Below are 57,671 nucleotides of genomic sequence, written 5' to 3'. Positions count from 1 at the left end.
GATTTTAAACGGTGGATGGAACGTTCGGTTCTAACCTCCATCAGTCATTCCATGCTTGTTCGCAGTACGCTGCTGTTCACGAAGGATCCATCAATTACAGAATATTTTGAGCAGATTCGCTATGTCGGTGATCGCGACCGGCAGCTTCAGCTGGTCCGCCTCGGCTGCCTTACGCTCGCAGTGCTGGCTAAAGCGGAGAAGTGGCTGTATATCAAGCATGATGCTGCTTACAGCGCCTTTTGGATTATCAAGATGATTGATGCCTTATCGCAAATTGAAGTCATTCTTAATGCCGAGGTTCCCATGCGGGAATCTGTTCAACAAGCGCTCGAGTACAACCCGGAATTCTTCCATGCTGTATATACCGGGATGGTTGGCGGCCAGATTAGTGAAGCAAAGGTGACCTCTGTATTGGAGCTCATTAACGACTATCTGAACGAGAGGGCGAAACGGTTATTTCAGCCTATTCTCGCTTATTTGAGGGAAGAGGCAGATATACGAACGGTGACCGATATGCTGATCAAATTCAATGTGATGATGGATATAGATGCGGGTTCCCTTACAACGGCTTGTGATTGGCTTGCGGGGCGGGGGCTACTGGCCAAGATGGAATCGGAGACCAAAGCAACCCCTAAGAGCCGGGTCGGCCTCCAGGAACCTGCTTACCTATTCGAGAATTTGGATGATTGGATCATGGAGAGGGGATGAGCGGATGAAACAGTTTATTGAAGTGCGCGGCGCCAGGCAAAACAATCTGCGAAACATTGATGTGAATATTCCGCGGGATAAGCTGACGGTGATTACCGGTGTTAGCGGCTCCGGCAAGTCATCGCTGGCGTTTGATGTCATCTACGGTGAAGGCCAGCGGCGGTTTCTAGAATCTCTCTCGACGTTCGCCAAAAGCAGGATGAATCAATTGAAAAAGCCGGATGTCGATTTTGTATTTGGTTTGTCTCCTGTCATAGCAATCGAGCAGAAGAAGGGCATCGTCAATCCGCGCTCAACCGTCGGTACCATGACAGATATTTATGATTTCGTGCGTCTGCTCTTTGCGGCTGTAGGTGAAGCAAGCTGCCCATTCTGTGATCATCCGGTTCCCATTCGTTCGGTAGGTCAAATGATTGATCACATTCAGCAGCTGCCTGCCGGCACTGAACTCGAAGTACTTGCCCCGGTATACAAAATCTATGGCGAAAACTATGAAACGACGTTCGATGACATTCGTGCGAAGGGGTTCCGCACCGTCATCATTGACGGAGCCCGGCATAACCTTAGTGATGCCATTGAGCTTGAAGAGGAAGAGGAATATCGGATGGAGGTTGTCGTCGATAAGATAATCGTCCAGCCGGATATCTTTAAGATACTGACGAAGACAATCGAGAATAGCTTGAAGCTGGTGGGGGAAGGGTTTATCAGATTTGAGATTCAACAGGGTCCGGATGGAGAACCATTGGATGCAGCCCCTTTCTATCAAGGCTTTGCATGCCCGGAGCATCATCTGACGATGGGAGAGCTGCAGCCAAACTTCTTCTCCTTCAATGACCCGGAGAGTGCCTGCCGGACTTGCGGCGGTATTGGAACCTTCATGCGGGCGGAACCGAGATTTCTGATTAAGAATGCTGAGAAGAGTATTAATAAGGGGGCATTTGATCCGAATCTGCTGGGGAGCAGCACTACCACTTGGCAATGGACCATGGTCCGCAGCGTGGCGAGCCACTACGGATTCAGTCTGAATACACCGTTTGAGGAATTGCCGGCATCCATTCAGGAAATCCTGTTCTATGGTTCTAAGGGGGAGAAATTCCCCCTCATCCCAAACGAAGCTTCCAAAACGCAAAACCGTCATGCCGGTAAAATGATGAGCTTCGGGGGCTTCGTTCATTCGATTAATTGGTGGTACAAGCTGTACCTGAAACGTAAAAACCAGAATCCCGGTGGAGATGAGTTTTTCAAACGGGTCATGGTGGAGCATACATGCCCGGACTGCGAGGGGAAGAAGCTGAAGCTGCAGCGATTCTCCGTACGTGTAAGCGGAGCGGACATTCATGAGCTATGTAATCGTCCCCTTCAAGAGCTTTATCAGTTTCTGGAGCAGGTTACATTTAGACCGGAGAAGCAGCAGGTCGGACGGCAAATTACAGCTGAGATCCAGTCTCGAATCTCCTTGCTGCTTGATATCGGTCTTGATTATTTAAGCTTAGGCCGCCGCTCCGATACCATCTCAGGCGGTGAAGCGCAGCGTATTCGTCTATCTACTCAAATTAGCTCGGGATTAATGGGCATGCTCTATGTGCTGGATGAGCCCAGCATTGGTCTTCATGCAAGAGACAGTGTGCGTATTATTGATACCCTTAAGAAGCTTCGTGATATTGGCAATACAATCATCGTCGTTGAACATGATATCGAAACGATCTGCAGTGCCGATTATATTATTGAAATTGGCCCAGGGCCTGGCATACATGGAGGTACGGTTATTGCCGAGGGAACAGCGGAGCAACTCCGTATGCACCCGGAATCGATTACCGGATCCTTTCTGTCAGGTGCACGCCGAATTGAGGTGCCAACAAGGCGAAGGCAGTCGTCTGGCAGGGCTCTATCCATCAGGGGAGCGAGGGCCAACAATCTGCGCAATGTGAACGTTGATATACCGCTGGGCGTCATGGTCTGTATAACAGGTGTATCCGGATCCGGAAAGAGCACGCTGATTAATGAGGTCATGTGCAAGCGGCTGTACGCCTTGTTCCATGATGCGCGGATTATCCCCGGCGAGCATGATGCACTGCTCGGTCATGAACACTTAACGGGTATCATTAACATTGATCAGTCGCCTATTGGAAGGAGCTCGCGTTCCAATCCGGCGACATACGTTGGATTTTTTGATAAAATCCGTGAAATCTATGCGGAGGCGGCAGCGGCTGCAGGCAAGCAGTTGAGCAAAAATGATTTCAGCTTCAATCAGAAGAATGGCGGACGATGCGAGAACTGCCAAGGTGAGGGCATAGTGACAACACAGCTTCAGTTCATGCCGGACATTGATACCGTTTGCCCGGTGTGTAAAGGAGCAAGATTCAATGACGATATCCTGGAAGTGCGAATTAAGGAGAAGAATATCGCCGAGATATTGGATATGAGCATCGAGGACGCGGTCTTGTTTTTCGCCGAGCAGCCTTATATTCTCAATAAGCTCAAAGTATTAAACCAGCTTGGTCTCGGGTATTTGCGAATCGGCCAATCGTCCACAACACTGTCAGGAGGGGAAGCTCAGCGAATCAAGCTTGCAACAGAGCTGAGTAAAATCAAGCGCGGCTCCCATAATCTATACATTCTCGATGAGCCGACGACCGGTCTGCATTTGCGCGATATTCAGAAGCTGATTGACTGTCTTCACCAGCTGGTTGAAGCGGGTCACTCCGTCCTTGTCATCGAACATCATTTGGATATGATTAAGGTGGCTGACCACATCATTGATATGGGACCTGAAGGCGGGAATAACGGCGGAACCGTCGTTGCTTATGGAACGCCTGAGGAAGTGGCGAGGACGGAAGGTTCGTTGACAGGCAAGTTTTTGCGCGAGGTACTTGGAGCCGTTCATGCTCCTTAACCCCTCTTTATAAATTCCCCTCATAAAGGCCGGGTACACTCTCTTCTGCGAGGGCCCCCGGCCTTTGCTCTGCCCAGTGGATGAAGTCGCAAGTCCAGTCCGTCTTTTCTTTCCGAAATCTCCAAGGCTTGTATGCGAATTCGGCGAAAAATCGGCTGTAATGCGGTAAAATAGACTAAAATGCGGGTAGTGGACGAAGCTGCTTCAAGGAAAGGAGGCGAATGTATTGAAAGCTGCAATGGTGCAGTTTCAGTCGTTTGGAAATCCTGAGAACGTATTGGAAGTTAATTATAAAGAAACGCAGCGGCCGAAGCCTGGCGAGGTTCTAGTCCGTATGCGGGTACGACCTGTGAATCCATCAGACCTGATTCCGATAAGCTGTGCTTATGCACATCGAATTTCCCTACCGGCAATTCCAGGCTATGAAGGGGTTGGTGTTGTTGAAGATGTGGGGCCATCGGTCTCAAGAGAGCTTATTGGCAGGCGGGTTCTGCCTTTGCGGGGAGAAGGGACCTGGCAGGAGTTTGCGTCAGCGCCTGCACAATGGGCAGTACCGATTCCGGAGGCAATGGATGATTATGCAGCTGCACAATTATACATCAATCCCATTACGGCATGGGTAACCTGTTCGGAGGTATTGAAACTAAGTCCTGGGGATATTGTTCTTGTTAATGCCGCCGGTTCTTCAATAGGTCGTTTATACGCGCAGTTGGCGACCATTCTAGGATTCCATTTGATCGCAATTACGAGGAGCAATGACTACACGGAGGAGCTGCTTCGGCTTGGCGCCGCCCATGTCATCAATAGCTCGGAGTGGACATCCGTTTTCCCGAATATACGTCCGTATTCAAAGATTGGACCTGTAAGATAGCATATACGTAGGCCAGCGGTCTAAAGCATGGCTTAAAGTTTTTAATTGGACTTATACTGATGTAATAATTAGTGGATATCGGAAGAAGGAATTCGGGTGGTTAGCTGCGACTAAAGACTCCAGTACAGGAAGAATTCGGTCTGCAGGACTTATAGAGTTCGGTGTGGCACCCAGAGATAAGATGATGTTTTATCGAGCTACTCAATCAATCAGCGGGGAAGACGAGGACTTCGTTTATCTAAAACCGTTGCTGAAATGCAAAAGTGAAGATAAGAAACTGGACCCATAATGGATTGCTTAGAAGTCCTGTTTTGTGCAATTTATTACGTAGTGAAAATTAGATAACTAATGACGTTCAACCGGCTCTCACAAGGTTATAGAGTCGGTTTTGATCTACAAACTAATCAGCCCGTTTAAGTTAAGTTATCTCAGGAGCCTGTTTACCTGTACATATGTACAGGTATGGTAATCAGATTGAAGAAGATACAAATGCCGCTGGCAGGTGGCGCTATATATACGAATTGAGAGTTGCAACCTCCTAAAAGGATGCGCATGGCAGCCGACGTATCAATCACTTAACGAGAATCCCTATCGGCTCCGTTTGGATGGCGGGGATTTTTTATCTTCAAAGAGGAAACGGTGCTTGCGAGTTCTAGGATTCTGATGTTGTTCTTATACGACCATCCTCTTTACAGAAATGATACCCAATTGCAAGTTCTTTATACCTACCTGCTGGCTTCGGGCCGAATTAAGTTGAGTGGGACAGTAAGACGACGACAGTAAGATTGAGTAAATAGAAAAACAAAAAGAGCCGCTGATTATTTCTAATGCGGCTCTGGAGGCTCTCTTAACTAACAATTCGTTTATTATGACGCTTCGCAAGCCACGCCATCTTTATCCCGATCAAGTTTAAAACTATACCCAGGATCGCCTGTATGGAGTGGAGCCTTTCCAGCGGCTATTACATCTGCACAACTACTGTATGCAACATCTGTGTTAGTATCTTCTGACTGTACATTATCAGTTCCAGATATTATAAATAACACTTTTGTTCCATTCGGATAATTTTCCAATTGATTTCCAACCCATGATCCAGCCCCACGATTGTCAGACGGTACGACATAAGCAATATCAGCACCTTCTCCACCTTCCGCGCACATAGCCATCGGCCATTCATCCCGATCATAACCATCCTTTATAGCTACACCCTTAAGCGACTCATCGCGATTATTATCTGCACCCTCTCGGTCAATGGTACATACAGCAGATTCGCCTTTCTTGATGGCCGCTGCAATGTGTGCCGCTGTTAATGGATAGCGATCAGCAGGAAAATTTAATGTGATCGTTTTAACGGTTGTTATTACTTTACCGGTAGTGATAAATACTGTTTTTGTCGTCTGTTCCCATCTTACCCCTGCTCCTAAAGCATCTGCAACAAAGCGAAGAGGGACAAGAGTACGTCCATGTATAACGAGTGATTTCTGCTGAAGCTTAATTTGTTTACCATTTATGGTTGCTGTGCCTGCACCAATAACCAGAACAACTTTAGTATAACCTTTGACCGCTGTGATTTTCTTTCCTTCTAGTTGAAGTGTTGCATCTAATGTCTCAAAGATTCCCCTGAGTGGAACCATGACACTGCTATTTATCACTTCTGGCGGTTGATCGTAGGTTTGAGAAGTGCCATCGATTTTAACCGTTATTTTGCTTGTTGCGGATGCTATTGAAAATGAACTAGACATCATGACAAAGACAAGTGCAAGAATAATCTTCTTCAAATGAAATTCCCCCATTATATCGATGGAACTATTATAAGACAAATTATAAGAGTAGTTCCATAGGATCAATCTGGAAATACAATGGGGCAAGAGGAATTCCTCCTCTAAATAGACTTAACAACCTAATACCTTGACTAGACGCTGTTTTCTCACTATTTCCAGCTGTGATTGTTGCATGAGTCGTATTATTGCTGTTCTTCAAGAATTCAGTTATGAACAACATAATTTGCGGCCTTAAGTCTGACATCCATCTATCAGCTCCTTCCTTAGAAAACATCAAAACCGGAAGATAACTGGGAGCGACTAGGAGCGCTTGGAGCAGCAACAGATCGGCTGAAGGATAAGTACGGTGACATGGAGATACCTTTGTAGAGGCGAGGTCGAGGGCACTCCTGGTGTAACTACAAACGAGAAGGAGGACAACAGGGTGCAATAGCGGATTTCAACGGACGCAAGACCTTTGCACACCTTCTCCGGTTCCAGGTGCGGAAAGGTTTTAGATTTTCGTATTTAACCGTCGATGCATTTATGATATATCTGAACAGTAAAGATGAATAATCAAACTGAAACGTAAAACTGAAAATATAAACTGAACACACAAATTGAAACAAAGACCTTTTTTGAAAAAGTTCTCTTTAGCCTAGTTCTTACCACCCAGTCTCTGACGATGGATTATTGAACATTCAGTTCCTTGGCTATATCTCCGATTGTTGATTCACCTGCCAAGAATCGCAGTACAAATTGCTTCATAAATGCCTTATCAAAACTTCTTCGCTGTTCAAAAGTAAGTCCACTTTTATATAGAGGTTTTCTATGTATCTATCTAGTCGGGAGAGGGTCAAAATAAGAAATCTGAATTGTTAAGAAAAGTTTCAAATATAAGAAGATGAGGGCTGAACTGTTTGCCGTGGGTGTAAACAAATTTAATGTCGATAAAGATCACAACAGGAAGCGACTGCTGTAATTAGAGGGCTAGATTTCGCCTGAGAGGAGTGACCGGTATCATGAGTCGGCAACGATCTTTTAGAAAAAAGGAGCAAAGAGCAAAAGAAAACTATTTGACATTAATTCACCCTCCTATCATTGTAGGGATGTGGAAATAGAGTGCCTATTGTTTAAAAATGTTTAATATGAGTAAACTCACTGCCCCATTTAATAACTTTCAAAACGGCGATTTATGTTCCAGATATTAGGACTAATGTGATGTGTTTCGATACCTATCGTTTTTTTTAAGTTTCCGGTTTTTAACGCATTGACATGCACTACGCGTACATCCACATTTCCGAGGTTCCTTAACTGTCTCGCATAAATAACCGCTTGTTCAACGTCCATTTCTGCGCTGACAAACCCTTTATTTGCTGTTATATAGGCTTTCATAGCAAATCACACTTTCTTTTTAATTTACGGGGTTTAAATTGATCATATGTGTAGCCGACTTGGGCACCTTTATCACTTTCGTTACTCTAGCAAAACAATGGTTTCCGAAAAAGGGGGATCCCATCGAATATACGCCTTGCGCGCTAAATCCTCTAAGATGGTGTCAATGGGCATTCGGAAATGATTCATATTCAGAATCTCTTCTATTATGGGCATCCGTTGATGTGTTGCATGAAAGGATCGAAGGATATCGAGCGCCCTTTTTTCACGAACCCTTAATTTTCGGACTTTTAATAACTCGGGAAAGTTAGGATCCCACTCAACAAATCCTCTTTGCTTCAGTTTAATCAAATTACGATAGATAAGTAGGATGGAATCGGCTCCTGTCTCATGAAGAAGGTCCTGGATTGAAGGTGGAAAGCCATGAGTTCGGGAAAAGGATTCGATGGTACGGATTATACTGACTTCCAACGGCTTGATATTTGTGTTACACAATCAATACTCTCTCCTAGCTTATGAAAATGGATTTCCAAGAAGTATTTCCTTGGAACATTGATAGATTTAAAATAACAGCGTCCATTTTTAGTTTATCCGCTTCATTGTATTATATTCGACAACAAATGACAAACTTCCGTTAAATAAATATTCACAGATCGGCGCAGAAGTCGCAGTCAGGTTTGGTGATAAACCCGCCAATGAAGACGAGAATGAATGTGAATGCCGCCAGGAGACCCCCTCGAAGTTTTTTTGGAATACTGTTGACTTTGTCATACCAAATACGCATGATAATGTCATACAAACGAGAGCGCAGCAAAGACGATAAATCATGAACAGGTGGTGTTCTTACAGTGCGCGGGGAGAAGCTGGGGGAGTAATACCGCCTCTCGCTGGTCTAGCGGAGGCGGCAGAAATATTAGGTTGGGATAAGCGCAAAGTCGGTACTTACATGAAGCGAGCTGAGGAGAAGGGATGGCCAGAAGGAGCATTCCCTGAACCGAGTCAAAGATTGGCAAGTGGCCCGATATGGACCGCAAAGCAGATTTCAGAGTATGGGAATTCAAAGACATAGCAACTATTAGATTGAGGTGGGTGTCGTCTTGGAATTTATTCCGTTTATGATCTTTTCGATGTTTGATTGTTTAGCATTAATAATTGTTGTCTTAACGATTTATCGCTTCAGACTTCGAGACTGTTTATGGCCGGCACTACTTGTTGCGGGAGTTATGAGTCTGCAGAGTTTCTTTCTACGAGAAGAATTGTCTAACTTATCTGACCTTGTCCCATTCTTAAATGCCCTAATACTAGCTCTTTTATTAACCATCTTTCTTGAGGTACCATTTCATTGGTCGCTGATCGGTTCATTCGTAGGTTATTTTCTTTATATTTTGTTACAGGCGGGAATATCTGAGTTGTCTTTTGGGTTCTTATCCGTGCAGGAGTTACATAGTGATCCAGTCAAAGGATATATGTTTCAGATAATTGTTTCGGTAATAGCCTTCCTCATCTGTAAATTCCTATTTTCAAGAGGGATAGGACTTGCAACAAATTTTAAGAAGAGACTTAAAGGTGAACCAATTATCGTAGGGATTGCCATCATACTTGCAACATGCTTGTTTGGAATTATGCTGATTAAACATGAAGTGCTTTTAGATCTCGTTCTAGTATCAGTAGCTATGGTTTTTTTCTTGGTCATTCTAATCAAGAAAGAAGTGAGTAAATGATTGAAGCACTTGCCAATAAACTAGCGACAAATATAAAAATAAAAGTTCCTGACCACCCAGCATCAGTTAATGTCCTAAAGTTTGCTTTGGCTGCTTTATTAAACGGAGCATTCATCGTAGTATTTTCTCTAATTATCTCGCTCATTATTGGCACTCTTCCTGCAACTATTCTGGTTTTGATTAGCTTCGCTGTCTTAAGGCAAATGTCCGGGGGAATTCATTTAAAATCAGGTATTGCATGCGTATTAACATCCATAACGGGAGTAATATTGTTATCGCTTGCAGACATAAATAAAAATGCAATATTTGTTGTAAATATCGTGAATATCATACTTGCTTTGACATTTTCTCCGTCAGGTATCGAAAAACAAACAAGAATTAAACCGAAGTACTTCCCTTTATTAAAAATTTCGTCTACACTTTTAGTAGCAGTAAATATTTATATTAATTCGCCAGTTTTGGCAGCTACATTTTTTGTTCAGTGTCTCACCTTAATTAGAAATCCAGTGAGGGGAAGGAGGGGGAAGATATGACAAAAAAAGCTCTTTATCGTTTCGCTTCATTTTTGGCTCTAATTGCTGTCGTGGTTGTATCAACCGCGAGCACTTGGTATGTATATCAAGGCGATACGCCTGAAGAACTGTTGTAGGTGAGCGTTGATGGATACTGTTAGCCAACAACTTACTGTTGCAACCGACACTAAGGGGATTGGATTGAAAACAATGCTCCTTCCAGAAATAATTTTTATAGAATATGTAAGGTCTGTTAAAGGAATCATGGTTCATTCCCTTGATAGTCAAGGCTTCCTTCCAGGTCCATTTAGTTTCTGGGTGAGTACTCTTCAAGGTAGTGGACTATCAACGTTATTTCCAGTCGATCGAAACAACGCACTGAATCTGGCTAAGATTGAACTGCTGGATCCTAAGTTCAATAAAGCGTACTTCGAAAAAGTTGTTACACGAAAAGATAAAGTATGTACGATTGCACTTGCTAACTTCAATGCAGTTATACAAGAGTTAAAAAACATAAACAGGATGTACAAGATAGTGTAACAGAAAAGGGATGCTACTTCTCCAAAGAGGTAGCATCCCTTTATTAATTTCAAAATATAAATTTATCACTATATAATTGAAATGTCTGTCATTTTATGTCGAATAAAAAACCAGATAGATAATTTTTCGGGATTCCCAAATTTAATTTACATTTTATACAGGCTATTCGATAATGGCTTAGCAGGTCAAGTAATTTATATCACTATTTAATAGTTTTTTCCATATATGCGACAATTTGTATCACACCAAGCATTTGTAATTGATATGTATTAATATGATGATAAGGGTATTTAGGGGGAGTATTATGAACATTGGTAGCCACATTGCAAAATTGAGAGAGAATCGGGGGTGGACTCAAGAACAGACGGCAGCATTGCTTGGGATTTCGCGTGCAGCCCTATCCCATTACGAGAAAAATCGCAGAGAACCTGATTCCGAGATACTTTCGAAGTTCGCGGACATGTTCAATGTCTCTGTCGACTACCTTGTTGGACGAACCAACGTGGCTCCTCTGGCCACGCATGATGAACCCATTCGGGATTTTATCGAACATCTAGAGTTGGCAGACGAGGAATTGTTAAATAAATACGACCTTACCTTAGATGGCCGTAAACTGTCCGCGGATGAGGCTCGCCAATTTATTGTATTTGTACGTGCTGAGAGAATATTAACTAAAAAAACATAGTACGGCAAATCGCCGACTATGTTTTTTTAGTTAGCCTATCTCTCATTAAGAGGAAGTATAGGTCCTGTGGTAAATTCGCACGATCAATACCAAGGTGCTCCAGAATAGTTAATACATCCAATACTACTGGTGCATTGCTTTTTTCATCTTTTCTCATTTGATCGTTTGTTTTCATTATTCTCCCACTCCTAATTTCTTGTTTTTTCAAATAATCAAAAAAACGAAGCATTCCTCCTAATTTTCGTCAAATTGTCTAAGATAATATGAACAGCCACGAAGTCAATAACCCTTTATGGAGAGTTAAGTCATCGTTTCAATTCATCTATCCCGTCTGTTCCAGTAATAATAATCCGTGCAACGTAGTCTCAACATATTACTTTTCCTATTCATTCTGACTTTCTATTTTTAATCTGACCTAGTTAGCTATTATAGTCAATACAATATGGAAAGTATGTCGAAGATTGCGGTATGGATAGTCACATTCTTTTTGCTTCTATTCATATTCAACCCCATACTCATTGAGTGTCTTTTAAATAATGAATAGTAAATAGCGAATGAACGCTTAAATCAGAGGGAGAAATAAAGTATGAATGAAAAAAACTATTAGGCAGATCTTAGAAACTATGCCGATCCTGTAGAAGTACAATCGACTTTAAGAAACGGACGTTATAGAGGTCATTTTAGAAAATGTTGAATCGTTCGATGATGCAGAAATTTACCCGCAAAATTAGGTTAGCTGAAGGCCACCGAGACGGACCGAATAACCCCCAAGCAGTAATAAATCATTTAAAGGGAGAAATAAACCATGAAAAGAGCCGCACAACTCGCCTTACTCGCAGCGATATCGGTAATAGCCATCATCACCTATGTTTTTATGCCTGATGGAGGGGATAGGGGATAGAGATGAAATACAACGAATTAATCGCTGGGTATTGGCGGAATGAGATATGGACTCATGCAAGCCGGTATGTAGTGTGTGGGATATGTGGAGTGTAATACGAAATGCGAAGCATGTGGGAAGGTTATGACGTTACTGCAGATGACGATATTCGACTACTTAGAAATGAGCGAGGACCAATTTGACCTTATCGCAGGAGGATTTCCGTGTCAAAGTTTCTCAATTGCTGAAAAGTGTCAAGGATTCAGAGACAGCACTAGAGGTACATTTTTTGAAATCATCCGGTTGGCATCTATTCTCAGACTCAAGTATATATTACTTGAGAACGTACTGGACTTCTCAGTTGTCATGACAAAGGAAGAACATTGCACCTTGAATGTGGTGGAAGAATATTTCCAACCAGGAGAGTTATATGTAAATGATAACTTTACAAAATATTAAATTCTTAAATTAACCCTAAATGTTTATATTTTACATGTTATATAAGTTGACATTAATGGGGTTATTCGTTAGTATAGGTAATATATCCTAACTTAAAAGTTACATAGGTTTCAAATGAATCATTTTTACTATGAACGGAGTTGGAGATGGCAATTTTGGTTACGGCAGCGAGCTTACCATGACTTTTTGCTTAGAAATCTCATTCACTCGTTGGAAGCCAACCTGAATCCGGACTTCCATTACTGGTAGACGTTTCTGTGAAAACCCTCAAAAAGCATATACCGTAATGTACAACTTCATTCCATGATAAAAAACCCCGATGGAGGCAACTTTTGGCAAGCTGATTCAAGGATGATAAATAACCCGGCACCCTATGTATCGGTTAAACAGGCGGATATTACCCCTACCTTTCCTGTGTGAAGGACGGTGCTACGAGAGAAACCTTAGCTTACCATCTTTCCGAAACCTTAGAGATGTCGATTTGGAACGTTAGATAAACTGCTGGAGCAATTAGACGGAAACATCCATCCCCATATCTGTGAAACATACGATCATCTCCTTTTTATAAAATGTACTTTATTAAAAATGTAGCCGAGTGGTCTCAGGCTTCCGCTCGTTCATATGAAGTAAATGCGAGATACGAATCGTATCATACAGCAGGGGCGTTGTTTGTTATAATGTATTCTGTTACTCATGGCTGGTGTAAGCTGAAACTGCGAAAGTGATGTTCTGTCAAGAAAGTAGACACAGTTTTTCTAAAGTAATGAGTTTGATGCGTACATAGGAAATAGTGAGAAGTCCGAGGATCATGGATAAGGTTGAAAGTGGACAATGTGCAGGTCTTAAATTTTGCTAACGAAATCAAAGGGCTTTCTCCGGTGAAACCTAGCGGTAATCGCTAAAATAACAAAAGAAGAAGCGAAGTGGGTGCCAGTACCATTTAAAACAGCAAAAAAGAGGGGGCAAAATGTCATCGTTAATTGATGACGTATATCATGACGGTGGCAAATCCAAGGCCCATGATTTATGTCGGAAGCATATGATCCATTTCGTTGCTTCCAGTGTTCTTAATTATTACCCCAGTAAATTATCGTATCTAGGTTGGACACTTTGGCGATGAATATATCGACTTGTATCGTAATAATGCGATTCGAGTCATCTAGAACAAAGAAATTGCCTATGAGGATAGATCAAAGAGAATAACGCTATTTTGGTAAATTGATACAAATGGAGGAGACAACTTGGAACTTAAACAGTTTTGGTCAATTGTCAGGAAGAATATATGGATGATCTTAGTGTTTGTTATCATTAGTGGAACGGTAACCGGCATTTATTCTTATTACTTTTTGGATAAGAAGTATGAAGCGTCCACGAAGCTAATCGTAAATCAGAATATGGATACAGCCACCCTAAACAGAATAGATATCAATACAATCAACTCCAACATTCAATTAGTTAAGACCTACAAAGAAATCATCAAAACCCCCCGTATTATGAGCAAAGTCGTGGCGCAATTTCCCGACCTGAAGCTGACGGAGGATGATCTTATCAGAAAAGTCAGTGTTACCTCCGTTAATGACACACAGGTTATGTCGGTTACTGCTACGGATCTGTCCTACAGAAAGGCGACGAGCATCGTAAATGCGGTTGCTCAGGTCTTCCAGAAAGAAATTCCGACGCTAATGAAGGTTGATAATGTCAACATCCTGAACATGGCCAATCCGAATGACAAACCTGCTCCTGTGTCCCCTAAGCCGAGCTTGAATATCGTAATCAGCATTATTCTGTCTCTCATGGTTGGACTCAGCTCGGTGTTCTTGATCCATTATTTGGATGATACAGTGAAATCAGAAACGGATGTTGAACAAATTCTAGGCTTGCCGACATTGTCGCTTGTACCGCGTATGAGAAAAGCCGACAAGGTTTCATTAAAGAATAAACAAACGGTCACCAAACCAATAAGAGGTGAGAAGAATGTCACGCTCGACACTTAATGATCAGTTGATTACTGATAGCAACCCAAAGTCGCCGATCTCTGAAGCCTACAAAATTCTTCGGACCAATATCGAATTTTCAAATGTTGATGAGAAGATACAAACGATAATGGTTACCTCCACCAAGATGAGTGAAGGGAAAAGTACGACATCAGCAAATCTGGCTGTTACTTATGCGCAGTCGAACAAGAGAGTGCTCCTCATTGATGCGGACTTAAGGAAACCGACCCAACATCATATTTTCAAGCTTTCGAATCGGTTCGGATTGACTTCCTTGTTGAGTCATCAGAATGACCTGGATCATGTGCTGCTACAGACATCTGTAGATAACTTGAGTGTCATTCCTTCCGGACCGATACCTCCAAATCCTTCTGAGATGCTTGCATCGAAACGTATGACAGCACTGCTGGAGGAGTTGAAGCAACGGTTTGACATTATTATTATCGATACGCCTCCTGTCCTGGCAGTCACCGATGCGCAAATTGTCGCCGCTCAGTGCGATGGTGTAATAATGGTTATCGATTCCGGAAAGGTCAAGAAGGAAGCCGCCCTGAAAGCCAAAGCGAGCTTGGAGAAAGTTAAAGCGAGATTGATCGGCATCGTTTTAAATAACATTAAACGCAACAGCGCAGAGGGTTATTATTATTATTATGGCGAGCGGTAAGTGAAATAAAAAGGGTGAAGCAGAAATAGCACGTAGAGCGCTGACTGGACGAATCTACAGGTAATGTCTCCTGCACCTATATCACTGGAGGCACTCGGTCATGCTGTGGGTTAGTAGACCTTAGACGTAAATCGTCAAGGGTGTGACGTGAGGATGGGTTCGATGCCTAAACTTGGATAGCAAAAGTCCAAGCTATGCTTTCTTACGTTCTAACAGGCATAAGAAGACATAGCTTGCATTTTTGACAACTAGATAAGTATGGGAAAAGAGGAAATAAAAAATAATAAAAAATCAAAGGATAGGTGATTGAGATGAGAAAGGTAAGAAAAGCCATCATTCCTGCCGCCGGACTTGGAACGCGATTTCTTCCAGCAACGAAAGCTATGCCGAAAGAAATGTTGCCTATCGTTGATAAACCTACAATTCAGTACATAGTGGAAGAAGCCATCCAATCCGGTATAGAAGACATTATCATCGTAACGGGAAAAGGCAAGCGTGCAATTGAAGACCATTTCGATATTGCTTTCGAACTGGAACAAAATCTCTATGAGAAGGGCAAACACGATATCCTCAAAGAAGTCCAAAAATCCTCGCAAATCAATATACATTATATTCGGCAAAAAGAAGCCAAAGGGCTGGGGCATGCGGTATGGTGTGCTAAAAATTTCATTGGCGATGAACCATTTGCTGTTCTCCTTGGAGACGATATCGTACAGGCGGAAATTCCTTGCACCAAGCAGCTGATGAACCAATATGAGCAAGTGGGGAGATCGGTTATCGGTGTTCAAGCCGTTGCCATTGATCAGACAGAAAGATACGGCATTGTGGATCCAGTAGAGCCGGCAGATACGAAGCTCGTTCAAGTCCGTAATTTTGTTGAAAAACCACCGCTAGGTTCTGCACCTTCCAATCTCGCTATCATGGGACGATATGTTTTAACACCTGCAATATTTGGTTTCCTGGAAAAACAAGAGACGGGAGCCGGTGGTGAGATCCAACTAACGGATGCGATTCAGAAATTAAACGAATCAGAAGGCGTTTACGCTTTTGATTTTGACGGAGTTCGTTATGATGTTGGCGAGAAGCTGGGTTATATTAAGACCACCTTGGATTTTGCGCTTCAGAGGAAAGAACTTCGATTGCCATTACTCACGGCTTTAGAAGAGATACTGGAACGTGAAAAGGTTAACAAACTCATAATTGATCGGTAAGAGGGGGAATTGGTATGGCTCCACAAAGGAACAATACAGAGATCGCTCTGGAAACCAATATATACTCTTCGCTAGCGTTAGAACATAATAGCAATTTAAGAGCTTATCTAATGGCCAAGAGAGCGATGGATATTATAGGCGCATTAATTGGAATGGTTTTTCTTATTCCTTTATTTATTGTCGTCGCTATAGTAATCAAGATCGAGGACCCTCGTGGTCCTGTTTTCTTTTATCAGGTTCGAATTGGTAAGAACGAAAAGCCGTTTCGCATGTATAAATTTCGTTCAATGGTCTCCAATGCGGAAGAACTACTAGATGGACTGTTGAGTCAAAACGAAATTAGCGGCGCGATGTTCAAGATGAAGGAAGATCCACGGATCACCAAAGTGGGTAAGTTCATACGAAAAACCAGCATTGATGAGCTGCCACAGCTATGGAACGTGATACGAGGTGACATGTCCATTGTTGGACCTAGACCACCACTTTCACGCGAAGTAGCAGAATATACGAGTTATGACAAGCTGAGGCTGAGGGTGACGCCAGGCTGTACTGGCTTATGGCAGGTGAGCGGGCGAAATAATTTGAACTTCAATGAAATGGTAGAGCTGGATTTGAAGTATGTTCAGCAACGCAGCATCCGGCTGGATCTGTTCATTATTTTAAAAACGGTAGGCATTTTATTCGGATCTAAGAATGCATTTTAATAAAGGTTGTGTAATTATGAAAATTTTATTTATAACCAGTGTAATAAAAGATTTATCATCCGGTGTATTTAAAAAAAATGGATGGCAGGTAAAGGCTATGCGAGCATTAGGACATCAAGTCAGCTTTGGATATTTTGATACCCAGGATACTTTTGTAATTGAAAATGAGCATGGTCAAGTCACGACTGTCATTCCTGCTCACTCTTATGGTTTTGGAAGGCGTAAAGTAATGATTTCTATTAAAAATTTTATGGCTGGGAAAGGGTATGAACTTTTGTATTCAAGATGGGAGCAGTACTACCCTTTGATAGCTCGAACTTATAGAGAAATAAAGAAGACAGGAACAAAAGTTTATTTGGAAATCCCCACCTATCCTTTGCAGGAAGAAAGAAAAAATATTAGACAGCGCTATTTCAAAGAAAAGAGATATGTGAAGTGGCTTAAGCATTGGCTTTACCAAGTAATAAGCGAGATAGGAGAAGGTCGGATGAAAGATGCAGTAGATAAAGTTGTGACTTTTATGAATCACAAAACTATCTGGGGCATCCCTGTTATTTGCCTCGATAATGGGGTCGATGTGGAATCCGTTCCACATCGAACCTATGTACCGCAAAGTAGTATCATTCATCTGATCGGTGTAGGAAATATAGCTGATTGGCATGGTTATGACAGGTTGATTCGGTCCATCAAAGACTATTACAGCTTAGAAAAAAGAGATTATGATGTAAAATTTACTATTGTAGGCGATGGGATATCGGTAACCAGTCTTAAAAGACTGGTTACGCAGCTGAATCTGGAACAAATAGTTCAATTTACGGGGCTTAAGCATGGTAAAGAATTAGACCAGCTGTTTGACCACGCGGATGTAGCCGTCTCTTCCTTGGCAGAATTCAGAAGGAACTTGGAGACGGCTTCAACTTTGAAGATGAAAGAGTATGTAGCAAGGGGAATTCCGATAATCTATGCTTATAACGAAATGGGCTTAACTGGAAATGAATTTTTTGTCAAACAATTTCCCAATAATGATAGCGCAATTGATTTTTCTGAAATCATTCAATTTGTATTAGAATGCAGGGAAAACCACCAGAAGATTTTGGAGATCAGGGAATTTGCGGTAAAAAAATATGATTGGAAGTTGCAAATACAACATGTTTTTGAATTGAAAACACCTGATTTTTAACGAAAGAGGAACGATTATGAATGTGTTATTGGTTAACAAATTTTATTATATCAAAGGCGGTAGTGAAACTTATCTATTTGCTTTAAAGGAACAACTGGAAGCGGAAGGTCACCATGTAGTTCCCTTTTCCATGGATGATTCTAAAAATGAAAAAACAAAGTATAGTGAGTACTTTGTAGAAAATGTCGATTACAATAATATGTCATTTTTTAAAAAAATAAAATCGGCATCCAATATTATATATTCTTTTGAGAGCAAACGTAATATCAAAAGACTTCTTGATGATGAAAATATCGATATTTCTCATCTTCATTTATTTCAGCATCAAATATCTCCGTCAATTTTGTTTCCTTTGAAACAGAAGCGTATTCCTGTTGTATATACGGTTCATGATTTAAAAGTAATGTGTCCTAATTATAAAATGATGACAAATAACACTGTGTGCGAACAATGTAAAGATGGAAAGTTTTATAATGCTATGAAAAATAAATGTGTAAAAAACTCGTTATCTGCGAGTTCTATATCAATGCTAGAAGCATACTTTCATAAATTCATGAAAATTTATGATAGTTACATTGATTATTTCATAACACCGAGTGAGTATTATAAACAAAAGATGATTGAATGGGGTTATCCTCCTGGTAAAATAACCCATATTCCTAATTTTGTTCATATTGATAAGTATCAACCTTATTATGGAAATGATGGTTATTTTCTTTATCTTGGTCGGCTGTCCGAAGAGAAAGGTATTATGACCTTATTAAAGTCACTTGCCTATACGAAAACACAGGTCAAGTTAGTAATAGCTGGAACTGGTCCGCTGAGTGAATCGATTAAAGAATACATTTCCGATCATGACTTAGAGGATCGAGTCAAGCTCTTGGGATTTGTATCCGGAACTCAGTTGCAGACGACGATTCAGCGCTCCAAATGCGTTGTGATGCCTTCTGAATGGTACGAAAATGGTCCATTATCCTTAATTGAATCATTTGCCTATGGAAAACCGGTTATCGGCAGTAATATTGGTGGAATACCTGAGCATATCGATCCTAATGTTAATGGACTTGTTTTCGAGAGCAAGAATGCACAAGAGCTAGCTGACAAGATCGACTATATGAATAGCTTAAGCGATGCCGAGATAAACCGATTTGGAACGCATGCAAGAAAAAAAGCAGAAACAGAATACAGTCATGAAGTGCATTTCAAACAACTAAAGAAAATTTATGACTATTTATTGGCGAAAAAATATAATAGCACAACTGAAACCATTAAATAAACAATTAATAATCATTATGGGAGAATACCATGCTTAATAAACAGATGAAAAAAGGTGAAGAAAGAAGTCTTCTGTCTAATACATTATGGATGAATTCGGGATTTATTTTGAAAATTTTCATTCAGGCGGTTTACTTCATTTTATTGGCCAGATCTCTTGGAATCAGTGATTATGGTGCTATTGTAGCCGTTAGTGCAGTTGCATCGGTCATTTCGCCTTTTGCCAGTCTGGGAACTGGTAATCTGCTCATCAAAAATATTGCCAGGGAAAAAGCAGTATTTAGTTACTATTGGGGTAATTCAATTCTAATAACTGTACTGTCTGGAGTAATCCTAATTGGATTTTTAGTCTTAATCAAAAATATCATATTTGCAAAATCTATCACAATTCTGTTAATTATTTTGATTGGAGCGTCAGATATTTTATTTGCGAAATTGTCTGAAATTGCGGGTCAGTCTTTTCAGGCCTTTGAGCGCTTAAAATGGACGGCACAATTCAACGTGTGGTTAGGCTTACTTCGCTTGTTGGCCGCTATACATTTTTGTTTTTTTCAACCTCATCATACCGCTAGTATATGGGGGGCATACTATCTTGGATCATCAATAATTTGTGCAATCTCCTCTATAACTGTCGTCAATCTACTACTGGGGAGACCCAAGCTAAGACTCAAATATTTCACTAATGAAAAGCTAGAAGGTTTTTTATTCTCGATAAGTACTACTGCGCAGGGCTTTTACACGGATATAGATAAGACGGTGTTGTCTAAATTAGGCAGTTTAAATGATACGGGGATATATGCGGCGGCTTCAAGAATTATGGAGGTTACCTTTTCTCCAATCAGATCCATTTTACAAGCTTCATATGTACGATTTTTTGAGCAGGGTAGACGAGGTATCGGTAATAACATCCTGTTGGCTAGGAAATTAATGATACCGGCAATAGCTCTATCCTTAACATCAGGTATTTTGTTAATGACGTGTGCTCCGTTAATAGTATTTGCTTTAGGTGACAGTTTTAAAGAATCGGTTGACGTTCTCAGATGGATCGCTTTTATACCTCTTATTCGTTGCTTTCATTTCTTTGCCGCTGATGCTATGACCGGCTCCGACCATCAGAAGCTGCGTAGTGTGATCCAAATTATTGTTGCAATTGTAAGTGTGTTTATTAACCTGATATTAATACCTCCATATTCCTGGAAAGGTGCTGCAATAGCAGCTCTTGTCTCCAATGGACTCCTAGCTATTAGCCTGTGGTCTTCCATATGGTATTTGCAGCAGAACCACAAGAAACAGGCTCTTCCTACTCTATCTGAAGGGTAATTATCTCAAAAATCTATCGGTGGTGAAATGATGCGCAATCATACTGCAATACAATTAGATAAACGAGTAATAGTGATTCCATTAATAATTGTTCTCTCAGTTTTGCTTGGGTATTTTACGGCAATTAGGGAATCAATATCTCTGGTTTTGGTAATTGGCGCATTGATGATGTTTTTTGTAATTATCAAGCCAAGATTTGTTTTTTATTCTACGTTAGTTTTGTTATTTTCAATCCCAGCCGGAAGCTATGACTTTTTTTTATTGAAAATTCCAATCATCCAGCTTGATATTACAACTTTATTGTTATGGCTATTGGTGATTATTTATTTGTTCAGGTGCATGACAGAAAAAAAGGCAATAATTCTTCCTTCTGCAAAATTTATGATAATGATTACTTTATTGGTAATATATACTATCGTTTGTTACGAACAGTCTTTAGTATATTATTTTAATGATATAAAAATATTTTCAACTTATATTGTTTATTTGTTGATGTTCTTTTTCTGGGAAGGAAAAACAATGGTTTCATTTATAAAAGTGACTGTAATCTCATCAGTCATTTTATCATTGATAGTAATTTTAATGTTTTACACAAAAACAACCTTATTCCATGATTTTTATGCCAATACATACTGGGCAAATGATACACGTGCTACAGTAAGTAATCAATCGAATTTTATCATCGCAATGCCTTTATTAATAGTAGCACTAAAAGAAAAAATCTTGCAAACAAAGTGGAGATTTTTCATTATAATTTCGTTGATATTGATGGGTATTAGTTTAATATTAGGCGAAAGTAGAACATTAATTTTTTGCGTAGCAGTGAGTTGCTTGATTACTCAAATTTTCACAGGCAGTAAATCGTATTTGAAAAATGTGATGAAATTAGTTTATGGATTACTCATTGTGGTTGTAGTGAGTTATATCTATGTTTTAGTTTTACCTGTTCCTCAAAAAATATCAACAGTATATCAACGATTTGAAGAAGTGGTAGAGTCAAATGGTCAAAACAATTCCTTAACTACTCGACAAAATTCTATAAACTATGCAATGAAGGAAATTATTGATAATCCTCTCGGAAAGGGTATCGGTGCACCAATGCAGTGGGTGGATAATCGCGGGAATTTGATTCAGTTACAAACCAATATTGATAATGGCTTCATCACATTTTTATATAAGTTTGGTTGGTCTGGACTGATTATATGGATAATATTTTATTTTCTAGGTTTTTTACAAGCAATTAAACTAGTTAATAAGTCTAATCATTATTATGCTTTAGCTTTTTTAATTAGTCTACCTTTAGTCATTTTAAATGATATGTTATTAACAGCCCAGCTTGCGATGAATAGTGCTATTTTTTCATATATATTGGTTATATTAGCGATTTTTGAAAAAGAAATAAGAAGTCGGAAATTAAAATTTATCAGTTCAGAGGTAAGCATATGAAAATTGCCTTTATTATCAATAATTTTCCTGTACTATCAGAGACATTTGTACTTCATCAAATAACTGGATTGATTGATCGTGGTCATGAAGTTGATATCTATGCTAAGCGGCAATCTGTACCAAGTCTGACACAGCAAGAAGTAAACAAGTATCGGCTAATGGAGACCAGCAACTTTATCGATATACCGACAAATAAACCCAAGCGAATCCTTAAAGCGCTGGGGCTTTTTATTATTTATCTATTTCAGAAACCTAAAGTGATTCTGAGATCTTTAAATATTTTCAGATATAAAAAAGAGGCTTCTTCGTTGTATTTATTTTATTACGCGATAACCTTTCTACGTACTCGGCAAAAATATGACGTTATTTATTGTCATTTTGGACCTAATGGGAACATGGGCGTTTTCTTAAGAGAAATTGGCGCAGTGAATGGGAAAGTTGTTACTGTCTTTCATGGGTATGATATTACGACATATTTAGATGAATATGGACCCAATATATACAATCGGTTGTTTAAAAATGGCGATATGTTTTTACCAATAAGTGATTTGTGGAAAGAAAGGTTATATAAAATTGGTTGCAGCAGGGAGAAAATAATTGTCCACAGAATGGGAGTGGACAGCAATAAACTAAAAAAAACTTCACAAAAAACATTTAGTCATGAAGATGTCCAAATCATTTCAATTGGAAGATTAGTTGAGAAAAAAGGCATTGAATATGGAATCCGTTCAGTTACTAATCTTCTTCCCCAATATCCAAAACTACAATATATTATTGTTGGCGATGGGCCCCTAATAGAAGAACTGAAACAGCTGGTAAAGCATTTAAATGCGGATAAAAATATTGTGTTGATGGGTGCAAAAAACCAAGATGAAATAAGAAAACTACTGGAACAATCGGATATTATGCTTGCTCCCAGTGTAACCAGTAAAACCGGTGATCAGGAGGGGATACCCGTCGTCATTATGGAAGGGATGGCTATGGAGTTGCCGGTTGTATCAACATGGCATACTGGTATTCCTGAACTTGTACTAGATGAGATAACCGGATTACTCGCCCCAGAAAGAGATATCAACTCGATATCAGTGCAGATTGCCAGGCTCGTTAATGATCCAAATTTGCGTAAACAAATGGGAAGAGCAGGAAGAAGGGTTATTGAAGAACATTATAGTCTGGATAAACTAAATGATAGGCTGGTAAATGTTCTTAACAGCATTTGATAAATATATGAGGCAGTCTTTTTTTATTGTTAATAAAGCAAGCGTGATTAAAAACAAGGAAGTGGACAATGGACATTTTTATTTTAGGATCCAAGGGGATTCCTTCTAATTATGGAGGCTTTGAAACTTTTGTTGAGAAGTTAACTGAAAAGAAGGTTAGTACAGAAATCAAATATCATGTTGCATGTATGTCTGATTCTTATAATGAATTTTTTCATAATAACGCAAGATGTTTTAACGTTGCTGTCCCTAATATCGGAAGCGCCAAAGCGGTCTTGTATGATGTTTTAAGCTTAAAAGAATGCTACTCTTACATAAAACGAAATAAACTAACAAATTGTACAATTTATATTCTTGCTTGCCGTATCGGTCCATTTCTTTCTTACTATAAATGGAAATTAAACCAACTTGGAGTCCGAATATATGTAAACCCGGACGGCCATGAATGGAAGAGAAGCAAATGGAATAAAGCAATCCGGTGGTATTGGAAATACTCGGAGAAGCTAATGATAAAGAATGCAGATATAATAATCTGTGATTCAAAGGGAATTCAAAATTATATTCAGCGTGAGTACGCGCACTTTCATCCAGTTACTGATTTCATCGCATACGGTGCTGATCTTGAACGATCCAAGATTTTGGATCCTCTTATATTACAAGATTGGATAAGAAAAAATAAAATATCAAAAAATGGATACTACCTTGTCGTAGGTAGATTTGTACCCGAAAATAATTATGAAACCATGATAAGTGAATTTATGAGATCGACCAGTAATAAAGATTTAGTTATTATTTCAAACGTTGAAAGCAATGATTTTTATAATGAATTATTGCTTAAAACTAATTTTAAGCAGGATAACAGAATCAAATTTGTCGGTACTGTATACAACCAGGAACTTTTAAAAAAAATCAGAGAAAATGCATTTGCCTATTTCCATGGACATGAAGTCGGAGGTACAAATCCATCGCTGCTGGAAGCACTCGCAAGTACTCGATTAAATTTATTATTAGACGTTGTTTTTAATCGAGAGGTTGGAGAAAACGGTGCACTTTATTTTTCGAAAGAAAAGGATAACTTAGCAAAGCTTATAGCTAGCTCAGAACAAATGGATGAAACGGACATAGAGAAACTGCAAGCGCTGGCTTACCAAAGAATTGCGGAAAATTATACTTGGGAATATATTATTGGCCAATATGAGCAGTTATTTGAGACAATAGCAGCAGTCAGTAAAAGCAATCCGAGTTCAAATCAAACTAAAGGAGCAATAGAAGTATGAAAGGATATATCTGATATATCATGAATTGAATTGATACCAATTATGATCGACATATTATTCTTGATTATTGAAACGTGATCGTTAATTTTTTTGAATATATGGCGTCCGGTGAACAATATACTGCGAAGATCAAGTGTTTTTTGCGGATCAAAGGAAACTAATAACAAAAATAGAAATATTAACCAAACACTTTAAATTATCTCAATTTGAAGCAAAAATATTTAGATAAAATAATAGGAGTGATTATAATGAAAGGTATTATCCTAGCTGGTGGTACAGGATCAAGGCTGTATCCTCTTACGAAGGTTACCAATAAACATTTACTTCCCGTTGGAAAATTTCCAATGATCTATCATTCGATTTACAAATTAATAGCTGCTGCCATTAACGACATCCTCATCGTTACTGGCCGTGACCATATGGGCGATGTCGTTAATCTTTTAGGCAGCGGATATGAATTTGGGGCATCCTTCACTTATAAAGTACAAGATCAACCGGGTGGTATCGCTCAAGCTCTAGGATTGGCTCAAAGCTTCGTAAGAGATGAGCCAGTTGTTGTAATCCTTGGTGATAATGTTTTCTCGGATGACTTGACTCCTTATGTGGAAAATTTCAAACGTCAAGAGACGGGAGCGAAAATTCTGCTCCAGGAAGTTCATGATCCTGAGCGCTACGGTGTTGCTGAACTTGAAGGCAACTTTATTAAAGGAATTGAAGAAAAACCTAAGCAGCCGAAAAGCTCTTATGCTGTTACAGGTATTTATATGTATGATTCTAAAGTATTCGACATAATTAAGACGTTGAAACCGTCAGGTCGCGGTGAATTGGAGATTACCGATGTCAATAATGCTTATATCCAACAAGCGGAGTTAACCTATGATCTCCTTTCAGGTTGGTGGACAGATGCAGGTACTCATGATTCTTGGGCACGTGCAAATGAACTTGTAAGAGACCTTGAATTTGATTTGACTTTTGGTAAACAAGTAGTTGTTACGAAATAGAGCGAGGGATTAAAACATGAATATCATACAACGAAATTAGACGGTGTATTGATCATTGAAACGGATGTATTCGGCGATAATCGCGGCTTCTTTACTGAAAGTTACAATAAGAAGAAATTCCATGAAGCTAGAATCACCCATGAATTCATCCAAGATAACCAATCCTACTCTGCAGAGGCTGGTACGGTTCGAGGTCTTCATTATCAATTGGACCCTATGGCTCAAACCAAATTGGTAAGGGCTGTTTCTGGTGCCATCTATGATGTCGTTGTCGATATTCGGAAAGGGTCTTCAACTTATGGACAATGGATAGGCGTAATTATTAGTGAGAGCAACAAGCGGCAAATCCTTGTTCCCCAAGGCTTCGCTCATGGCTTTTGCACTATAACCCCGCATACCCAGGTTCTGTACAAAGTAGACCAAATCTACTCCAAGGAGCATGATCGCGGCATCTTATGGTCAGATCCGTTGCTTGGCATCGACTGGCCAACGACAAATGTCATTTTATCAGAAAAAGATAAAATACATCCGTGTCTTCAGGATGCAGAAAATATCATATCGATATAGGAGAAGAGACACATGAATCTATTAGTAACCGGTGGAGCCGGATTTATCGGAAGTAACTTCATCCGTTTTATGCTGAACAAATATCCTGACTACAAAATTATCAATTTCGATAAACTCACATATGCGGGCAATCTGGAAAACCTTATTTCAGTTGAACAAAACCCACATTATCATTTTGTAAATGGTGATATCTGTGATAAACAGCTCGTGAATGATACAATTCGTAATTACAGCATTGACGTAATCGTCAACTTTGCTGCAGAATCGCATGTTGACCGTAGCATTAGTGAGTCAGATATCTTCATTAAGACGAACGTTCTTGGTACGCAAGTGCTCCTGGATGCTACTAGAGACAATAGTCTTAAAAAGTATGTTCAGATTTCTACAGACGAAGTATACGGTTCCCTTGGAGAAACGGGACATTTTACGGAGGAAACCCCTCTTGAACCAAACAGCCCATACTCTGCAAGTAAAGCAAGCGGCGATTTGCTCGTTCGAGCCTATCATGAGACATTTGGTATGAATATGAACATTACACGCTGCTCGAACAATTATGGACCTTACCATTTCCCGGAGAAGTTGATCCCACTCATTATCACGAATGCATTGGAAGGCAAAGCACTTCCAGTTTACGGTGACGGCATGAATGTGCGTGACTGGCTCCATGTTATGGACCATGCTTCGGCGATCGATCTCGTTATTCACAACGGCAAGCCAGGTGAGGTCTACAATATTGGTGGACACAATGAACGCAAGAATATCGAGATCGTTAACATCATTCTCGATTTGATTGGCATATCAACTGAATTGATCCGCTATGTAGAAGATCGTAAAGGACATGACCGTCGTTATGCAATTGATCCAACCAAGATTACACGAGAATTAAATTGGCAACCAGTCTATATTTTTGAAACCGGCATTAAAGAAACGGTTCAATGGTATCTTGACAATCAATCGTGGTGGCAGCGTATCAAAAACGGCGATTATACAAGCTACTATGAATCGCAATACAGAGAGCGGTTATATGGTTAATGTGAAGGTACTTATATCAGGCGCAAGTGGCCAATTTGGGAAAAACATGATGGAGTTTTTGCTTGCTGCGGATTATGATGCCTTAGGGTTCGGTCAGGAAGAACTCGACCGTGCAAAAAGGTCATACCTAGCGATGTCATTAAGGTACCGCAAGTGAGATGACATAGTACTCGTGCTACATCGGATTTAGAAATTATCGAAGTGCAAACCGGAAGTGAGATTGTTGAAGAAGATATTTTGAGATGCATTTAATCAGGAGTGGTGAGACCATATGAATATTTCAGTCATTGGTACCGGATACGTCGGTTTGGTATCCGGTGTTTGTTATTCGGAGCTAGGAAATAACGTCTCCTGTGTAGATAAAGATCCTTTTAAGATTGAGATACTGCGAAATGGTAGAGTACCGATCTATGAACCAGGCTTACAACCGCTGCTTAATAGTAATGCAGCACAAGGAAGATTAAAATTCACGATAGATACCGTTGAAGCTGTAGCTGAAGCGGATCTTATCATTATTGCGGTAGGAACCCCGCCACTTCCGAATGGTGAAGCAGATATGCAGTATATTGAAGCTGCGGCTAAAGAAATCGCCCAAGCCATGAATGGTTACAAAGTGGTCTGTGTAAAAAGTACGGTTCCGGTAGGAACGAATGAACGTGTACGCGCGATTATCGCCACTCATTATAGTGGTCAGTTCGATGTAGCATCACTTCCGGAATTCCTGCGCGAAGGAACGGCTGTGAAGGATACGCTTCACCCCGACCGTATTGTCATCGGTGCTGAGAGTGAACGTGCAGCGCAGCTCTTGAAAGAGCTGCACATTCCCTTTACGAATGAAATTGTTGTCACGGATATTCGGAGCGCAGAGATGATCAAGTATGCATCGAACGCCTTTTTAGCTACGAAGATCTCGTTCATCAATGAAATTGCAAATATATGTGAAAAGGTAGGCGCGGATGTGATCGAGGTAGCCAAAGGTATGGGGCTGGATCGACGCATCGGTGCTTCATTCTTGCGCGCCGGCATTGGCTATGGAGGGTCTTGTTTCCCTAAGGATACGAAGGCGCTTATCCAAATTGCGGGTAACGTGGAGTACGACTTCAAGCTTCTGAAGGCTGTAGTGGAAGTAAACCGTCATCAGCGCTTCGGTGTTCTCGATAAATTGTTCCAAGCGCTAGACAATGTATACGGGAAGACGATTGGCATTTGGGGGCTTTCCTTTAAGCCGGAAACAGATGATGTTCGCGAAGCTCCAGCCTTAGAAATCATTGACAGGCTTATTGAATTGGGAGCCAAAGTAAAGGTATACGACCCAAAAGGAATGGAGAGCTTCCGCCGCATGTATGACCATCCGTCTATTACGTGGTGCGAGGCAGCGATGGATGTCGCGCAAGGCAGCGAGGCACTATGTTTGCTGACGGAATGGAGCGAGTTCGTAACGGCGGATCTTGCACAAGTTGAAGCTGCTTTAGCACGTCCAGTACTTATCGATGGACGCAATGTCTTCAGCCTTGACCAAATTCGGAATACAGGCCTTGCTTACTATCCGGTAGGCAGACCTGTTTTTCATAATAAAAGCCAGTATTCTCAAGAAGTTATTTAGGAGGAGTGATAGACATGGAATTAAGAAAAACAGCAATATCGGTGGGGCTTGCAGCAGCGCTGCTGGCTACGACGCTTGGTGGGTTTCCGTTAAGTGACAAAGGCATAGCTGCGAAATTCGGGGCCGGCACCGCTTATGCGGCCGATGCAGCATTCCCAAGTGATGCATTCCTGGCTCGACTCCAAAAGGTGCATGATGCACTTCTGCTGGGTGATCCGGCAGACGTACAAGATGTAAGAAATTTGCGTTCCGAAATTGACGGACTAACGTTTGCCGCCAATGGAAGCCTGATTGACCCGGTATGGAACAAGATCGTGGATAAGTTAAATTTTGTGAATACGGAAGATGAAGCCCACTTTAAGGAGTCGCTATTTAAGTTCTTAAAAGCGGTGGGAACGATTATGTATGATCCGAACCTGGAAGATCTCGAAGCCATTCGTTCGAACCCGGAATATCGTTCGGCCATTCAATTACTTGCGGAGATAGGCGGACAGCCGAATCTAACGATTGATCAAATCCTTACCTTCCTACTTGGCAATGGTACTAAACCGGGATTGGAAGGAACGTTCCGCAATCACCTGGCTGCCAAATCGGATTCCCAATTAGTAGTCATTGTAGCTAGCGAGACGGAGCGTAATGCCTTCATCGGCAATGTCATTAATTCCGTAGTGACTGACACTAGTTATGATGTCAGCGCCATTCTAGGAAATCTAGGCGTTACCGGCGGTGATATCAATGCGTCGATTGCCAACTTCCGGGCAGCTCTAACCAAGGAAGGCCCAGCGTTTAATGCTCTGCTTGTGGCTTATATTCGTTCGGAAGCGCAAGAAAAAGTAGTGGTTAGCAGCGACGGCCGGACTCATACGTATACCCTTAACGTGCTCGGCAGAGACGTGCCCGCAAGTGCTCCGATAACATGGTCGAAAAAGAACGGTGATACATCTGTTAATGTAACTGTAAATGGTATTGTCACTTTACCGAGTGGAACGACCGGAACGGCGGTTATCGAAGCTATGTTCTTGAACAAGGTCATCTTTTCCAAGCAAGTTACACTCACAGCTGTAAGCACCGGCGGCGGTGGTGGTGGGGTGATAATCGTTACGCCGCCGACAGTGGACGGAATTCTAGAGCAGTTTAACAAAGACTTCGCAGATATCCAATCCAAGCTCGCTTCTGCCGATGACGCGACGAAAGCTGCATTGATTAAGCAAGCTGAAGCACTTGCACTTGCTGCACTTGAGAAGGTCAATACATATGATCTGTCCAAGTCGGTTAAAGTCGAGGGCGGTAAAGCGATATTCGAGCCAGACGTGGATGATATTATCAAGAAAATCAACGCCTTCGAAGCAACACTTGCTGCATTGGTGGCGAAATTGACCTCAATTGGCGGTAATATTAGTGTACTCGATAGCGCCTATTTTACCTTCGATCTAGGAAATATAGCTGTTGATTCGACAGAGCTTCCGCTTTCGAAGAATGTTCTTGATGCTCTTGATTCCGCTTCAATCAGTAAGATCAAGGTGAAAGTCTATGGCTTGAACATCATAACTCCGGTTAAGGAATTCACCGAAGATCTTGACCTTACTGTTAATAAACTGCCGGCACCAAGCGGTCTGAATCCGTTGACACCTGTCTTTGAATTCGGCGTGAAGACGGGCGGCGTACAGAAGAACACTTTCAGCGATCCGATTCACATCCAATTCCCGATTCCTTCTACGGCTAATCCAGATCTGGTTACCGTTGTAAGGCTCGAAGGCAATTCGTATACGCCTGTCGGCGGGGATGTGAATGGCGGATACATCGAAGAGTCATTCCCTCACTTCTCGCCGTACACCGTTATTGAGAATAAAGCCACATTCCGAGATCTGGAAAGCGTACGTGCTTGGGCAGGCAAGGCGATCGAGGCAGCCGCATCCAAAGGAATTACGGAAGGCATGGCGCCAGGCATCTTCGGTCCAAATGAACGCATAACGCGTGCCGAGTTTGCGAAGATGGTCGTTCGTGCCTTTAACCTGGAGCTGAATGATGCGGTAGAGCAATTTGAAGACGTCAAAGGAAATGAATGGTTCGCCCCTTATGTACAAGTGGCTTACCAAACCGGCATTATTAATGGCCGGGCACCGGGTAAATTCGAACCGAATGCTCGGATTACGCGCGCGGAAATGGCAACGATGATTACACGTGCATTGAAGGTGGCCAAAGGCGCGGTTGATGTGAAGGATGTCGCCTCCGAGCTTGCGAAGTTTACGGATAGTACAGGCGTTCATTTATCGCTGCGTTCAGGTGTTGCTTTCGCCGCAAACCATGAACTCATTGTAGGTAACAAAGGGAAATTCCTGCCGACTGCGGATGCTACTCGAGCTGAGGCAGCCGTTATCATCTATCGTTCACTTGGTTTCACCACTGAAGAACAGATGTAGCTTGATCTAAATAGCCGGGCGGAGATTCCATCTCCGTCCGGTCTTATTTTTTTTCAGCTGCTCTTGTAGATTGGTCATGTCTATTCGATTCAAAGAGCGAAGAGGTTGAGACAATGAAGAAATTTTGGAAGATAACAGGGATCACATTCGGCGTTCTCCTCTTATTAATCGGCGGAGGGATCGTGTTCTTATATTGGAAGCTAACGTCAATTGATTTAGGTGATATTAAGACTCGCCATACGGTAGCATCCTCGGGGCAAGTATCGACGGATGGATCAACAACTGTTCCTCCAGTGGAAGGCAAGGAAGCTGAGCTTCCTTCTGCCTTGGATGGTGCGGTAAGCAAAGCGGAGCAGATTGCGGGCAAATCCATCAAGACACAGGATGCCGTCGATGCAGCAGCCATCTTGCTTAAGTCCGGTTTGTCCATGAGAGAAATGTACTCGCTACTAGGTCAATCGACCGAGAAGTTGACGAATGAAGAGAAGCAGACTATTCGCGATTTGTTGCTCAAGAAGCTGACCAAGGAAGAGATCGAACTGCTCCGTTCGATCACGGTTAAATACAACAAAGAACTGCTCATTCTAGATCCTGATTATCCGATTGAGCTCATCGGTATTGAAGATCCGAAGGAGCGGGCACAGATAAAGAAGCAGCTGGAAGCTGAGGGGAAGCTGAAGGGGCCGTCCTCGACACCAGTAGTGTCGAAAACCGAAAGCGGTTCCGAAAAGGATAACACTTCGGAAACGACGGTTGCGGATAACAAACCAGCGCCAACGGAAACGGACGACACGGGTAAGGCGACGGATTCGGACAACGCACTATTCGTGAAGATTAAAGCCAAGTACGAGTCGGAGCTAGCGTCGCTTAAGGCATCTTGCCAAGGAGAAGCGAATGCCAATACAAGTGAGGTCGTGGCAGCAATCAAAGCGAATAAGGATAAAAGCGAAGGAACGATTAACGCTAAGCAACAGGCGCTTCTCGTGCAGATCGCGAAAGCTGAATCCACTTGTGATACGAAATTCAGCTCGTTGATGAGCACCGCTCATGCGGAATTCAAGGATACAGGTATTTCATCAGCATCTATTGAGCAGACATGGCGCAGCCAATACGACAGCGTCAAATCGTCTATGCGCAGTCAAGCCATCAGCCATATTAAGAGTGCATTAAAATCATAAGGAGGTTCATCGATGTTTACTGGACGTATATTTACTGGAATGATCGCATTCCTGTTATTCACCGGTATTGGAGGTACCTCTGCTTCGGCTGCTACTGGCAAGGCTTCGAAGCCAGTCAAATCGCAATCGCTTTCGGTTACGTTGAATTTTGACGGTCGCAATCTTATGCTGCCGGCAGGTCAATATGCATTTGCGATTCAAGGGACGACGTATGTGCCACTTCGGTTCATCGCTTACGCCCTCCTGAAGAATGTAGAGTGGGATGGAAAGAGCTCAGCAGTGATAGTAACCGCACCGAACAGTCTTGAATCGACCTATCTGGTCGAATATTTGGATAATGCGGTGGCGGAAGCTGGCAAGGAGAGCACTAAAGGCGGCATTACGTTTACCGTCTCCCCGATCCAATCGAAATTCTCGTTTGGTGGCGTTGTCAATCCGTTGCCATCCGGTCAATCCGCCTATATCCTAAACGGCTCCATCTATGTCCCGATACGGTTTATTTCGGAATCCGTGGGAACGGTGATCAAGTGGGACTCGGTTACCAAACGTATTACCGGGGCTTCTAAGACGTACATGGAGAGTCAAGTCGGTCATACGCATACGGACAGTGGTTCAACTGGGGGATCCACGGAGAACACGGGCGGACAGACAGACGGAACGAACAACGGTCAAACCGGCGGATCAGTCGGCGGTGGCGAAGCGGTTGCTGCGACTAAAGCATCCATCGAAGCGGCTGCTGAAGTGAAGTTGAAGATACTTGAGAGCAGCTGTACGAACGATCTGTACGAGCTTGCCAATCAATATGTAAAGGCGAAGGATGCTAAAGTGAAGAAGCAGCTGATTAGCCAAGGCCAAACCAAGCTGGATTCGTGCACGGTTCAATTCAATCAAATCGCGAATGATACCGAGGCGCAGCTGAATGCAGGGGGATTCTCCACGGAGAAAATTGCGGAGTATCGCTCGTACTTCCAGAAGCAGGTTGCAGACGGCCGCGAGATTCTCGAGCAATTAACGAAATAGCCCGTTTTTTCACTACGTTCACGCGGAATCTGGCCGCATTTACGTGTTGAGCTCTCGACGATGCTGCGAGGCCTGAGGCTGTGCGACCAGGCCAGGCGGAAATAAAAGATGTTGCCCCCTGTTGGAAAATGTGAGGTAAAGTTTTCCCCGAGAGGGCTCGGCATAATGACTCCTGTGTTCGCGTCCTTCGCGAGCTCTCGGCACGGGTAGTCTGGAAGCTGTACGCTAGTGCCCGCTGTGGTTACGTTTTGCACTGTGCCTTTTATCGCATTACCGCCAGTTAGTATCATATTAGGTACGAGCTTTCCCGTGCTTCATTCGGTTCTGCTACCATCTCATCTCTCCTTTTAAATATGGAATACCCCCGACAGCCAAGGCCAGCGGGGGTATAGCACATATTTATAGAAAAATACCTTCTTCACTTCTCCGTTCCAAGATACATCGACACCAAGCAGCTCTGTAACTGCCCGTACTCCGCACGGCCATAGGCAGCGAGCGTGCGTATCGAAGAAGGTTGCTTCAATGGCGTTGACGTCCACGTTGCCATGATCCCATCGACCCATCCGCTTGAAGTATAGAAGTGTATGACGGACCACCTATCCCATGTGCTATTATCCATGGGTTTATCTGTGTCGCAGTGCGCGATCCAGAGCAGCCACGCTGCCAGTTCCTTGACTAGGTAAGACTTAGCGAAGCTGGCTCAGGTGTAGATCGTCACGGGATTACCAGATAAACGCTCGACCTTCTTTAACCAAATCGCGCACACCATGCGGTCTGTTTGTCAGGACATAGATCATCTGCCTCGCACTGCCTCATCTTCCGGAGAGTTGTTTTCGTGCGTGCATAGTGGTAATAACTCACTTTCAGACCTGCCAATGCTTTAGCATAACAAAGAAATCGGCAAGAAATTAGGGTAACACACCAAGGTATACATCAAAGGGTCAACATTAGGCGGAAATATATGGAGTATGAGTTGGAGGCGAAGTGTTTATGAACGATGATCAGTTTCGCCGCTTCTTCTAGAAATAAAAAACCTGTCTCTAGAGAAGTTTCGAATGGCTATGGACGTTTTACACATCGAGCTTACGCCAAGGCGCAGGAACATTACGGATATGCGTGGCATTATATTGACACCGAAGCAGAAGGCGTGGTAGAAGCGAAGACCGAGGAGATCCGCACGACTTGGGATGGCATGTCGACCATGACGAACAATGAAACCGAATTTGCAGAGTTCAATCCCGGAGGTGGTAACGATCGGAACACCAATTCCAAGAAAACAGATCGAATCTAAATCCACGGGATCTGGACCTGTGATACCTTACCAGCTTAGCCCAGAAGAAATTGCAAATGTCATCGGGAAGCAGAAGCGGCCTATGTTCCTAACGGAGCAATGGAACCAAAAACAGAACAGAAAGGGGAAATAAACGTAAATTGAAAGCTGTATTTTCTCAGGATCTATTAGCTCAGCTTCAATTCGTGCAAAATTGGTTAGCAACTTTAAGTTTTGATCCACTGTAATTTCAAGAATCTTCCATCATTAATTACGTTTATTGCATTATAATACGGATGAGGCTTTTACATTAACTCTATTTTTGATAAAATCCGGGGAGCACCTCCTTTCTTTCTGTAATTCTAGCAGAAAAGAGAAATTGAAAGGAAATTATTACAAAAAGAAAGATTTGATGAATATCTAACCAGTTAGAAGATCGCAACAGAGGATTTAGCTACTATAAGACTGTAACCGACAGTGAAGTGTTCAAGGAGATACTGCGACACCGCGAGGCGCCTTCAGGATAATAAATTGCAGGCGTGGAAGTCATTTTCTGAAAACGGATTGAAGTCGTTCAAGTACTGATAAATTCAGAACTGCCCGAGTTCAACAAATAAGATAAGGAGAACTCAAATAAACAAAAGAAGGAGTGATTATCGTATGGCTCACCGGGAAGCCCGATACAACTCATTTCACAAATTCATGAACTATTTGTATGGTCAAGGTCAATTATTGGAGGTGAACAACGCGTGTTGAATCAACGTTGGGTTTATTGGTGTTTAGTAATTTCATGGTGTACCCTGGTCTTTATCATTACATCGTCTCCAGCGGCTACTAGTGAAAATACAAGTTCAATAATAAGGGCTGAAACTAATGCGCCGCCTATAACTGTACACAAACTAGATTTTGGGATTCGGAAAACGGCACATGTAACCATGTTTGGTGTGTTAGCCATATTAGTATTACTGGCTATTTGGGGATGGAAAAATGCTCTGATAAAAGCTTGGGTTTTTGCAACTTTTTACGGAGCGACAGATGAAATACATCAAATATTCGAAACGGGGCGCACTCCTACGGTATCTGATGTTTTTATTGATTCAACCGGGGCATTTGCCGCATTATTATTTTTTTATCTACTGCGAAAAATTATTATAAAAAGCAAGTTACGCCGGGAAGTTTAGCGGCGTTTTTCAAGTCTAACAAAAGAAGTTCGTATGCTGAATTAAGAGGCATCCAAATCAAGGAAGTTCATTACAAAAGAAAAAGCACCCAAAATGAGTGCTTAATTAAAGTTGATTCGTTAGTTGAATTGTTTAACGTTGTATTTTGCCAGCTAAGACTTGGAGCAAGTTCGTCCACATTGTATTAAATGACAGATTATGTTTTAAAAAAGCGTCCCGGTGAACAGGAACGATCGTTCGAAAGATCGCTCCTAATCGATATGGTGAAAACAACTAGATTTGACTTTTACACGGTTTGGTATAATGATTTTGTCTTTCTTCCTCTCTAGTAGCAAAGTGCATATGCTTTTATGCTTTTGAGCGGAGCGTTAAAGCACGAGCAGTCGCATGTGCATCTATTGGTGGGCTCGATTTTTAACACCGCCTGTGTAACTAAGTACGAATAAAGATAACTCAATACGAAACCGAAGTCACTCACTAGGTTGACTTTTTGTTATGAGAAAGGAGGTAATGGAAATGGAAGAACCTCGGTGGAAGGATACCGTATATAATGCCAGGTTCATGCTGGAGGAGTATAAGAAGGTACCATTAGGTATATTTGGTGCGATAAACAAAGCCAATCTAATAGCACGGTATGATTCAGGCGAAAGAGATTTTGTTTGGTAATGACAACAGCGCCGTATTCGGCTGTTTTCAGAGCATCATGTACAGCACTTATCTCGCGAACACGCGTTCCGCTAATCCATCTTCATTAGTTAAAAGGATAACTGCACGGCTACAAATTATATGATAAAATTTGTATTATATAATTACTACGGAGGAATTATTTTGAAAGTCATGCTGTCGGATTTAATGCAAGGTCGTAAGAACAACTTGGACTTTGTAAGGCTAATAGCCGCTGTAGCCGTAGTTTTCTCACACTGCTTTCACCTTACCACAGGTGATTTTACGATTGAACCGGTCTATGTGTTTTCACATGGACAGACATCATTAGGTTCAATCGCAGTCATTATCTTTTTCGTCACAAGTGGCTTTTTAATTAGCCGGAGTTTTGAACGTACACCTGACTTATGGTCATACATCAAAGCACGATCATTACGTATCTTTCCGGGTTTAACGTTGTCTGTCCTGTTTTGCATGTTTGTGGTGGGTCCGATTGCAACAAATTTCCATATAATAGATTACCTTTCCGATAAGTCAACGTATATTTATCTCTCTAGAGCGACCACTTTCGCGCCTGACTTAAATCTTCCCGGTGTCTTCTCAGATAACATATATCCAGATGCGGTGAATAGTTCGCTTTGGACTTTGAAATATGAGCTGCTTTGCTACATATTCGTCGCAATTGCCGGTGTTTTACGGTTAATCAATAAGCGAATTATGATTTCCTTATTGATACTCAACCTCGTATACCACATGTTGCCGGGAACAGAGGTGCTCGGTAAATACATCAACGATATGGCAAGGTTTTCGCTCTCTTTCTTTGTAGGGATGCTTTACTATTTGTACAGATCCAAAATTCCGCAAAATATATATCTGTTCGTTGCATCCTTGCTGAGTTGTGTAGCCTCACTCCAATTCGGTTTTTTTAATGAAATATTTCCTATTATTGGCGGATACGCGATCTTTTATTTCGCCCTCACGCCGGGTATAAAGTTGCATGGTATTTCCAAGTTCGGAGACTTATCCTACGGTGTCTATATTTTCGCATTCCCAGTCCAACAACTCGTTACTTATTTCATGAAAAACGACCTCATCCCGATTCAAAACTTTTTGATCTCCCTGCCACTAATACTCATTCTCTCGTTTATTTCGTGGCATCTTGTGGAACGTCCGTTTTTAAGGATGAAACCATCAAGAAAATTGACTGGTCCAGAATTAACTGTAGTCAAATCTACGGGATCTTTCTAGGGAATTCGCTCATCACAGGAAACCCAGTAAATTAAGTATAAGTTCACAGGCCTTATAGGCCTTTTTTTTTATTGATAGCGATGAACATACTTTCGAGAATGATCAGCATTCAGCTAGTCTCGGTGTCAATTTTCAAAACATTATAGGAGCAAAAAGGGGGCATGAAGAAGACAATGGTAGCCAAAACAACAGTTCCAGCTCAACAGAATTTCTTCCGTTTATAGATGGAACAGGGCGAGTAGAGTCTTTTCTTTGCAATCTGGATCTTTATGGAAGTTACCGTTATTATGCTTTTGTTAGCTATCATACTTACTTTGACAGCCAATAATAGAAAGAAAACAGTTCTGTTTTTTAGCGGCTAAATTTCTTATTTTTAAATATGCTATATTCAGGGACACGCAGTGCACTTGCTGGCATTTTAAGGGTTAGTGTTTTTTTGTCTTTGGTTTAATTTCCCTAAGTTGAGGAAACGGTTTGTAGGGATTCTCTTCACTTTTATGATGCTGTTTGCAGTCGTGAATGCGATGGAAAGTAATCCCTATAAGCAAAGGGTATGACCTTTTCTCGAAAAAGCAGATACAAAGCTAAGGTGAGAAAGATTCAAGGCGATCGTGAAGCCGGAGATGACTGATTACGAGAAAGAGCTTGCCATTGATAAGTATTTGCTGATAATGCATATGATTCGAGAATTATAAGAACAATACGATTTCGGCAGATTTCTATAAGATGTATGGCTCATTGTTTAATGCCATTGCTGTCAGCGTTTTAGCCGATTTAAAGCTCAATATGCGGGTATTGATGAGGGAACAGCTAATGGAATTGCTTATAGAATTGTTCATGCATAGAACTAAGTGAAGACTGCGAGGACTATTACAACTTAGATGTCACATAGGATGATCACGTGACCGGTGGGGCAAGACGTCCAGTACTCTACCATGCCGAAGCTAATGGACGAGGTCTCGCGGTTTTATAAGAAATGACAAGACAAGTAGGTCACGGAGAATTAATAAAAATATTGAGATGTATTTAATGTTCTTTACTTGTTTTCATTTATCTTTTTATCGTATCTTACATATCAATAATCGGATTAAGGGAGTATCATGCATAGGTATTTGATGGAATTGGGAAGTTGCGGAGCCTTTGGCCCCAGAATGTACTGGGCTTGGAAGTTAGCGTAGTTGGCTTTTCTTTTTTAATCTCTCATCACTCCGAACAAATGGTTAATATTCAATGCACCAAATAATTGTTCGTATTTAATGAGGGGTCCTGAGGGAGAGGGATAGTCAGATAACATTATTTACGAAAGAATAGTTGTATGTACTTAGCTCTCATCAAATTGTTGAATGTTCAGAGCTTTTGGGTCTTGTTACCGCTGAACACTATGCCGAAGCTGAAGGTATCTTGAGCTACTGGACATGGTTTCGCAGTTTTATAAGAAATGATAAAATACAAATACAAGTAGATCACGGTGACATATCGTTCTGTACGTATCAATAATCGGATTAAGGGAGTATCAAGATAGAAGGGAGGGGCTATTATCATCGATATTCATTCACATATACTGCCGACATTGGATGACGGTCCGTCCTCTAGGGAAGACTCTATTGAAATGGCAAAACGGGCTTGTAAAGAGGGCATCCATCATATGATCGCAACTCCCCATCATGCGAATGGAAAATACGTCAATGAAGCTCTGGCGGTAGAGAATGCTGTATCCGAGTTGAACCATTATCTTGAAACGTGTGGAATTGATCTGACTCTATATCCGGGGCAAGAAATCAGAGTCTATGATGGTTTACTGGATGATTTAAACAGGGGAGATCTATTACTTTCTTTAAATTATTCCCGGTACTTACTCTTAGAATTTCCAACTACGCATATTCCAAAATATTCTCACTCCTTGTTTTATGAACTGCGGTTGATGGATCTGGTTCCCATCATCGCGCACCCTGAGAGAAATCTGGAAGTTATGGATGACCCAGAAAAACTCATCCCGTTTATCGAACTGGGGGCTTTGGGCCAAGTTACATCGCATTCGTTGCAAGGCTTATTTGGGAAGAAAATTCAAAAAGTAGCTTTGGATCTGTGTCAACGAAATTATGCCCATTTGATGGCTTCGGATGCACATGACAATCAAAGACGAACACCGGAACTACAATTAGCTTACTATTATCTCCAAAAACAAACCAGTGATTCACATGCGGACTATTTTCAAACAAATGCTCATTGTGTGTTACATAGTAATCCAGTGGAGATATGGGAACCAAAATCAATGAAAAAGAAATGGTTTTGGTTTTAAGCTTGCATAGAACACGGCAATGTTTGATTAAAGGAAGGCGAGGGCGTTCTTCTTTTTAGTGTGCAGATAAAAGGATACTAGTTTCTAAAAATGAAAGGTAGTGAATGACAGCGTATTTGTTGCATATAACTAACGTTTTAAAATGGTAGTTTTTGTATTTCTTTCAGAGAGGTGTAGGGCATGATAGTAAAGAAGGGGGATATATAAGAAGAGAAATCATTAGTCGAGGTGTCTTGGCTTCTAACAGTCCACGCATCCGTGCAAAGGGGACAGGAAATATGGAGAATGTTCTTCATATTTAGGAATAGACCCTACGTAGGGGATTTCTACTTTTGAAAGCACTCCATCGTAGGCATGCAAGAGGATTTTGCTGCAGGACTAATAGCCTTATTTGTCGAATATCAAAATATATGGTTTAAACAGTTAGGGAAATTATGACCTATAGAACCAATAACACCGAATGGGAACTCGGTTTGACGGATGACGGACAAAAGAATAGAGACATACAATTCTTGCCCAGTGATAATATTTTCCGTCATGCATTTGATTATTCGAAGAACGGTAGAGCATTGTTGCGACAAACGGACGTTTTCTGAAAATGAACCATTCATTTTGTGATATTACGGGCTATTCGGAAGAGGAACTGCTTTCGTTAGATTTTCAATCAATCACCCATCCGGATGATCTCGAACTCAGCAAAAAATATGCAATAGAAATGATGAGTGGACAAATCTCTTCTTTTCAATTGGAGAAACGGTACATACATAAACTTGGCCATACGGTGTGGGTTATGTTAAGCAGTAACCGATATGGTGATATCCCCAATAAACGTCTCTATTATATTCATCAAATTGTGGCTATCACGGAATATAAGCAAGCCGAAGCAATGCTTCGCGAAAACGGTCAACGTTATCATCATCTCCTTAAACTCTTACCTGAACCGATTGCCGTACACAGTGAGGGCATTCTCGTCTATTTGAATGATGCGGGAATCAAACTTGTTGGAGCGGTGAGTCAAGAGGAACTCGTCGGAAAATCGATACTTGACTTCATCCATCCTGACCTTCAACATCCAGCAGCAGCTAATATCAAGCAAGTACTGATGGGAGATATCATGGGGTTTTCAGAATATCAGCTGTTTCGTATGAGCGGAGAAGTCGTTGAAGTTGAAGTCTGCAGCACCAAAGTGAACGAATTCATGGGAAAATCCGTAATCCAAACCGTAATCAGAGACATCACGGAGCGTAAGCGAACGAATGAACTTTTGAGAAAATCAGATAAGCTTTCCGCTGTTGGTCAATTAGCCGCTGGAGTCGAACACGAAATTAGAAATCCACTGACGGCGATAAAAGAGTTTATTCAATTGCTGAAATCCAGAACAAAAGAAAGTAGCAGTTATTTTGACATTATGTTAGCGGAGCTTGAACGAACGTTAGTGAGTTTATTCTCCTTGCTAAACCTGATCAGGTGATCCATTTTAAACAGAAAGATATACGAAAGTTGATTCATACTATTCTTGCTCTTATGGATACCCAGGCCATTATGAATAACATCCAAATCAGTAGGAAATTGACCCGGATATTCAGTTGATCCTGTGTGAAGAAAACCTAATTAAACAAGTGTTTGTGAATGTGATTAAAAATGCAATAGAAGCGATGCCAAACGGAGGGCAACTCGTTATTCAAGTTAAACACAAAAATAAGCGTAATATCTTGATCCGTTTTATAGACCAGGGATGCGGTATTCCAAAAGTACTTATGCCTGTAGGCTTGACCAAGTTAGGTTAAAGACTCATGGCAACACCGGGAGTTATGGAAGCAATAGGGGAAGATGACCGCATATTCGGCGCTTACAAGGCATCTGGGTGGCGATTACGAAATATGAGAAAACCTCAATCGTTAGAAAGCGTAGAGGGGCTGTTTTGTGCGTCTAGTTGCGGAGCCAAGGATCTATTGATATACTGCGGTATTCAGTTGCAAATGCGATGGTAAGCGCAGCATCTTCATTTAATCTCTGTGCCTGATCTGCAGCCTTCCTTGATATGTGAAGTGTCACGTTGACACGAAAGACAGAATTTCCGCTCTAGACTACCATACTGATTCTCAGATTCCGAAACTGCATGCTCCCAGCTATCAAACATGAATGACAGGTGTCCCAGTCCCTTATGCATCGCTGGAATGTGTCATTCTGAGGAACATAGTTGCAATCGTCCTTATGTAACAAAGCCAAAGCTTCGCGCAGCACGTTAATTGGCGAGATACCTTTATATTCCCGATATAACCAGCGAGGTAGTAGGGAAAGAAAATCATTAGAAGGAACCAAATGAAGATTATCAGTAACTTTGACAATATAGGGCCGTACGTCAGCTTCTTTGTTTGCCTCTAGGATTGTTTTCTTATCGAAGGCTGTACATATGTCATCTTCACCAGATAGGAAACTATAATGAATCCAAGTAACTCTTTAATTGACTAATGCTGGGCTTGATCTTCATCATATCCTTCAAATAGCGTATTTTTAGCGTATTTCTGCTTCTGCTGTACATTAATTGTAAATGCAGGAAGCTCGACATACAAGGGAACATTTTCTAATTGAAGACTGGAGGTCAGAGCAGGTGAAAAGAAAAGATTGACAGTAAATTTAACGTCGGCTATATTATAACCAACGGTTACTAACCAATGGTTATATAGATGGAAACGCTAAACAAAGTGAGGTTATTTCTACGCATAGACAGCTAAACGATCAATAGGCCGGATACCTCGTACAGGAGATATCCAGCCTATTGATTTAACATTTGAATTGGTTATGAGAGGATGATATCGTCTAGCGTAAGAATGACTGGACAATGATCGCTGCCCATTACTTGATGGTCAATTTGCGCATCAAGTAATGCGGGAGCAAGCCTTCCGGAAGCAAGAAAATAGTCGATTCTCCATCCGACGTTCCGCTCTCTCACCTTAGGCATGTATGACCACCAGCTGTAGGCATCTGTCTGATCGGGGTAGAAATGCCGGAAGGTATCTACAAACCCGGAAGCCAGCAGCTCGGTCATTTTGCCGCGCTCTTCGAGGGTGAATCCGGAGTTGCCCGTATTAGGCTTGGGATGCTTCAGATCGATTTCCTGATGCGCAACGTTCAAATCACCGCATATGATCACGGGTTTCTTTGCATCTAACTGCTGCAGATAGCTTCTGAACCGATCTTCCCACTCCAGTCTGAGCGAAAGCCGGGACAGGTCGCGCCTTGCATTGGGGGTATACACATTTACAAGATAGAATGCATCGAACTCCAGAGTAATGACTCTGCCTTCATCCTCAGAATCCTCTTCCAGGCCGTACCATACGGACATCGGCTTCATTCGAGTGAAAACAGCCGTTCCCGAATACCCCTTCTTGAGCGCATAATTCCAATACTGTGAATACGCTTCGCCATGATCCAGACTAATCTGGCCCTCCTGCAGCTTAGTTTCCTGTATACAGAATATATCGGCGTTCGTTTCTTTGAAGTAATCATTAAAGCCTTTATTCACGCAAGCCCTCAGACCATTAACATTCCATGATACAAGCTTCATCTTATTATCTCCTCTATCCTGCAATAAGAACATCAATTCTAATTATACTATAAAAATAGGCCGAAGGCAGAAAGATAATAGAATATAGGAATACCCATGCAGGCCACAAACCTCTTTAAGGGTCAAGGCTTTGTTTATTTCACATCCCTTCTATTGGTGACATACTAGATGTCACTAATCCTATGCTATACTCTGCCTACAAGCGTGAATGGAGGTCAGAAACGTCGTGAAACGTATGGATAGGCTGCTGGCTATACTCATGGCTCTTCAACAGCGGCAGGAAACGGCGCAATCGCTTGCGGACAAGTTTGAAGTGTCCAAGAGGACGATTTTGCGGGATATGGAGTCCCTCTCCGAGATGGGCATTCCTTTGTACGCCTTGACGGGACCAAGCGGAGGGTTCCGCATCATGGAGGGGTTTCAGCTTGCGCCGCTGCAGCTCAATCCCAGTGAAGTGCTGACGATTTTGTTCGCCCTTCAGTCCATGACGCGCCTTCAGGAAACCCCGTTCAATCAGGAGGGTGGACGATACTGGGCAAGATTAGAAAGATACTTCCCGAGGACACCGTCAGGCAAATTGAACCCCTGCTTAGCAAAATGGAGATCGCGATGCCCAAACGTAATTACACAGCGCCTTATCTGAGCGAACTCCTTACGTATACATCAGAAGCCAGGTGGCTGAAAGTCTACTATAGATCCGAGCATCATCGCCGCTGGCTGCAGATGAAGCCCGGTCGTGTGTTTACATCAGGGGGCTTTTGGTACTGCGAAGCCTATTCCATAACTCATGGGGAGGAACGGACTTTTCGCGTAGACCGCATGGATGCCTTAGAGGTTATGGACGGGGCGGCGGAAGCGGAAGAGCAGCTGAATAAGTCGGTTCAAGAACGTAAAGCCCGGGTGCAGCAGGAAGAAGCGCCGATCCGGATCAGGGCAAAGCTCAGTTACCTGGGCATGCTTCGTGCGGAACAGGACGAGCATATTGGCGAATGCATACGAGCGGTCAGCGATGAAGAGTGGGAGCTTGATTGTAGGTGCCCGTCATCGGAATGGCAGTGGTTCATCCGATTCTTTTATTCCCTTGGGATGGAAGCGGAGGTATTGGAGCCTGCTGCTCTGAGGCATGAAATTCGCCAAATCGCTCTGCAGATGTGTGATCGTTATGATGAATAATCCAAGGAGGCGGATAAGCAATGAATAAATTGACCAAGGAACAATTCGAGCTGGCTGGACAATTTCTGATGAATAGCGGCAGGGCGCTGGAGCGGGCGCTATTCGAGTATGAGTTTGGGTCCGGCAGCCAAGAAGCGGTTCTGGAAGCATTGTCAGCCTATCAGAATGATGATGGAGGCTTCGGTCATGGGCTTGAATCTGATCTGAGAAGCCCGCAATCTTCCGCACTGGCTACCACGGTGGGCCTCCAGCATTTATCGGGAATCGGGCTGGATGGGGGTCATGAGATGGTCCGCCGGGCCATTCAGTATTTCATTCAAACGTATGATCCGGTAATAGCGGGATGGGAAATCATTCCGGTTACGGCGGCAGAGGCACCGCGTGCCATATGGTGGGAGTATCCAGCCTTTACGAAGGAATGGGGCAACCCGGGTGCGGAGATTACGGGCTACTTTCACCTCTATTCCGATTTGGTGCCGAATAAGCTGCTGGACAGCGTGACGTCGTATGCGGTGGATTATTTGAATACGCGCTGCGCGCTGGACGAGATGCATGAGATGCTGTGCTTTGTCCGGCTGGCAGATCAGCTGCCCGTGGATACTTATAATCAGATTGCCGTTAAGCTGAATGAATTTATGGATAACTGCGTCGTTATGCATGCGGCTGACAGACAGCCGTATGGGGCTTATCCGCTGCAGATCGTTGATTCCCCGGCATCTCGCTATTTTGCCAAATATAGCAGTGTTATTCCGCATGATCTGGATATGCTGCTGACACAGCAGGGTGAAGACGGCGCTTGGCCGGTGAATTGGGCGTGGGGACGCTATGACGAAGAGTGGCAGAAGGCGGAGTTGGAGTTAAAGGGCGTCATGACTTTGCAAGCGTTACGAACCTTGCGTGCCTTCGGTCGGCTGTAAGAGAGAGTCATGCCAAGGAACGGGCGAGATCGGCAAGGGTGCTGGAGAAGGCGGGTTTCAGGCAGGAGGGTTTGGCTTTAGAGGTATCCATATTAATGGCGTCTGGGAGGACCATCTGCTGTTTGCCATAACCGCTCAAGAATTCAGTGCGTGACAACGAACAGAAAGGCCGGCGATCCTCTTGGTGGACAAGAGTTTCCCGGCCTTTCTCGGTTAGCGCTGCGGCAGTAATGGATTAAATAACGTTAGGCACTTCCACAACCGGATCCACATCAGCTTCGTAATCAACGCCGTCGGTTTCAAAGCCGAACAGCTGGAAGAACTCGCGGCGGTAGCCTGCTAGATCCGTCAGCTGCTCGATATTCTCCGTCGTTACCTCAGCCCATAGCTTCGCAACTTCCTCCTGTACATCCTCGCGCAGCTCCCAATCATCGATCCGGATGCGGCCTTCCGCATCAACAGGCACCCCTTCGGAAGCGTAAAGGCGGTCTGCGAACAGGCGATAGGTCTGCTCGATGCAGCCCTCATGAATGCCTTTTTCCTTCATCACTTTGTACAACGCGGAGATGTACAGCGGTACGACTGGAATCGCCGAGCTGGATTGTGTAACGAGTGCTTTGCTGACCGTCACGTAGGCGCGGCCGCCGGTTGCGCTCAGCTGATCATTTAATTTCCGCGCTGTTGCTTCGAGATGATCCTTCGCTTGACCGATCGTACCTTCACGGTAGATGGCCTGCGTGATTTTGGAGCCGATATAGGAATAAGCAACAGTTGTTGCACCCTCGGCCAATACGCCGCCCTGCTGCAAGGCATCAATCCACAGCTGCCAATCATCGCCGCCCATAACCTCGACGGTTTCGTTGATTTCTTCCTGTGTCGCAGGTTCAATGGTGATCGGGGTAACTTCGCCGTTATGGAAGTTAACCGTCTTGTTCGTATAAGGCTGTCCGATCGGCTTAAGCACAGAATTCGCGGCCGCACCCGTCACCGGATCCGTACGGCGCGCCGATGCGACGCTGTAGACAACAAGATCCACTTGTCCAAGCTTAGAGCGGATCAGCTCGACTGCTTTGGCTTTGGTCTCGTCGGTGAACGCATCTCCGGTCACGCTGTAGGACTTGCGTCCGGCAGCCTGGGCAGCTTTTTCGAATGCAGCGGAGTTGTACCAGCCAGCCGATGCCGTCCGTCCGCGGACGCTCTCGCCCTGCCGATAAATGCCAACCGTATTCGCACCGGCGCCAAAAGCCGCTACGATCCGGGAAGCAAGTCCATAACCTGCCGATGCACCGATAACCAGCACATTGCGCGGTCCTTCAATTGCCGGCTTCCCCTGCACATAGTCCACTTGCTCTTGAACCTGAGCCGCACAGCCAACGGGATGAGCAGTCGTGCAAATAAAGCCGCGTGTTCTAGGTTTAATAATCATGGTAAAGTAGTTCCCTTCTATATCGAGTACGGTGTTTGAAGTCCAATTGCAGACACTAGTCCTATTTTAACGAATTTTTGCTAAAACGGAAACCTTAAGCCTGAACGGACTGATTCATCGAAGCGGGATTGTGACGCAGGGACCATGCAGCGCCAGAATGTCCCGCAGCAAAGGGCGCAGAGCATAGGCCGCGCCAAAAAGGCCGGGTCCTGCTCATCAAGAGGGGTTCCAGCTTTTGTCATCATCACCGGCACTCCTTATTTCGGGTAATACGAGAACCCCGGATACTTCACGACAGGCCACTTTTCCTTGCGAAGCGCATCCAGCAGCTCGGGTCCGACGTTCAAGTTATCTTGAACGAGATTGCGCGGGGTGAGAGCCATCCATTGGTTCAATGAGATATCGGCAAAGCGATCGCTCTTGAACATCTCCAGAAACCACAGCGTTTGCGTGCCGGTATTCTGAATATAGTGTCCATTTGCATAGGGAACATAGCCGACATCGCCGGCCCGGTAGTCAAACGTACGGGCAACGCCATTGCCGGTAAAAACAGTCATCCTTCCTTGCCCGGTGAGGTAATACTGCCACTCATCATTATTGGGATGCCAGTGCAGCTCCCGCATCGCTCCAGGCTCGATCTCAACCAGTGCAGCCGCAATGGTCTTCGATATGGGGAAGTTGGAAGAGTCCACGATTCGCACGCTTCCTCCTGGTGTTTTAATAGGCGGCTGGGCTAACAGCTTATGAGTGAAGCTTAGAGGAATCGTGCCGTATGGGGATTGCACCTGCTGGCTCTCAAGCGAACCGGGCACCGTGTCCTGGAAGATATACACCTGCTCGGATGGGATAGAGTCAAACGCACTGATGGGTACGCCAAAATTAGCAGAAAGCACATCCTTGGGGGTATGGGCGAACCAGTCCGATATCGACAGCGTGTTCAGATCGGAGAAATTACCGTCATCAAAGACGAGCAGAAATTCACAGCCTTCCTCAAGACCTTGAATCGAGTGCGGAAGCCCCGGGGGGAAATACCAGAGATCGCCTGGGCCGACATCGGCAATAAAGTTGCGGCCATCCTGATCGACCGATGTAACACGGGCGCAGCCCAGCAGCATATAAGCCCATTCCGCCTGCTGATGCCAGTGAAGCTCCCGGACCCCGCCCGGGGTAAGTCGCATATTCACGCCGGCAAGGGTTGTTGCAATGGGCAGGTCCCGCACTGTAATCTCCCGCGACCATCCGCCCTGATTGAGCTGCATATGTGCATCAGAGAACGAGAACTTCAGATTAGGGACTAAACCGGAGTCCGTAACCGGAGGAACATACATATCGGGATTTTCTTTATCTCGCATGATATCGCGCGGGCCGGGATCTGTCGCTCCGGCGCCATCGCTTCGAATGGGCTGGGGTATATGGCCATTATAGCCTGGAATGCGGCTCGGATTGTCCATGTAACAGCTCCTCTCAAGCAGAATATCTCCGAAGTTACGCAGGGCATAGTTCGGAACATATTCAGTTTATGAGGGTGTATGCGGCATTATGTCAGGTCAGCCGGGGCAGCAGACGCTGGAAGCTCAAACACAGTTAAATCAGGCTTCGTCCGGATAAACTGGGACATAAACTGCATCAAATAGGTCAAAATCTGCTCGGGATCCACACCCCACTGCTGCTTGATGAGGTGACCTCTGGTGGCCATTCTCAGCATCATGCTGATGAGCGTATTTTGAATCATCATCTCCACAATGGGTTCCCACCTTCGGCACGCAAGGCCAGCAGATGCTCCGGGTACTGAAGATGCTCGTGATTTAAGTTGTTTGGAGGTATGGTATAGAAGAGACCATCCGTTTGAAGCGGCTGGTCTCTTATTCTAGTCAAACCATGCTGGTTCATATACAATTAAATATATATTCATGGACGGGGTGAAGGAATGAAGTTCCAATTTGTTCGAAGTAACTAGCTGCCGGGCTGGGTGAAACGCGTGCCAGCCATCACGGGAGAGGTCTGCCTGTGAGAGTGGATACAGCTAAGCTTCGAATAACAAATTGGAAGGTGGATGACCGCCATGAATGAGAAGGATTATAAGGCTTTTTACGATAGAGCGGGGAAGCTGAACGGTTGGGATTTCAGTAAAGTGAGATGTCAGGTGGAGGGTGAGGCTGCAGACCTTTACCGTGAAGTAAGGCAGGCGTGCAGACCATCCGATTTCCTGCTGGATATTGGAACCGGCGGCGGTGAAGCACTGCTTCAGCTCCGCGATGCGGCTCAGCTGTTGGTTGGAATTGATGCATCAGCCGGAATGATCAGGACAGCAGCGGTGAACAGGGATCGGCTGCAAGCGGATAATGTAAGGTTCATCCAGATGGATGCCGGGCAGATTGATTTCCCGGAACAGTTCTTCCAGATTATCTCCTGCCGCCATGCCCCGTTCCATGCTCAGCAGGCAGCGAAGGTGCTTGCGGCAAACGGAATTTTCCTCACCCAGCAAGTGACAGAGGGGGATAAACAGAATCTCAAGCAAGCCTTCGGAAGAGGGCAAGGGTACTGCCAATTAGCGGGAACCCTGCAGGAGAGGATGATTCGTGAGCTGACAGCAGCCGGATTCAAGGAGATAGCTGTGCATCATGTTGAAACGGCGGAATACTACCGGGCCGCAGAGGATTTGATTTTCCTGCTGAAGCATGCTCCGATTATTCCTGGCTTTGGGGAGGATCCGGCGGACTATGCGGTGCTCCACCGGTTCATTGAAGAGAATCAGAGTGAACACGGCATACGGACGAATGCCAGCCGGTTAATAGTCACGGCGCGCAAATCATAAGCTTATGTGAGGCATGGAACTAGGAGGGCAATAGAGATGAACAACCGGTTAGTGGTGAGGGTCAGAACGGAAGAGTCGATGAAGAAAAGAACGGCATAATTCATAAAGCAATCAATGGCGGAGAGCCTCCTTTAGCGGGAGGCTCTTTTTGCAATGGAAATGAACCCGGGGCGGAGGACTTTCACCTCTTTAAATCATAGAAGAACCCGCTTTTGGAGAGAAATATTGCTGAATCATAAATAGAAATAAGGAAAATGGAGGAACAATAGGAGTCTGGGCTATTCCATGGCTGACAAAATGTGAAAATGGCGGGGTAAAACGATGATGAAGCGAATCCATATGATTGTCTGCTCGGTCCTCCTGGCGGGGCTCCTGTCCGGATTATGGGCGGGCGAGGGCAGGCTGTCTGCAATGACGGCTGCTTCGGCGGCGCCGACAGATCCGGGAGGCTTCCCGGATGATATTCCGATACCGGACGGGGCCATGCAGGTCGATATTCCGCAGGGATTTAAGGTGGAGAACGGCCGCCGGAGCAAGTTGGTCAGCTACAGTGTCAAGACGACAATGGTCCGGATCGAGAGATTGTATAAGGAATATTTGAGAATTAAAGGGTATAACGAGGACGTGAATAAGCCGGGAGACAAGGCCATGACGCTGTCGGGCAGCTTAAATGAAACGACACTTTCCATAGCGGCCTCCGTGGATGCGAATGACGGAACAATCGTCCATGTGAGGATCACATGGACGAGCGCACGAATAACTTAGCCCGCTTATCCGCATTGGCCGGAAATTCTTTCTTACAGGATTTCCGGCCTTATTAATTTTTCACTGACCGTTATTGTCATGGAAATAGGGTAAACTAGTAAAATAGTAAAGGTTCAAATAGAATAAAAGAGAAGCCTACTCCGTTTGGTACACGACACTCAGGAGGGAACAAGAATGGATTGGAATTATTACAACACGCTGATTACCGTGTCGTCCGACTGCCCCGCCCAGAGGGGGATGATCCCGCCGGATAAGAAGAGTGGACGAACGAAGCCCAGCATTGAGTTTGAGCTGATTGCTAATCATCCCTACACCTATACACAGGAAGAGATTCTATATGAAGTTCATGTCCGTCACAAGGAAATTCCCGAGGATGAGCTGGCAATGCGGGGAGTACAGCTCAAAGATGAATTTTTCCGCAAGCCTATGCCTTGTCTGCGCGCATCGATGCTGCCGAAGAAATACGGGTGGGGCATTCATTTTGATGCGGATGGCAAGATGGCGCTTGTTCCGATGGAGTCGCCGGATTATCAGCATTTTCTGGATGACGGGGCGAGTGGAGGCGTTAAGCTGGTCCCGGCCATGCGAAATGCGAAGAAGAAGTAAGGTTGACCGCCTGCATGTACCGTAACACTGCGCGCCGTGAGCTGCGCGCGGCGCAGTACGAAGGCAGGTTTCACCCGGAATATGGAGGATTAAATTCGAGCTATGTATGTTACCGTACCCGCCCAAGTCAGGCAAAGAAGAACAAGACGTCGGCAGTGGCTGCTTGCTGCCATGCTGCTCGCGCTCGCGGGCATGATGTTTATGAATTCCCCGGTCAGGGAGCGGATTTGGCCTCAAGCTGAGATTGAGGATTTGCCGCCTGTAACCTCGCTGCATCCGGTCGTGGCCGCGAAGATGACAGAGCTTATCCAGCAGACGAAGAAGCTCGGAATAACCATCTTGATTACGGATGGCTTCCGCAGCAAGTTGGAGCAGGATGTCCTGTATCAGCAGGGGCGCAGCGATGACGGGCAGGTGGTGACGAACGTCAAGGGCGGCGCTTCCTACCACAATTACGGCTTAGCTATTGATTTTGCCCTTCGGACCTCGAAGGGGAAGGTCATCTGGGATCTGAAATACGACGGCAATCATAATGGACAGCCCGATTGGATGGAGGTTGCAGCCGTCGCAAAGTCGCTTGGATTCACGTGGGGCGGCGATTGGAAGGGCTTCAAGGATTACCCCCATCTGCAGATGGATTTTGGCTACTCGATCCGCGAGCTGAAGCGGGGCAAGCGGCCGCCGGACGATATGGAACCTTAATCAATGCCGGGTTAAGCCTGAAGCCGCCGCAGCCGCGACGGCTTTTTTGCGTTTCATTCGCGTTGTGAATCCTCCTCGGTAAGTGGCTCATCCGGCTTATATGCCAATTTTCATGAACGCAGCACCTCAAAGGGGGCTGAAGCGTGCAACATTAGCCGGTAGTATTACGTCATTCAGATAACAAATGAATGCGTTTTAGAATTAATCTGCTGGTTAGCCGGGGCTAAGGGGGGTAATATGAGAAAGTCGGTTACATTTCGACCCTTACTATTGATTATGTTGGGTCTTGTACTTGGACTGGTTGGCTGCCAAGCGGAGAATGAGAAAGGGGCGGCTGGCGTAAGTGCAGGTGAGATCGAACACATCAGCTTAACATGTATAGACATATGCTTGAGGTGGGAGAAGCCGCCGTTTACCTTGAAGACCTTCAATGATGCGGATTCGATCCTTACCTTCACCGAGGCCATCAATCAGGCACGCAGGATGGAAGGCGATCTCGATTACGGCGGCATTTTTAACATGAAGCTTTTCTTTACAGACGGTACCCGCAAGGAATATGTGCTAAACATCGACGACAAGGTTGGAAGTACCGGCCTGCTCGTTGATATTGCAAAAAGCACCCAAGGATATATCATCGGCCAAGACATGGTGAGTAAATTGCGAGCAATCATTTTCCCTGCGTAGACCCGAGCGGAGAAATTAGGGGTTGTTAAAATTCCCAAGTGCCTATATACTGAGGGAAATTATTGAAATGGTGGGATTAGTGCATTGATGAAGATGAGTGTATTCCTGACAGAAGTTATCGGTTAATTTTAACTGAATAACGCATAGACGAATGAGCTTGGGCGGATTCCGTGAACAGACGGATTCTTTTTCTTGTACCCTCTTTCGTGTGTGCACTGTTGTGAATCAAATCATCATCACTGCTTATAGACAAGAACCGTAAGCTCGGGAGCTATTCGTTACCCCTGGCTGAATACGGAGACTTGTTATATGAAGCCGGGAATGAGCGTTTGTTCATTCCCGGCTTTTTTGCGTCCAATAATAGGTTAACGAAGGGTGGAAACCGTATGACAGCTTATGAGAAACCAAGTATGGACATTGCCGGAGTCGAAGCATTATTGAAGAATCATTATGGCAAACAGGTTCAGGAGGTCTCGATGGTCTCCGGGGGTAATTTAAGCGCCGTGTTTTTCTTTAAGCATGAGGAACGGCCTTATGTGATTCGATTTAATGAACTGAAGGGTGCCTTTGAGACAGAACGATTTATCTCAGAGCTGTTAGCCTCGCAGGGCGTTCCGTACCCGCGTATGCTTGCGCTCAGCAAAATTGGCGATCTTAGCTATTCCATCTCCGAGCGGATGGAGGGCGGTATGCTGGCTGATTTAACGGAGGAGCAGCGGGCCGGTTTGATTCCTGATTTGATTCACCAGATATCCGTCATGAATCATGTCGATGTTGGCTCAACGACGGGCTTTGGCTGGCTGGACGCCAGCGGCAGCGGCAGATATTCAAGCTGGCAGGAGTATATCACGCTGTTCTATCAAGAAGATCAGACGGGCACCTTCTGGGAGGGGTGGCATGACTTATTCAAGACGACCTGCCTGGAGAAGGATGTATTCGAAGAATGTTATGCCAGGCTGATGACGTTCTCCGGCTACAATGCGCCTCACCGTCATTTTGTTCATAACGATTGCCATGCCTGGAATACACTTTCCGATGGCCTCAAGATCACGGGAATTATTGACGCCAACCCGGTGTATGGGGACTTTATGATCGATATTTCACTAGCGGCAGGTATACTGCCTCCTGCTCATAACTTGATCCAAGCCTTCCGTGACTATCAGGAGCAGCAGGGCATCGCTTTTCCAAATTTTAACGAGAGGTTATTAGGTGCTTATTATTACAAAGGACTGGACGGCCTTCGTTTCTACGCCAAAATGGGCAGGAACCGCGATTATGATGCGGCGAAGTCATTCTTATTGAATTTAACGAACTAAAGAAGGAGCGCGGCAGAAGCTGCAGGTGATTTATCTATGATTTACACGTATACGAAAGTAAAAGAAAATTACGAGCATTTTGCCAGTGGGAAAGTCTTATACGGGGCGGGCGGCATGACCTCATTCCCAGTCCGTCTAGCCAGTGAAATCGTTCAGCGGTGCTTCGAGCTGCTGAGGAAGCGGGGGGTTGAAGAACCCTATTCGCTGTATGATCCCTGCTGCGGAGGCGGGTATATGCTTACCGTTATAGGCTTATTGCACGGGCCGAATCTAAGCCAAATCATAGCCTCTGATATTGATAGCGAGCGGCTGCAGCTGGCAGAGCGCAATCTGTCTCTGCTGTCCCAGGAAGGTCTGATGAAGCGGGTCAATCAGCTGCAGGAGTTATATCGGATTTATAATAAATCCTCTCATCAAGATGCCATTCACAGCGCGGATCAACTTGCACAATTGGTCGCAACCGTCAACTTGCAGAATATTACATGCTTCCAGGCAGACGTGAATGATTGTTACAGACACGAGAGTAAATGCACGCATCCAAATATTATTATTGCCGATCTTCCGTACGGTAGCCTTGCAAGCTGGAAGGGCGGCAGTGACAACCCGGTGGAGGGTTTCTTTGAAAGTATTCACCGGATCGCCGATCCCTCATCCTCTGTTGTCGCCGTCATTGCAGACAAGAGTCAACCGCTTCGCTCAGCGTTATTTAAGCGTTTACAATATGAGCGGATAGGCAAACGCCATTTTGGCCTATTTGAATGTATCCGCTGAAGAGAACTATCGATTATGATGGAATGATTTGGAGGAATAAGCTGTGCGGAATGGTCCGGTTCAGTCCTAATTAAGATTGTACAATACATGGCTGTCTCAAAGGCTGGAAGGACCTTGAGGCAGCCTTTTTCGGTTCATTGCGACCTATTAGCCTCCCATGAAGCAAAAAAGAAGAGCTACGCTTGCAGCTCTTCCGACATTTGCTCGACTAAATCCGGTCTGCCATGAAACTGGGCTGGCGTGTTTTGGAATAACGCCGCACGCCATTGTTCCTCTTGTTTGACAGCAACCAGAGTCTGGTGGGCGTTCAGCTTAGGGTCCAGCGCAGACTTACCAGGTGGCACCATGCCGACGATAGCCCGCAGGAGAGCTGTGTCAGATGAGAGGAGCCGGACAGATTTGATTTTGTAAATGAATGGCGGCGTAATATGATCTGCGAAAATCCCGTGCACATGCGATGCGATGAACTCGCGGCCGGTAAGCTGGCTTCCGTCGAATCCGATTAGTTCGCCATCCTCGGCGAATGCGCTGGACATTATATCCGCGTTACGATCATTCCAGCCGCCAATCAGCTGTAGATAGAGCTCACGAACGGCAGCCTCAGACTGATTTCCTTGACTCATTAACATATCCCTCCGTTTGGCAGCAAGCGCTCCATGCACCGCTGCGGGTTTCTAAGAATCATCGAAGTGTCAGCCGGTTGTTCCTGTAATCATATCATACAAGCGCTTCACTTTTAATCCGCTCTCTCTTACTCTTTATGGTAATATAGGATCACAAAAGCTAGAGAAAGAGGAGTGTTTAAGAGGTAATGTCCACTAATTCCGGTCATGCAGGTCTTCTCCGCCAGAAGGATTCACCGCACCGAGGGAAGGTTTCCTTCATTGAGCTGTTCTTTGATCTCATTTTTGTATTTGCCGTCACGCAGCTATCGCATTCGTTATTGGAGCATTTTACACTGATGGGACTGCTGCATCTTGCAATTATTATGATGGCGGTTTGGTGGGTGTGGATCTTTACCTCATGGGTAACGAACTGGCTGGATCCGGAGAATAAGGCGGTAAGGCTGCTGCTGATCGGCATTATGCTGATCGGGCTGCTGATGTCGATCACCATACCGGATGCGTTTGAAGATAAGGCGATGGTATTCGCATTCTCGTATGTCATTATCCAGATTGGAAGAAACTTGTTCGGCATTTGGGCGATCGGTCAAGAGAACAAGGGGCTGAGCGTTAACTTTCAGCGTATCCTGGCCTGGTTCCTTGTATCCGGCGTATTTTGGATTGCGGGGGCTTTTGTAGAGGATGGGCTGCGCCTTGTACTATGGATCATTGCCTTGTTCATTGAGTATATCTCACCTTCAATGGGCTTCTGGGTGCCTAAGCTTGGCCGGACTCCGACAACAGATTGGGATGTTGAGGGCTCCCATATGGCGGAACGCTGCGGCCTCTTCATTATCATTGCCCTCGGTGAATCGATTCTTGTAACCGGAGCAACCTTCGGCGGCTTGGACTGGAATGCCCCTGCTATCCTTGCTTTTGTGGTATCCTTCATCGGCAGCGTAGCGATGTGGTGGGTGTATTTTGACGCGAACGCCCATCATGGGCATGAGAATATTACACATTCCGATGATCCGAGCAGACTGGCACGATCGGCCTACACCTATATCCATTTGTTCCTTGTCAGCGGAATTATTATCTCTGCAGTGGCCGATGAGCTCGTTCTCATGCATCCCATGGGACATACGGACCTGAAGACGGCAGCCGTTATTATCGGCGGGCCGGTCCTATACTTAATCGGGAACCTGTTTTTTATGAAAGCAATTGCATCCTGTCTTCCGGCACCTTACTTATTCGGTATTATTGTGCTTCTTGCGCTGTTTCCATTCGCCAAGTTACTTTCACCCTTAATGCTGCTCAGCCTCACCACACTGGTATTAATTCTCTCTGGAACATGGGAAAAGTGGAAGCGGGACCATCTATGAGGCAGCTGTCCGTAAGTCGGCGGTAGGCGAACCGCTCTTGGCGTGCCTTGCCGCACTGCAAGGGCTTTCCAAATACATGCGGAATGCCTATCATCCAGCTAGAAACTCAGCTTCATAATTGCACTATTATCAATGAACGTTGCCGTATTAAACAGAAACAGTACATTGGTAATGCCGTTCTCCGCCATATAGCTGCTTATGCTGCCATTGTAATAACGAATGTCGATGACATCGATTTCCGGTACATGGAGCGTGAGAAACGGGATGACGCAGTGGGCATAGGAATCCTTGATGACGAGCAGCTTTTCCTGCTTCACCGTCTGTGGATCGGGTTTGCTTGTAATCTTCATGAGCGCATGCACGCCGCCCAGGAAGTAGGAGCTCGGACCTCATGGAATTCCGCTCGTATTCCGCTCGTTAACCACGCCGAGGCCGGCGGTGCTGAGGCGGCTGAGGTTGTGGCTTTGATTCGCTCATAGGGCTCCGGTTTTGGTGGTTGTACTCCCGTGGTGCTGCGCACCAAAGTCGTACAACCACTCAAAACCTCCGCGGCGGAGAAGGCAAGACCTTGGTGAGGGCAGCTCAAGGTGCAGCCCGGGGCTCCGTAGTGGCGACTATACTGGATATTTACACTTATTTCAGGCTAATTTGATTAAATATGAGGTCCATACTGGATATATTGAGCTTATGTCAATATAGTAGACACAACTTTATGAAACCTGGAGTTGCTCGTAATAGCTTTTTTCG

Annotated in this window: 54 protein-coding genes and 3 pseudogenes (1 of these 57 running past the window's edge); 45 read left to right on the top strand and 12 right to left on the bottom strand. The window is 43.8% G+C overall.

From position 1 onward, the window contains the following. From ACFPYJ_RS12250 to ACFPYJ_RS12240, 3 genes and pseudogenes are all read left to right on the top strand, one after another. On the top strand, positions 1-708 hold the 3' portion of the coding sequence (locus ACFPYJ_RS12250) for a hypothetical protein (protein ID WP_379188422.1). It extends 252 nt beyond the left edge of the window; 708 of the gene's 960 nt are visible here — the last part of the coding sequence; the start codon falls outside the window, past its left edge; it ends in the stop codon at positions 706-708. A 4-nt stretch (positions 709-712) separates the two neighbouring features. Further along, the gene (gene uvrA / locus ACFPYJ_RS12245) at positions 713-3,601 is read left to right on the top strand and encodes an excinuclease ABC subunit UvrA (protein WP_379188421.1); all 2,889 of its coding nucleotides are present in this window, start codon (positions 713-715) and stop codon (positions 3,599-3,601) included. 238 nt (positions 3,602-3,839) lie between these two features. Continuing rightward, positions 3,840-4,412 (top strand): annotated as a pseudogene (locus ACFPYJ_RS12240) (zinc-dependent alcohol dehydrogenase family protein); the annotation flags it as partial. Positions 4,413-5,338: 926 nt separating this feature from the next. Here the strand turns inward: ACFPYJ_RS12240 and ACFPYJ_RS12235 are convergent. From ACFPYJ_RS12235 to ACFPYJ_RS12220, 4 genes and pseudogenes are all read right to left on the bottom strand, one after another. Further along, positions 5,339-5,518, bottom strand: a complete 180-nt coding sequence (locus tag ACFPYJ_RS12235; RefSeq protein ID WP_379188441.1) for an excalibur calcium-binding domain-containing protein — start codon at positions 5,516-5,518, stop codon at positions 5,339-5,341. Then, positions 5,504-6,214, bottom strand: a pseudogene (locus ACFPYJ_RS12230) (copper amine oxidase N-terminal domain-containing protein); the annotation flags it as partial. The gene ACFPYJ_RS12235 and the pseudogene ACFPYJ_RS12230, both read right to left, overlap by 15 nt. A gap of 1,188 nt (positions 6,215-7,402) precedes the next feature. Further along, complete coding sequence (locus ACFPYJ_RS12225; RefSeq protein ID WP_379188420.1) at positions 7,403-7,627, bottom strand: hypothetical protein; 225 nt, start codon at positions 7,625-7,627, stop codon at positions 7,403-7,405. 81 nt (positions 7,628-7,708) lie between these two features. Further along, complete coding sequence (locus tag ACFPYJ_RS12220; RefSeq protein ID WP_379188440.1) at positions 7,709-8,098, bottom strand: LexA family protein; 390 nt, start codon at positions 8,096-8,098, stop codon at positions 7,709-7,711. A 626-nt stretch (positions 8,099-8,724) separates the two neighbouring features. Here ACFPYJ_RS12220 and ACFPYJ_RS12215 point away from each other — a divergent pair. The 5 genes from ACFPYJ_RS12215 (at position 8,725) to ACFPYJ_RS12195 (ending at position 11,085) form a co-directional block, all read left to right on the top strand. Next, complete coding sequence (locus ACFPYJ_RS12215) at positions 8,725-9,348, top strand: hypothetical protein (protein ID WP_379188419.1); 624 nt, start codon at positions 8,725-8,727, stop codon at positions 9,346-9,348. Further along, positions 9,345-9,881: an accessory gene regulator B family protein gene (locus ACFPYJ_RS12210; protein WP_379188418.1), complete on the top strand. Its 537-nt coding sequence runs from the start codon at positions 9,345-9,347 to the stop codon at positions 9,879-9,881. The genes ACFPYJ_RS12215 and ACFPYJ_RS12210 overlap by 4 nt, the downstream gene beginning before the upstream one ends. Next, positions 9,878-9,997: a cyclic lactone autoinducer peptide gene (locus tag ACFPYJ_RS12205; protein ID WP_379188417.1), complete on the top strand. Its 120-nt coding sequence runs from the start codon at positions 9,878-9,880 to the stop codon at positions 9,995-9,997. Before ACFPYJ_RS12210 ends, ACFPYJ_RS12205 begins: the two co-directional genes overlap by 4 nt. A gap of 10 nt (positions 9,998-10,007) precedes the next feature. After that, positions 10,008-10,400 carry a hypothetical protein gene (locus ACFPYJ_RS12200; RefSeq protein ID WP_379188416.1) on the top strand — a complete coding sequence of 131 codons (393 nt, stop codon included), beginning with the start codon at positions 10,008-10,010 and terminating at the stop codon, positions 10,398-10,400. Positions 10,401-10,704: 304 nt separating this feature from the next. Continuing rightward, the gene (locus ACFPYJ_RS12195) at positions 10,705-11,085 is read left to right on the top strand and encodes a helix-turn-helix domain-containing protein (RefSeq protein WP_379188415.1); all 381 of its coding nucleotides are present in this window, start codon (positions 10,705-10,707) and stop codon (positions 11,083-11,085) included. Positions 11,086-11,101: 16 nt separating this feature from the next. Here the strand turns inward: ACFPYJ_RS12195 and ACFPYJ_RS12190 are convergent, their stop codons facing one another. Further along, the gene (locus tag ACFPYJ_RS12190; protein ID WP_379188414.1) at positions 11,102-11,260 is read right to left on the bottom strand and encodes a hypothetical protein; all 159 of its coding nucleotides are present in this window, start codon (positions 11,258-11,260) and stop codon (positions 11,102-11,104) included. Between the two features lie 849 nt (positions 11,261-12,109). Between ACFPYJ_RS12190 and ACFPYJ_RS12185 the strand changes: the two genes are divergently transcribed. The 18 genes from ACFPYJ_RS12185 (at position 12,110) to ACFPYJ_RS12100 (ending at position 33,536) form a co-directional block, all read left to right on the top strand. After that, the gene (locus tag ACFPYJ_RS12185) at positions 12,110-12,424 is read left to right on the top strand and encodes a DNA cytosine methyltransferase (RefSeq protein ID WP_379188413.1); all 315 of its coding nucleotides are present in this window, start codon (positions 12,110-12,112) and stop codon (positions 12,422-12,424) included. A gap of 1,241 nt (positions 12,425-13,665) precedes the next feature. Further along, the gene (locus ACFPYJ_RS12180; protein ID WP_379188412.1) at positions 13,666-14,418 is read left to right on the top strand and encodes a YveK family protein; all 753 of its coding nucleotides are present in this window, start codon (positions 13,666-13,668) and stop codon (positions 14,416-14,418) included. Next, the gene (locus tag ACFPYJ_RS12175; protein WP_379188411.1) at positions 14,399-15,082 is read left to right on the top strand and encodes a CpsD/CapB family tyrosine-protein kinase; all 684 of its coding nucleotides are present in this window, start codon (positions 14,399-14,401) and stop codon (positions 15,080-15,082) included. Before ACFPYJ_RS12180 ends, ACFPYJ_RS12175 begins: the two co-directional genes overlap by 20 nt. Before the next feature lie 311 nt (positions 15,083-15,393). Continuing rightward, entirely contained in the window at positions 15,394-16,293 is a 900-nt protein-coding gene (gene galU / locus ACFPYJ_RS12170) for a UTP--glucose-1-phosphate uridylyltransferase GalU (protein ID WP_379188410.1), read from the top strand. A gap of 14 nt (positions 16,294-16,307) precedes the next feature. Next, on the top strand, positions 16,308-16,997 hold the full coding sequence (locus ACFPYJ_RS12165; RefSeq protein WP_379188409.1) for a sugar transferase: 690 nt from the start codon (positions 16,308-16,310) through the stop codon (positions 16,995-16,997). Between the two features lie 16 nt (positions 16,998-17,013). After that, positions 17,014-18,177, top strand: a complete 1,164-nt coding sequence (locus ACFPYJ_RS12160; protein ID WP_379188408.1) for a glycosyltransferase family 4 protein — start codon at positions 17,014-17,016, stop codon at positions 18,175-18,177. A gap of 16 nt (positions 18,178-18,193) precedes the next feature. After that, complete coding sequence (locus ACFPYJ_RS12155; RefSeq protein ID WP_379188407.1) at positions 18,194-19,453, top strand: glycosyltransferase family 4 protein; 1,260 nt, start codon at positions 18,194-18,196, stop codon at positions 19,451-19,453. Positions 19,454-19,482: 29 nt separating this feature from the next. After that, a complete protein-coding gene (locus tag ACFPYJ_RS12150) occupies positions 19,483-20,772 on the top strand; it encodes a lipopolysaccharide biosynthesis protein (RefSeq protein ID WP_379188406.1) in 1,290 nt (429 codons plus the stop codon). 30 nt (positions 20,773-20,802) lie between these two features. After that, positions 20,803-22,218: an O-antigen ligase family protein gene (locus tag ACFPYJ_RS12145; RefSeq protein WP_379188405.1), complete on the top strand. Its 1,416-nt coding sequence runs from the start codon at positions 20,803-20,805 to the stop codon at positions 22,216-22,218. Further along, positions 22,215-23,438, top strand: a complete 1,224-nt coding sequence (locus ACFPYJ_RS12140) for a glycosyltransferase (RefSeq protein ID WP_379188404.1) — start codon at positions 22,215-22,217, stop codon at positions 23,436-23,438. Before ACFPYJ_RS12145 ends, ACFPYJ_RS12140 begins: the two co-directional genes overlap by 4 nt. Positions 23,439-23,506: 68 nt before the next feature. Beyond that, positions 23,507-24,715 carry a beta 1-4 rhamnosyltransferase Cps2T gene (gene cps2T / locus ACFPYJ_RS12135; RefSeq protein ID WP_379188403.1) on the top strand — a complete coding sequence of 403 codons (1,209 nt, stop codon included), beginning with the start codon at positions 23,507-23,509 and terminating at the stop codon, positions 24,713-24,715. A gap of 248 nt (positions 24,716-24,963) precedes the next feature. Further along, positions 24,964-25,716: a sugar phosphate nucleotidyltransferase gene (locus ACFPYJ_RS12130; protein WP_379188402.1), complete on the top strand. Its 753-nt coding sequence runs from the start codon at positions 24,964-24,966 to the stop codon at positions 25,714-25,716. Positions 25,717-25,764: 48 nt separating this feature from the next. After that, positions 25,765-26,283: a dTDP-4-dehydrorhamnose 3,5-epimerase gene (gene rfbC / locus ACFPYJ_RS12125; protein WP_379188401.1), complete on the top strand. Its 519-nt coding sequence runs from the start codon at positions 25,765-25,767 to the stop codon at positions 26,281-26,283. A 12-nt stretch (positions 26,284-26,295) separates the two neighbouring features. Continuing rightward, entirely contained in the window at positions 26,296-27,315 is a 1,020-nt protein-coding gene (gene rfbB / locus ACFPYJ_RS12120) for a dTDP-glucose 4,6-dehydratase (RefSeq protein ID WP_379188400.1), read from the top strand. A gap of 271 nt (positions 27,316-27,586) precedes the next feature. Continuing rightward, positions 27,587-28,918: a UDP-glucose dehydrogenase family protein gene (locus ACFPYJ_RS12115; protein ID WP_379188399.1), complete on the top strand. Its 1,332-nt coding sequence runs from the start codon at positions 27,587-27,589 to the stop codon at positions 28,916-28,918. A gap of 14 nt (positions 28,919-28,932) precedes the next feature. Further along, positions 28,933-31,338, top strand: a complete 2,406-nt coding sequence (locus ACFPYJ_RS12110; RefSeq protein ID WP_379188398.1) for an S-layer homology domain-containing protein — start codon at positions 28,933-28,935, stop codon at positions 31,336-31,338. A gap of 113 nt (positions 31,339-31,451) precedes the next feature. Then, entirely contained in the window at positions 31,452-32,516 is a 1,065-nt protein-coding gene (locus ACFPYJ_RS12105; RefSeq protein WP_379188397.1) for a hypothetical protein, read from the top strand. A 12-nt stretch (positions 32,517-32,528) separates the two neighbouring features. Further along, a complete protein-coding gene (locus ACFPYJ_RS12100) occupies positions 32,529-33,536 on the top strand; it encodes a copper amine oxidase N-terminal domain-containing protein (protein ID WP_379188396.1) in 1,008 nt (335 codons plus the stop codon). Positions 33,537-33,883: 347 nt separating this feature from the next. On the opposite strand, the gene ACFPYJ_RS12095 is transcribed toward ACFPYJ_RS12100, so the two are convergent. After that, entirely contained in the window at positions 33,884-34,075 is a 192-nt protein-coding gene (locus ACFPYJ_RS12095; RefSeq protein WP_379188395.1) for a hypothetical protein, read from the bottom strand. Positions 34,076-34,533: 458 nt separating this feature from the next. Between ACFPYJ_RS12095 and ACFPYJ_RS12090 the strand changes: the two genes are divergently transcribed. From ACFPYJ_RS12090 to ACFPYJ_RS12060, 7 genes are all read left to right on the top strand, one after another. Further along, positions 34,534-34,827 carry a hypothetical protein gene (locus ACFPYJ_RS12090; protein WP_379188394.1) on the top strand — a complete coding sequence of 98 codons (294 nt, stop codon included), beginning with the start codon at positions 34,534-34,536 and terminating at the stop codon, positions 34,825-34,827. Between the two features lie 731 nt (positions 34,828-35,558). Then, a complete protein-coding gene (locus ACFPYJ_RS12085) occupies positions 35,559-35,987 on the top strand; it encodes a VanZ family protein (protein ID WP_379188393.1) in 429 nt (142 codons plus the stop codon). Positions 35,988-36,503: 516 nt separating this feature from the next. Beyond that, positions 36,504-36,653, top strand: a complete 150-nt coding sequence (locus ACFPYJ_RS12080; protein WP_379188392.1) for a hypothetical protein — start codon at positions 36,504-36,506, stop codon at positions 36,651-36,653. Positions 36,654-36,824: 171 nt separating this feature from the next. Further along, positions 36,825-37,898, top strand: coding sequence for an acyltransferase family protein (locus tag ACFPYJ_RS12075; protein WP_379188439.1), 1,074 nt, complete (start codon positions 36,825-36,827; stop codon positions 37,896-37,898). Between the two features lie 1,534 nt (positions 37,899-39,432). Further along, positions 39,433-40,197: a tyrosine-protein phosphatase gene (locus ACFPYJ_RS12070; RefSeq protein ID WP_379188438.1), complete on the top strand. Its 765-nt coding sequence runs from the start codon at positions 39,433-39,435 to the stop codon at positions 40,195-40,197. A gap of 568 nt (positions 40,198-40,765) precedes the next feature. Next, positions 40,766-41,668, top strand: coding sequence for a PAS domain S-box protein (locus tag ACFPYJ_RS12065; RefSeq protein WP_379188437.1), 903 nt, complete (start codon positions 40,766-40,768; stop codon positions 41,666-41,668). 115 nt (positions 41,669-41,783) lie between these two features. After that, the gene (locus ACFPYJ_RS12060) at positions 41,784-41,984 is read left to right on the top strand and encodes an ATP-binding protein (protein WP_379188391.1); all 201 of its coding nucleotides are present in this window, start codon (positions 41,784-41,786) and stop codon (positions 41,982-41,984) included. A gap of 1,013 nt (positions 41,985-42,997) precedes the next feature. Here the strand turns inward: ACFPYJ_RS12060 and ACFPYJ_RS12055 are convergent. Further along, positions 42,998-43,765, bottom strand: a complete 768-nt coding sequence (locus ACFPYJ_RS12055) for an exodeoxyribonuclease III (RefSeq protein ID WP_379188390.1) — start codon at positions 43,763-43,765, stop codon at positions 42,998-43,000. A 235-nt stretch (positions 43,766-44,000) separates the two neighbouring features. Here ACFPYJ_RS12055 and ACFPYJ_RS12050 point away from each other — a divergent pair, with 235 nt between their 5' ends. The 4 genes and pseudogenes from ACFPYJ_RS12050 to ACFPYJ_RS12035 form a co-directional block, all read left to right on the top strand. After that, a complete protein-coding gene (locus ACFPYJ_RS12050) occupies positions 44,001-44,408 on the top strand; it encodes a helix-turn-helix transcriptional regulator (RefSeq protein WP_379188436.1) in 408 nt (135 codons plus the stop codon). Beyond that, positions 44,375-44,938 (top strand): helix-turn-helix transcriptional regulator, encoded by a 564-nt coding sequence (locus tag ACFPYJ_RS12045; RefSeq protein ID WP_379188389.1) that lies wholly within the window; start codon positions 44,375-44,377, stop codon positions 44,936-44,938. The genes ACFPYJ_RS12050 and ACFPYJ_RS12045 overlap by 34 nt, the downstream gene beginning before the upstream one ends. Before the next feature lie 20 nt (positions 44,939-44,958). After that, on the top strand, positions 44,959-45,855 hold the full coding sequence (locus tag ACFPYJ_RS12040) for a hypothetical protein (RefSeq protein ID WP_379188388.1): 897 nt from the start codon (positions 44,959-44,961) through the stop codon (positions 45,853-45,855). A 6-nt stretch (positions 45,856-45,861) separates the two neighbouring features. Next, a pseudogene (locus ACFPYJ_RS12035) lies at positions 45,862-46,009 on the top strand (GNAT family N-acetyltransferase); the annotation flags it as partial. Positions 46,010-46,090: 81 nt separating this feature from the next. Here the strand turns inward: ACFPYJ_RS12035 and fabV are convergent. The 3 genes from fabV to ACFPYJ_RS12020 all read right to left on the bottom strand — a co-directional run bounded on the left by fabV (position 46,091) and on the right by ACFPYJ_RS12020 (position 49,022). Then, positions 46,091-47,281 (bottom strand): enoyl-ACP reductase FabV, encoded by a 1,191-nt coding sequence (gene fabV / locus ACFPYJ_RS12030; protein WP_379188387.1) that lies wholly within the window; start codon positions 47,279-47,281, stop codon positions 46,091-46,093. A 257-nt stretch (positions 47,282-47,538) separates the two neighbouring features. Beyond that, the gene (locus tag ACFPYJ_RS12025; RefSeq protein WP_379188386.1) at positions 47,539-48,732 is read right to left on the bottom strand and encodes an oxalate decarboxylase family bicupin; all 1,194 of its coding nucleotides are present in this window, start codon (positions 48,730-48,732) and stop codon (positions 47,539-47,541) included. Between the two features lie 86 nt (positions 48,733-48,818). After that, entirely contained in the window at positions 48,819-49,022 is a 204-nt protein-coding gene (locus ACFPYJ_RS12020) for a hypothetical protein (protein WP_379188385.1), read from the bottom strand. Between the two features lie 321 nt (positions 49,023-49,343). Between ACFPYJ_RS12020 and ACFPYJ_RS12015 the strand changes: the two genes are divergently transcribed. The 7 genes from ACFPYJ_RS12015 to ACFPYJ_RS11985 all read left to right on the top strand — a co-directional run bounded on the left by ACFPYJ_RS12015 (position 49,344) and on the right by ACFPYJ_RS11985 (position 54,940). Next, on the top strand, positions 49,344-50,096 hold the full coding sequence (locus ACFPYJ_RS12015) for a class I SAM-dependent methyltransferase (protein ID WP_379188384.1): 753 nt from the start codon (positions 49,344-49,346) through the stop codon (positions 50,094-50,096). A 321-nt stretch (positions 50,097-50,417) separates the two neighbouring features. Next, a complete protein-coding gene (locus ACFPYJ_RS12010) occupies positions 50,418-50,861 on the top strand; it encodes a hypothetical protein (protein WP_379188383.1) in 444 nt (147 codons plus the stop codon). A gap of 174 nt (positions 50,862-51,035) precedes the next feature. Continuing rightward, positions 51,036-51,467, top strand: a complete 432-nt coding sequence (locus ACFPYJ_RS12005; RefSeq protein ID WP_379188382.1) for a DUF6157 family protein — start codon at positions 51,036-51,038, stop codon at positions 51,465-51,467. Positions 51,468-51,569: 102 nt separating this feature from the next. Continuing rightward, entirely contained in the window at positions 51,570-52,169 is a 600-nt protein-coding gene (locus tag ACFPYJ_RS12000; protein ID WP_379188381.1) for a M15 family metallopeptidase, read from the top strand. 237 nt (positions 52,170-52,406) lie between these two features. Beyond that, positions 52,407-52,853: a YhfM domain-containing protein gene (locus tag ACFPYJ_RS11995; RefSeq protein ID WP_379188380.1), complete on the top strand. Its 447-nt coding sequence runs from the start codon at positions 52,407-52,409 to the stop codon at positions 52,851-52,853. Positions 52,854-53,239: 386 nt separating this feature from the next. After that, positions 53,240-54,169 carry a phosphotransferase family protein gene (locus ACFPYJ_RS11990; protein ID WP_379188379.1) on the top strand — a complete coding sequence of 310 codons (930 nt, stop codon included), beginning with the start codon at positions 53,240-53,242 and terminating at the stop codon, positions 54,167-54,169. Positions 54,170-54,205: 36 nt separating this feature from the next. Then, a complete protein-coding gene (locus tag ACFPYJ_RS11985) occupies positions 54,206-54,940 on the top strand; it encodes a hypothetical protein (protein WP_379188378.1) in 735 nt (244 codons plus the stop codon). A gap of 176 nt (positions 54,941-55,116) precedes the next feature. On the opposite strand, the gene ACFPYJ_RS11980 is transcribed toward ACFPYJ_RS11985, so the two are convergent. Next, positions 55,117-55,563, bottom strand: coding sequence for an SgcJ/EcaC family oxidoreductase (locus ACFPYJ_RS11980; RefSeq protein ID WP_379188377.1), 447 nt, complete (start codon positions 55,561-55,563; stop codon positions 55,117-55,119). 188 nt (positions 55,564-55,751) lie between these two features. On the opposite strand from ACFPYJ_RS11980, the gene ACFPYJ_RS11975 reads away from it, so the two are divergent. Continuing rightward, positions 55,752-56,924, top strand: coding sequence for a low temperature requirement protein A (locus tag ACFPYJ_RS11975; RefSeq protein ID WP_379188376.1), 1,173 nt, complete (start codon positions 55,752-55,754; stop codon positions 56,922-56,924). A gap of 98 nt (positions 56,925-57,022) precedes the next feature. Here the strand turns inward: ACFPYJ_RS11975 and ACFPYJ_RS11970 are convergent, their stop codons facing one another. Beyond that, complete coding sequence (locus ACFPYJ_RS11970; protein WP_379188375.1) at positions 57,023-57,274, bottom strand: hypothetical protein; 252 nt, start codon at positions 57,272-57,274, stop codon at positions 57,023-57,025. Positions 57,275-57,671: the final 397 nt, after the last annotated feature.

Source organism: Paenibacillus solisilvae (assembly GCF_042656405.1).
Classification (GTDB): Bacteria; Bacillota; Bacilli; order Paenibacillales; family Paenibacillaceae; genus Paenibacillus_Z; species Paenibacillus_Z solisilvae.
The sequence above is the reverse complement of the archived record's forward strand: the minus strand, read 5'-3'. Positions and strand labels throughout refer to the sequence as shown.

Coding starts and splice junctions, on each gene's coding strand:
- ACFPYJ_RS12190 (WP_379188414.1), bottom strand. CDS start 11,260: ATGAAAACAAACGATCAAATGAGAAAAGATGAAAAAAGCAATGCACCA.
- ACFPYJ_RS12000 (WP_379188381.1), top strand. CDS start 51,570: ATGTATGTTACCGTACCCGCCCAAGTCAGGCAAAGAAGAACAAGACGT.
- ACFPYJ_RS12055 (WP_379188390.1), bottom strand. CDS start 43,765: ATGAAGCTTGTATCATGGAATGTTAATGGTCTGAGGGCTTGCGTGAAT.
- ACFPYJ_RS11970 (WP_379188375.1), bottom strand. CDS start 57,274: ATGAAGATTACAAGCAAACCCGATCCACAGACGGTGAAGCAGGAAAAG.
- ACFPYJ_RS12140 (WP_379188404.1), top strand. CDS start 22,215: ATGAAAATTGCCTTTATTATCAATAATTTTCCTGTACTATCAGAGACA.
- ACFPYJ_RS12185 (WP_379188413.1), top strand. CDS start 12,110: ATGACGTTACTGCAGATGACGATATTCGACTACTTAGAAATGAGCGAG.
- ACFPYJ_RS12090 (WP_379188394.1), top strand. CDS start 34,534: ATGATCAGTTTCGCCGCTTCTTCTAGAAATAAAAAACCTGTCTCTAGA.
- ACFPYJ_RS11980 (WP_379188377.1), bottom strand. CDS start 55,563: ATGAGTCAAGGAAATCAGTCTGAGGCTGCCGTTCGTGAGCTCTATCTA.
- uvrA (WP_379188421.1), top strand. CDS start 713: ATGAAACAGTTTATTGAAGTGCGCGGCGCCAGGCAAAACAATCTGCGA.
- ACFPYJ_RS12010 (WP_379188383.1), top strand. CDS start 50,418: ATGATGAAGCGAATCCATATGATTGTCTGCTCGGTCCTCCTGGCGGGG.
- ACFPYJ_RS12155 (WP_379188407.1), top strand. CDS start 18,194: ATGAATGTGTTATTGGTTAACAAATTTTATTATATCAAAGGCGGTAGT.
- ACFPYJ_RS12200 (WP_379188416.1), top strand. CDS start 10,008: ATGGATACTGTTAGCCAACAACTTACTGTTGCAACCGACACTAAGGGG.
- rfbB (WP_379188400.1), top strand. CDS start 26,296: ATGAATCTATTAGTAACCGGTGGAGCCGGATTTATCGGAAGTAACTTC.
- ACFPYJ_RS12160 (WP_379188408.1), top strand. CDS start 17,014: ATGAAAATTTTATTTATAACCAGTGTAATAAAAGATTTATCATCCGGT.
- ACFPYJ_RS12015 (WP_379188384.1), top strand. CDS start 49,344: ATGAATGAGAAGGATTATAAGGCTTTTTACGATAGAGCGGGGAAGCTG.
- ACFPYJ_RS11990 (WP_379188379.1), top strand. CDS start 53,240: ATGACAGCTTATGAGAAACCAAGTATGGACATTGCCGGAGTCGAAGCA.
- cps2T (WP_379188403.1), top strand. CDS start 23,507: ATGGACATTTTTATTTTAGGATCCAAGGGGATTCCTTCTAATTATGGA.
- ACFPYJ_RS12040 (WP_379188388.1), top strand. CDS start 44,959: ATGAATAAATTGACCAAGGAACAATTCGAGCTGGCTGGACAATTTCTG.
- ACFPYJ_RS12005 (WP_379188382.1), top strand. CDS start 51,036: ATGGATTGGAATTATTACAACACGCTGATTACCGTGTCGTCCGACTGC.
- ACFPYJ_RS12210 (WP_379188418.1), top strand. CDS start 9,345: ATGATTGAAGCACTTGCCAATAAACTAGCGACAAATATAAAAATAAAA.
- ACFPYJ_RS12050 (WP_379188436.1), top strand. CDS start 44,001: ATGGATAGGCTGCTGGCTATACTCATGGCTCTTCAACAGCGGCAGGAA.
- ACFPYJ_RS12045 (WP_379188389.1), top strand. CDS start 44,375: ATGCCCAAACGTAATTACACAGCGCCTTATCTGAGCGAACTCCTTACG.
- galU (WP_379188410.1), top strand. CDS start 15,394: ATGAGAAAGGTAAGAAAAGCCATCATTCCTGCCGCCGGACTTGGAACG.
- ACFPYJ_RS12150 (WP_379188406.1), top strand. CDS start 19,483: ATGCTTAATAAACAGATGAAAAAAGGTGAAGAAAGAAGTCTTCTGTCT.
- ACFPYJ_RS12205 (WP_379188417.1), top strand. CDS start 9,878: ATGACAAAAAAAGCTCTTTATCGTTTCGCTTCATTTTTGGCTCTAATT.
- ACFPYJ_RS12145 (WP_379188405.1), top strand. CDS start 20,803: ATGCGCAATCATACTGCAATACAATTAGATAAACGAGTAATAGTGATT.
- ACFPYJ_RS12195 (WP_379188415.1), top strand. CDS start 10,705: ATGAACATTGGTAGCCACATTGCAAAATTGAGAGAGAATCGGGGGTGG.
- ACFPYJ_RS11995 (WP_379188380.1), top strand. CDS start 52,407: ATGAGAAAGTCGGTTACATTTCGACCCTTACTATTGATTATGTTGGGT.
- fabV (WP_379188387.1), bottom strand. CDS start 47,281: ATGATTATTAAACCTAGAACACGCGGCTTTATTTGCACGACTGCTCAT.
- ACFPYJ_RS12100 (WP_379188396.1), top strand. CDS start 32,529: ATGTTTACTGGACGTATATTTACTGGAATGATCGCATTCCTGTTATTC.
- ACFPYJ_RS12080 (WP_379188392.1), top strand. CDS start 36,504: ATGGAAGAACCTCGGTGGAAGGATACCGTATATAATGCCAGGTTCATG.
- ACFPYJ_RS11975 (WP_379188376.1), top strand. CDS start 55,752: ATGTCCACTAATTCCGGTCATGCAGGTCTTCTCCGCCAGAAGGATTCA.
- ACFPYJ_RS12165 (WP_379188409.1), top strand. CDS start 16,308: ATGGCTCCACAAAGGAACAATACAGAGATCGCTCTGGAAACCAATATA.
- ACFPYJ_RS12110 (WP_379188398.1), top strand. CDS start 28,933: ATGGAATTAAGAAAAACAGCAATATCGGTGGGGCTTGCAGCAGCGCTG.
- ACFPYJ_RS12105 (WP_379188397.1), top strand. CDS start 31,452: ATGAAGAAATTTTGGAAGATAACAGGGATCACATTCGGCGTTCTCCTC.
- ACFPYJ_RS12025 (WP_379188386.1), bottom strand. CDS start 48,732: ATGGACAATCCGAGCCGCATTCCAGGCTATAATGGCCATATACCCCAG.
- ACFPYJ_RS12225 (WP_379188420.1), bottom strand. CDS start 7,627: ATGAAAGCCTATATAACAGCAAATAAAGGGTTTGTCAGCGCAGAAATG.
- ACFPYJ_RS12115 (WP_379188399.1), top strand. CDS start 27,587: ATGAATATTTCAGTCATTGGTACCGGATACGTCGGTTTGGTATCCGGT.
- ACFPYJ_RS12175 (WP_379188411.1), top strand. CDS start 14,399: ATGTCACGCTCGACACTTAATGATCAGTTGATTACTGATAGCAACCCA.
- ACFPYJ_RS11985 (WP_379188378.1), top strand. CDS start 54,206: ATGATTTACACGTATACGAAAGTAAAAGAAAATTACGAGCATTTTGCC.
- ACFPYJ_RS12075 (WP_379188439.1), top strand. CDS start 36,825: ATGCTGTCGGATTTAATGCAAGGTCGTAAGAACAACTTGGACTTTGTA.
- ACFPYJ_RS12130 (WP_379188402.1), top strand. CDS start 24,964: ATGAAAGGTATTATCCTAGCTGGTGGTACAGGATCAAGGCTGTATCCT.